Raw genomic sequence first — 56,494 nt, 5'->3', positions numbered from 1 at the left:
GGGTGTTGCTGATTCATGCTTCCATCTCACTCGGGTCGGGGCCGTGAGACCACAGCGCCCGCGATGGTCTTGGGGTAGTGCTGGCACTACCTTTCCACGCCGCCAGGGTGGGGCGGGTCATACTCCAGGCCCCATCCGATAGGTTCGTGGTCGTGTGGTTTCGACGTCGGCGCCGCGAGTCGAACGAGGACGCGGCGGCCAGGGAGATCGCCGAGCTGACCGCGTCTCGGCGGATCATCGTCGACGCCTACGAGGTGGAGCGGCGGCGGATCGAGCGGGACCTGCACGACGGCACGCAGCAGTACCTCGTGGCGGCGGCGATGAAGCTGGGCGAGGCGATGGGTTCCGAGTCGGTGAGCCGCGACCCGGAGGTGAGGGTGTTGCTCGCCGACGCCCGCGCCGCCCTCGCGCTCGGGCTCGACTCCCTGCGCGCCACCGTCCGGGGCATTCACCCCACGATCCTGGTCGAGCGCGGGTTGGCCGCGGCACTCGCCGATGTCGCGAACCGCTCGCCGCACGTGCGGATCGTCTGCCCCAATCCGCTGCCCGATCTCCCCGAGGGCGTGCTCGCCACCGGATACTTCTTCGCGACCGAAGCCATCGCCAACGCGGCGAAGCATGCGCCCGGGGCCGACGTCACCGTCTTGTTGACGGCGGATCAGTACTTGCGGGTCTCGGTGGTCGACGCCGGCCCCGGGGGAGCCCGCATCGTCTCCGGGCACGGGTTGTCGGGACTGCGCGAGCGGCTCGCGGCCTTCGGCGGCGAGCTGACGATCTCGAGCCCGCCGGGCGGTCCGACGCAGGTGGCGGCCTCGGTGCCGCTGCTGCTGCGGCGCGGCGAGACGGGGGTGACGGTGTGAAGAGGCTCGTCGTGGCCGACGACTCGGCGCTGCTGCGGGAGGGTCTCGTCGGCCTGCTGACCCGGCAGGGGTTCGAGGTCGTGGCGCAGGAGGCGCGGGCCGACGCCCTGCTCGCGCGGGTGCGGCAGCTTGCTGCCGATGGCGAGGCCCCGGACGCGGTCATCACCGACGTGCGGATGCCGCCGACGATGAGCAACGACGGGCTGCGCGCCGCGCGGGAGCTGAAGTCCGAGCTTCCGGGCTTGAGCGTGCTGGTGCTCAGCCAGTACGTCGCCCCGCTGTACGCCCAAGAACTGTTCGCGCTGCCCTCGGGGCCGGGCTCCGGCGGCTCCGGCTACCTGTTGAAGGACCGCGTCGCCGAGGTCGCCGACTTCGTCGCCTCGCTCCGGCTCGTCCTCTCCGGCGGCGTGGTAATCGATCCGGACGTGGCCCGCGCGATGATGCGCAGCAGCCGCAGCGGGTTGGGCGAACTAACCCAACGCGAACTCGAGGTGCTCGAGCTCATGGCGCGCGGGCTGTCCAACGCCCAGATCGCCGCTGAGCTGTTCCTCTCCGGCGCGGCCGTAGCGAAGCACGTGTCGAACATCTTCATGAAACTAGGTCTGGCGCCGGGGGAGGAGAATCGCCGCGTGCGCGCGATCCTCGCCTTCCTTGCCGAGGGGTGAGGAACCGTTCGACTACTCGTCGGCCGCGGCGACGAGGGTGTTGATCACCGCCGCGACGTGGTCGGCCGGGTCGAGGGTCACGTAGAAGGGGCCTTGTCCGGCGCGATCGACGCGGACGGCGTCGCCCGACGACGTGATCAATCCGATTGCGCCTTCGCTCCCGAGCTGCGCCCGCAGTCCGATGCCGCCGAACTCTCCCCAGTGGACGACGACGGCGTCGGCCCGTTCGATGCTGGAGAGCGGGACCGTGACCCAGGTGATCCCGAGTGAGCGGACCCGGACGCCGCCCGCGTCCACGAAAACCGTCGCCCCGAGGAACGCCCACATCAAGAGCCCGACGATGGCGCCGACGCCCAGCATCACTCCCGCCATCGTCCACTGCGTGTTGGCCGCGAATACCGCAGCCAGCACGATCAGGGGCAGCGTTGTCGCCCACCCGCCGATCCGCACGCCGCGGCTGGTGCGGGTGTGGCCGGTCCAGACCAGCCTGTTCGCGGAGGAGGTGCGGAGCCGCGGGACCGTCGTCGGCAGGCTGCCGCGGCGTCGCTGCGTGGTGACGACCGGGGAGACGCGGCGGACCAGGAGCGCCGCGAGCACTCCCACGGTGATGCCGGCGACGAACGCCCATGCCAGCGCTGCACCGACGGTGGCCTCGGCGGCCTCGCCGTCCACCTGGGCGGCGATGCTCGCCGCGCCGAGGACGCCGATGAAGGTCGCCGTGCCGATCGCGACCGGCGCCAGAGGGCGCAGCTGCCGCGTCGCGAGGCCAAGCCCGACGAGGAAGAGCACGGTGAGCCCTCCGCCGACCAGTGGCCAGACCCAGGCGGTCGCCAAAGGGGTGAACCCGTCAGCGACGCCGTCGGCTCCCCAATGCGAGGCGACGGGGTCTGGGAGGCGGTCGCCGAGCGCCGTGACGACGAGCCACGGCAGCGAAAGCACCGCGGCAGACCAGACAAGTGTGAGAACCAGGTACCAGCGGGGCATGTTGTGATCATGCCCGTTGGGGCGAGTTCGCGGTAATTCCTTGCCAGGCACCGCCCGGTAAGCGCTCCGCGGCAGGATGAGTCGGGCAAGATTGGGCCATGAGTGTGCTTGAGGTGATCGCCCTCCACGCGGCGGACGCGGAGCGGGCCGAGGCGGGCGGTGCCGACCGTGTCGAGTTGCTGGGCACGATGGACCACGACGGCCTCTCGCCCGAGCCGCGCGTGGTCGAGAAGACGCGGCGTGCGACGTCGATCCAGATCCGTCCCATGGTGCGGCTCCGCGAGGGCTTCGGCACCGACGGTGGAGAGGTGGTCCGGTTGAAGGGACTCATCGCCGCCTACCTCGACGCGGGCGCCGACGGTGTCGTCCTCGGCTACCTGAACGGCCTCAACCGCATCGACCTGGAGGTCATGCGCGAACTCATCGGCGAGGGCGACGTGCCGTGGACGTTCCACCGCGCCATCGACCACTGCCTCAACCTCGACCAGGCGTGGGCCGACGTTCGCAACCTACCCCGCGTATCGGCCGTGTTGACCGCGGGATCGGCCAGGGGCGTCGAGCAGGGCCTCGACGAACTCGTGCGTCGCGCGACCGCCGACCACGACGTCGCGCGGCTGATCATGGCGGGGGGTGGGCTCAGCCCGGAGCACGTCCCATGGCTGGTCCGCGCCGGCGTGCGGGCCTTCCACATCGGCTCCCCAGCCCGCCCGGGCCGCTCCTTCAAGGCGTACGTGGACCCCGAGCTCGTCGCAAGCTGGCGCGACCTGATCGACGACGAAGTCGCGCATGCCCGCCACGCGCGGTAGGCCCGAGAAACGCAGGACCGGCGCCCGTATTGTCGTGCGTGCGGGCGACGAGGTGCTGCTGCAGGGCGACACCGACCCTGGCATCCCGGGGTCGCGGTTCTGGCAGACGCCCGGCGGGGGCATCGACCCGGGAGAGTCGCCCCGCGATGCCGCCGTCCGCGAGGCCTACGAGGAGACCGGGCTGCGCGTCGACCCCGACGACCTGCTCGGCCCGGTCGCGCGCCGCGTCGTCACCCACGGCTATTCCGACCGGATCCTGATCCAGGAGGAGACCTTCTTCCTGCTCCGCACCGACCGGTTCGCTCCCTCCGCGGCGGCGCTGACGCCGCGGGAGATCGAGAGGCGGGTGGAGCAGGGCTGGTTCCCGCTCGACGCGCTGCCGGCGGACACGTGGCCTGCCGAGTTGCCGAGGATCGCTGCCTGGGATGGTGGGGCACCGCTCGACCTGGGCGAGGTCGAGGAGTCGACGGTCAGACTCTCTTCGCCGCCGCGATGAAGAAGATGAACGCGAACACCAACGAGATGAGGCCTGCGAGCAGGTTGTTGTCGCCCAACGTCTGGTTGAGCCACTGCCACAGCAGGAGCGCGCCGCCGCTGGAGATCGCGAGCGAGCCGGCCATGCCGCTCAGCGGGCGCGTCCGGAGACCGAGCACGCCAGCGGCGATCAGCAGGAACGGCGCGGCGAACCCCAGGAGGAAGCCCGCGAGGCTGAGCCCGCCCGCGACCTGCGCAAGGCGTCGCTGTGCCGGATCGACGGCCGGAGGGCGCGGCCCCTGGTAGGGGATAACTCCTCGCTGCGGCACGGGGGAGTTCCGGGGCGCCTGTGGCGGCGGATACCGGGTGAGGTCCTGCGGAGGCGGACCGGGCACCTGCGGAGGCGGGTAGTCCAGAGGGGTCCCCGACGGCGGCGCTTCCGGCGCCGTCGCGGTCGAGTAGCTGGCAAAGGGCTGACGCGGGTCGCGGGTCCCGTCCGCGCGGACAGGTGCCGTCAGAGACGCAGACGACACCTCGAAGGCTGCCCGAGGATCGCGCGTCGATGGTGCTGCCTCGCCCAGCGTGTCCAGCCCCGGCTGCTCCGCCCCGACCAGATCCCGCGGCGGCTCGACGGCCCCGGGGGTCTCCGCGCGATAGGGCTCGCCCTCGGGGAGGGGCGCGGCGGTCGGCGTCGCGAACCCGTCGGGCCGTTCCCGGGGCGCGTACGCCGCGCCGTCGCGCCAAGTAGCCATGGGCTCAATCGTAGTGAAACGCGCAACCCCACTGCTCTTGTCGGTGGCGAATTTCTGCGCGATGGCCCGGTTCGCCCTAGCCTGGGAGAGTCGCATTGCCTAAAGCCGAGTGAGGTACCAGCCCGCATGGAAGTTGTGATCTGCAAGAACGCCGAAGAGGCTGGCCGCGTCGCCGCCGACCGCGTCGTCGCACACCTGGAAGGGCTGGTGACACCCGTCGTCGGCTTCGCCACGGGCAGTTCGCCGTTGGCGCTCTACGCGGAGCTCGCCCAGCGGGTCGAGTCCGGCGATCTCGACCTCTCGCACGCCCTCGGCTTCGCCCTCGACGAGTACGTCGGCATCGACCCCGCGCACCCGGAGAGCTACGCGAACGTCATCAACCGCACCGTCACCGTGCCGCTGAAGATGGACCCGGAGCGCGTGCGCGTTCCTGACGGCGCGGCCGCCGACCCGCAGGCCGCCGCCGACGACTACGACGCCGCGATCGAGCTCGCGGGCGGCGTCGACGTGCAGATCCTCGGTATCGGCTCCAACGGGCACATCGGCTTCAACGAGCCCTTCTCCTCGTTCTCGTCGCGCACCCGCGTGAAGACGCTGACCGCGCAGACCCGCGAGGACAACGCCCGGTTCTTCGCGAGCATCGACGAAGTGCCCCGCTACTGCGTGACGCAGGGCCTGGGCACCATCATGGACGCGCGCGTCGCCGTCCTCGTCGCCACCGGTGAGAACAAGGCCGACGCCGTCGCTGCGATGGTCGAAGGCCCCGTCGCCGCGGTCTGCCCGGCCTCGATCCTGCAGTTCCACCCGCGCGCCATCATCGTCGTAGACGAGGCGGCCGCGACCAAGCTCGTCCACACCGAGTACTTCCGCTACCTGCAGCAGGACTGATCTCCACCGAATCCCCTCCCCCTGGCGTAGGAGGGGGTGAGGAGACACCTCCGACGGGATAGACTGCCATTTCCGAGCAACTTTCTAGTCAGGAGCGGGAACGACGTGCCTACCGGTCGAGTGCGGTTCTTCGACGCCGATAAGGGCTTTGGTTTCATCACCAAGGACGACGGCGGCGATGTCTACGTGCGTGCGAACGCGCTGCCCGCGGGCGTGACAGCGCTCAAGGCGGGGCAGCGCGTCGAGTTCGGCGTGATCGAGGGTCGCAGGGGCGAGCAGGCGCTCAGCCTGCAGGTGCTCGAGCAGCCGCCGTCGCTGTCGAAGGCGCAGCGGAAGAATCCCGAGCAGATGGCGGTCATCGTCGAGGACCTGATCAAGATGCTCGACCACATCGGCAACGACTACCGGCACCGCCGTCACCCCGACAGCCGCCATGCAGGCAAGGTCGCGCAGCTGCTGCGCCGCGTCGCCGACGAACTGGAGCTGTAGATGGCCAAGCCCAAGCTCGACGCCGTGACGGCGGGAGCCGTCGACCTCGCGCGCGCCGCCGCCGTCGAGACCGGAGGCGCGGACGCCGTCGGCGAGCACCAGGACGTCGTTGCGGAGGGCGATCGCGTCGTCACCCACACCTTCGAGTGCCTGCTGACCGGCTACGCGGACTGGCATTGGGCCGTCACGCTGGTGCGCGCCTCGCGAGCGAAGGAGCCCACCGTCAACGAGGTGGTGCTGCTGCCGACGGCGGGAGCGCTGCTCGCGCCGGAGTGGGTGCCGTGGGCGGACCGGATCGGTCCCGGCGACATCGCGCCCGGAATGCTCATGGCCACGCCGGACAACGACCCGCGGCTCGAGCCCGGGTTCGCCGCCACGGATCTTCCCGCCGACAGCGATGCGGGCGAATGGGTGCAGTTGCGCAGCACGGTCGCCGAGCTCGGCCTCGGCCGCGCCCGCGTGCTCAGCCACCACGGCCGCGACGAGACGGTCGAGCGCTGGCTCGCGGGCCCGCCCGGCCCGTCGGACGAAGGGTCCCGCGAGGCGCCCGGCCCGTGCTCGACCTGCGGCTACTTCGTCGCGCTGCGCGGCTCGCTCGGCACCCTCTTCGGCGCCTGCACCAACCAGTACTCCGCGTCCGACGGCAGGGTCGTCTCCCTCGATCACGGCTGTGGCGGCCACTCCGACATCGTCGCCGAACAGCGCCCGAAGGAACTGCCCGCTCCCGCCTTCGACACCCTCAGCATCGACGAGTCGCTCTTCAGCTGAGGTCTACCAGCGCCCCGATGATGCCCCGGAGAGGCCGCACCACTAGGGTGTTCCTACGTGGCAACGAATACCCCCTCGGCAGCTCAGCTGCCCACCGAGCCGGGAAATCTGACCGGCCTTGACCGCTTCTTCGAGATCACCCAGCGGCGGAGTTCCGTCGGCCAGGAGATCCGGGGCGGCCTCGTCACGTTCTTCGCGATGGCCTACATCATCGCGCTGAACCCACTCATCATCGGAACCGGCGCCGACAAGAACGGCAACCTGATCTCGGGCGCCGCGAAGTTCACCGACGCCGCGATGACCCAGGTCGACGGCGCGGCCGTCGGCGCGTCGATCGCGATGGTCGCCGCCGCGACAGCCTTGATCGCCGGCATCATGACCATCCTGATGGGCGTCGTCGGCCGGTTCCCGATGGCGATCGCCTCGGGCCTCGGCCTGAACGCGCTCGTCGCCTACACGCTCGCGCCGCAGATGACCTGGCCGCAGGCCATGGGCCTCGTGGTATGGGAGGGCATCATCATCACGATCCTCGTGCTGACCGGCTTCCGCACCGCCGTGTTCAAGGCCGTCCCGCCGCCGCTGCGCACCGCGATCTCGGTCGGCATCGGCCTCTTCATCGCCTTCGTCGGACTCGTCAACGCGGGCATCGTCCGCCCCGGCGGCGGCACCCCCGTCACGCTCGGCATCAACGGCCACATGATGGGCTGGCCGATCCTCGTCTTCCTCATCGGCATGACACTGCTGATCACCCTGCACGTACTGAAGGTCAAGGGCGCGATGCTGATCTCGATCATCGTCGGCACCGTGCTGGCGCTGGTCGTCGAGGCCGTCGGTCACATGGGCGGCCAGGTGCCCGACGGCTCCAACCCGACGGGGTGGGCGCTCAATGTCCCCGCCCTTTCGAGCTTCTCGCTGCCCGACCTCGGCCTGCTGGGTCGCGTCGACATGGTCGGCGCGTTCTTCCCGGACGGGACGTTCTCGGTGGCGCACGCGCTCGCGCTCATCGTCCTCGTGTTCTCGCTGCTGCTCGCCGACTTCTTCGACACCATGGGCACCATGGTCGCCGTGGGCTCCGAGGGCGGCCTGAACGACGCCGACGGCATGCCGCCGCGCACCACCGAGATCCTGCTCGTGGACTCGCTGGGCGCGGTCGCGGGTGGCCTCGGTTCGGTGTCGTCGACCACCAGCTACGTCGAGTCGACGGCGGGCGTCGGCGAGGGCGCGCGCACGGGCTTCGCGTCGGTGATCACCGGTGCCGCGTTCTTGGCCGCTATCTTCCTTGCGCCGCTGGTGAACCTTGTGCCGTTCGAGGCCGCCAGCCCCGTGCTGGTGTTCGTCGGCTTCCTGATGATCTCGCAGATCAACGAGATCGACTGGACGCGCCCCGAGATCGGCATCCCCGTCTTCCTGACGATCATCCTGATGCCGTTCACGTACTCGATCACCGTCGGCATCGGCGCGGGCTTCCTGGCCTACGTCTTCATCCGGCTGATCCGTCGCGAGGCCACCAAGATCCACCCGCTGATGTACGTCGTCGCCGCGATGTTCGTCATCTACTTCGCCCAGGGTGTGCTGCTGAACCTCATCGAAGGCTCATGAAAGTGACATTCGTCACGACCGTTTCGTGACAGTGCCCCCTGGTCGGCGCGGCAGTGGCCGCGAAGACTGGGGGGCATGAACGAGACACCCGGCATCCGCCTCACCTCCCTCACCAAGCGCTTCGGTGCGCTCACGGCCGTCGACGACATCGACCTGACCGTTCCCACCGGCCAGATCCTTGCGCTACTCGGGCCCAACGGAGCCGGCAAGTCGACGACCACCGAGATGATCCTCGGCATCACGCGCCCGGATGCGGGCGAGGTGCGCGTCTTCGGCCGGTCGCCGGTCGCGGCGACCCGCGCGGGCGACCTCGGCGCGATGCTGCAGAACGGCACACTGCTGTGGGACACGAAGGTCGGCCGGCTGTTGCGCGGCATGCGCGCGCTGCATAGCCACCCGTTGCCGCTCGACCGCGTCATCGAGCTCGCCGACGTCGGCGAGTTCCTCTCCACCAGCACGAGCAAGCTCTCCGGCGGCCAGGCGCAGCGGGTCCGCTTCGCGCTCGCCATCATGGCCGACCCGCGGCTGCTGATCCTGGACGAACCCACCGTCGGTCTCGACGCCCTGTCGCGCCGCCGCTTCTGGGACACCATGGCCGACTTCGCGGCCACCGGCCGCACTGTCGTGTTCGCCACGCACTACCTCGACGAGGCCGACGAGTTCGCCGACCGGATCGTCGTCCTGAACAAGGGATGCGTCATCGCCGACGGCACGGGGCGCGAGATCCGGCAGGTTGTCGGCGGGCGCATCGTGTCGTTCACGGGCCCCGAACGCGACTGGACCCGGCTGCCCGGCGTCCTGGCGGCCACGTCCGAGGACGGCCGCCACCAGCTCAGCTGCTCTGACTCCGACGCCACTCTCCGTGCGCTTTTCACCCTCGACGGCGCGGAGGTTCGCGACGTCGAGGTCACCTCGCCCAGCCTCGAGGACGCGTTCCTCGCCCTCACGGAAGCAGCATGACATGACCGCCATCGCAGCCTCCGGCACCGGCTTCTCCGGTGCCCGATTCGCGCGCTACTACGCCTTCAGCCTCGGCACCATCCTCCGCGACTGGTCCTTCCTCGTCTTCATCATCGCGATGCCGGTGACGATGTACCTGTTCTTCAGCGCCATCTATGGCGGGGAAGGCGACGACCCTGCGGGCTCCGTCATCGCCGCGGTGATGATGGTCACCATGGCTACCTACGGCGGGCTCGGCGCCGCGATGAACGCCGGCGCCAGCATCCAGTCCGAGCGGTCCTCAGGCTGGTTCCGGACGCTCATGCTCACGCCGTTGAACCCTGCCGAGTTCGTGGGCGCGAAGGTGCTGACCGCCGTCACCGTCGTGATGCCCGCGCTGCTCATGGTGTTCGCGGCAGGCATCGTGCGCGGCGTCCGGCTCGACCTTCCGGTCTGGGCGGCGACGTTCGGGCTCCTGCTCGCCGCGCTCCTGCCCATGGTGCTGCTCGGCCTGTCCATCGGGCTCGTGTTCAAGCCCCAGACGGCGTCGGCGGTGACGACGCTGACCATGCTGGCGCTGTCGATGGTCGGCGGGCTGTGGGTGCCGCTGGACCTGATGCCCGGCGCGATGCAGGCCGTCGGGCGGCTGACGCCGTCGTACTGGGCGGGGCAGATCGGCAGCTGGCCCCTCGTCGGCGGCGCCTTCCCGTGGCGCGGCGTCCAGGTGATCGCCGTCTGGTCGATCCTCCTGCTGATCCTCGGCGGCCTCAGCTACCGTCGGGCTGTGCGCACCTCGCGCCGATCGAACTGAGGGAGAGGGCGATGATCGACGACCGCGCGGCACCGGCGTTCGTGCCGGAGGCCTGCGAGCTGCCCGGGTGGCGTCGCGGCTTCGCCCAAGGCGCCGGCTACACGCTGCCGTCGCTCGCGTTCCTCTTCATCCCGATCTATTTCCTGCGCGACAGCCCGCACGTGTGGGTGGTCACGGCGCTCATGTTCGGCGTCGGGACGTTCATGCTGGGCACCAGCTGGGTGCTGCACCTCGGCGAGGCCCGCCGCTGGCTGTGGCTTGCGGGACTGATCGGGCTCATCGTGACGTTGGGGATCGTCACCGACGGCGAGGCCAAGTTCGCCTACTTCGCGCCATTCCCGGCCACCGCGGCCGCGCTGCTGATCCGCTGGCAGGAGGCTCGGTTGGTGATCGTGCTGATCTCGCTGGCCGCGGGCGGGTGGTCGCTCGCGCAGGGCGACATCTTCGGGATGGTGCTGGCCATCATGGCCGCCACCATCGGTTCCACCGTGGGTCTGACGCTGCAGGCCGAGCACGCGCGGCGCCGGGCGGAGGTGGCGGAGCAGCGCACGGCTGTGCTTGCCGTCGCGGCGGAGCGCGAACGCATCGGCCGCGACCTGCACGACATTCTCGGCCACTCTTTGACCACCGTCGCGATCAAGGCGGACCTGGCCGCCCGGTTGGTGGGCCGTGACGACGAGGCGGCGCGGGCGGAGATCACCTCGCTAGGCGCCGTCGCCCGCCAGGCCCTCGCCGACGTCCGTGCCACCGCCTCCGGCATGCGGCATGTGCGGCTCGCCTCCGAGATCGCCTCAGCCCGCTCCGTTCTGGTGGCCGCAGGCGTCGAGGCAAGGACCCCCGCGGCGGTGCCGGACCTCGACGACGACGCCTCCGAGGTGCTCGGCTATGCCGTCCGAGAGGCGGTCACCAACGTCGTCCGGCACGCGGCGGCGAGCACCTGCACCGTCGAGTGCGGACCGGGCTGGGTCCGGATCCGCGACGACGGCGCCGGCATCGCGCCCGGCGCCGCGGGGGAGGGCCTCGACGGCCTCCGCCGCCGCGTCGAGGAGGCGGGCGGAACGTTGAGCGTCGAGTCAGGAGAGGCCGGAACCGTGATTGAGGCGAGGATATGACAACCACGATCGTCATCGCGGAGGATCAGGCGCTGATCCGCGCGGCGCTGCGGGCAATGCTCGACCTCGAGGACGACCTCACCGTCATCGGCGAGGCGGGTACCTGCGCGGAGGCGATCGCCGTCGTCGGCGAGCAGCGGCCGGATGTGCTGCTGCTCGACGTCCAGATGCCCGACGGCGGGCTCGGCGTCGAGGACGGGCTTGAGGCCATCGTGCCGGTGGCCGAGGCGTCGCCGGGGACGCGGGTCATCGTCGTGACGACGTTCGGGCGCCCGGGGTATCTTCGTCGCGCCTTGGAGGCCGGCGCCGTCGGGTTCCTTGTCAAGGACACGCCCGCGGACCGGTTGGTCGAGGCGATCCGGCGGGCCGCGCGCGGGCTGCGCGTCGTCGACCCGGAACTGGCCGCAGCGTCGCTGTCGATCGGTCCCACGCCATTGTCAGCGAAGGAGGCGCTGGTGCTGGGCGCCTCCGCGGGCGGCGCGAGCACCGAGGAGATCGCCGCGGCGGTGTCGCTGTCGGAGGGCACGGTCCGCAACTACCTGAGCTCGGCCATCGGCAAGCTGGGCGCCCGCAACCGCGCCGAGGCCCTCCTCACGGCGACCGACAACGGCTGGGTGTGAGCAACAAGAGCAGCGAGGTTGATTCCGTCACGCGCAGAGGCCACGGAGGTTGAGTCCGTCACGCGCAGAGGCCACGGAGGTTGAGTCCGTCACCGTTCTCCGCTGCACGGGGTTAGCCAGGTTCCGGATGTCAGCATCCTGACGGATCCAGCCTGAGTAACCCCAAACCGCTGAGCAGCTGAACGTTTTCAGCCTCGCCAATCCCAGGGGCGACTGCATGTTTCAGCCTGGGCGACGGCGTGGCTGGCGCGCAGCTCCTGAGCCAGCCTTCAGCTGGAGTTATCCACAGGTCGCGCGATCGGGGTAGCGCTCGCGGCGAGCGCCGGGCACCATCGTCGGATGGACAGAGCTGCGTTTGCCGCGTGGATGGGCGCCGTCGGGGGCGTCGCCACGAGAACCGAGCTGATCGCCGTCGGTGTGAGTTCCGGGACGATCGCTAACCGTGTCCGGACCGGCGAGTGGCAGCGGCCGTTCCCCGCGGTGTTCCTGCTGTTTCCCGGTGTGCCGTCCTGGGAGCAGCGCCTGGCCTGCGTGCAGAAGTGGGTCGGGGGCCGCGGTGTGTTCTCCCACCAGACCGCCGCGTATCTTCACGGCCTCCGTAAGGACCCCCCCGAGGTCCTCGACATCACGGTTCCCCAGTCGGCCGGGCTGCGGTCCACCCCGCGGTGCACCATCCACCGACCCACTGTCCCGAGCACGCGGACCGGTACCCCGCAACGCACCTCACTTGAGCAGACCGTCGTCGACCTCGTCGATGACGCCGCGACCAACGGTGAAGTTCTCGACGTCCTGATCGCTGCCATCCAGACGCGGCTGAACCCCACCACCTTCGTCACCCAGCTCAGCACTTACCCGCGTGTGCGGAACCGCGAGTTAGCGCTCCGGCTGCTCGAGGTCACCGATGAGGGCGTCGAGTCCCACCTGGAGCTGGAGTACCGACGACGCGTCGAGCGCGCTCACGGCCTTCCTCGAGCGGTACGCCAGAAGTGGGAGAGGATCCGAGGGCGTTGGATCCGTTCGGACTGTTGGTATCCAGGGTTCCGTGTGCGCGTCGAGCTGGACGGTGAACTCGCTCATCCGGGGCGCGCCACGGACGCCGACGTGATGCGCGACAACGACGTTCTCGTCACCCGCGACGAGATCACGCTGCGCTATCGCTGGCCCCACGTGCACATCACGCCGTGCGACACCGCCGGGCAGGTCGGTGCCGCGCTCCGCCGCCGTGGCTGGCGGGGGCGGATGAAGCAATGCTCCCCGGGCTGCCGCGCCGTCGACATCGCGAACGGCCACGCCGGCTGAGCCACCGGACACACGCAACCCCTACTCGCGACGTTTCAGGTTGAGTCCGTCAGTGGCCGACCCCTAGCGAGGTTGGATCCGTCACCGATCCACGCCGCTGACGGTCAGCCAGGTCACGGACGTCAGCATCCTGACGGATCCAGCCTGGGCAACCCTGGACTGCCGGGCAATCGAACGGAATCGACCTGGCTAACGCTCAGGCCGCAGTTCGATCTCGACGGTGACCGGCCCGGTCGCGTCTGCGGGGACGGCCACGGCGTCGGGGTTGATGGGGACGCCATCGCGCCTGATCGACCAGATGGTCGCGCCGTGACCGCGGATGTCCACCGTGAGGAGAGCGTGGCGGTAGCGCAGGTTCCGGAGGGCGACCGGCCCGGTGCCGGGCGGCACGAGGGGCTGGATCGCGAGCCCGCAGGGAAGGAACCGGATGCCGATGAGGCCCTCGACGACGGCGCCGATGTAGGCGGTAGCCGACCACGTCTGGTCGCGCTGGGACTCCCACTCGGCCCCGGTCTGCCAGCCGCCGTGGGGCGCGCCGGTGACGGCGTCGTAGGTCTCGAAGAAGTCGAAGCCGCTGCCGGCGACGAGCGAGACGATGTCGCCCAGCGCCTGGCCGAACAGGGCCTCGTCGCGGGTGCGGGCCACCGCCTGGGCCCAGAAGCCCATCACCATGGGCCAGAGCAGGGCGTTGTGGCGGCCCGGTCGGTCGTCGCTGTAACCCTGGACGTGCGGCCACAGGTTGACGACGCCGCGCGGCTGCCGATGGGCGCCCGTGACGACGGCGGCGGCGCGCTCGTCGTCGGCCGCGAGCGCGGCAAACGCGAGCCCGAGGCCCTCCTGAGAGGCATCGACCCGTCCATCGGGGTAGTTGAGGAAGCGATAGCGCCCCAGCACCGGATCCCAGAAGGTGCGCTCGATGGCGGTCGCGAGCGCGTCCGCGTCGTCACTCAGGGCCCTACGCGCCGAAGGCGTCGACCGGAACCCGGGCCGCGGGGGCCCAGATCGGGCGCTGGGCCGCCCGAGGCGGTCGAGCTCGTCGGCCATGGCGAGCAGTTCGCGATGGGCACGGAGGTAGACGAGGTTCGTCGAGAGGCAGGCGATCCGGTGCGTCGCGGGATGGTCGAGCACGAACGAGTGGGTGGACGCGCGCGCGGCGTCGACGAGGTCGTCGGGGTAGCCGCTGATGCCGTCCTGCATGACGGCGGGGCCCTCGAAGAGTCCGCGCCGGGGATCGAACCGTCGCGCCCTGAGCCCGGCGAGCGAGCGGACACCGATGCCGAAAGCCGTCTCGAGGAAGTCCTCATCCCCGGTCACCAGGTAGGAGCGCCAGGCTCCGAGGACCCAGATGATCGAGTCCCACCACTGGTTGTCGCGCGCGATGATGGGCGCGCCGTCGTCGTCGTGGTCGCACACCATGGTGAGGGTGTCCCGCGCCACGTCGGGGCACAGCGGCGCCCCCGCCTGGAGCGCATTGATCGCGGCATCCCGCGTCCATGGCTCTGGGTAGCCGCCTCCCGCGCGGAGGTACAGCCGTGGCTCGTGAGCGCCCCGGCCCGGCACGACGTTGCAGTCGAGCACGGTGGCGACGGCAGCCTCGAACGCCCGCTCGAGGTCGGGTGTGTCGGCCGCGGACAGAGTAGGTCGGGTGTCGTCGTCGCCCATGGGTGTTTCCTCCGAGGTCCTGGTGCTGCCGGTCCAACCATGCCGTACTGCGAACCACGGCACCGCGCCCAACAGTATGTAAAATGGATGCATGACAGCTACTTTGATTCAGATTCGGGGGGTTGCGCCCGTCTCGCGTGATGTTCTCGCCTCGCGCGCAGCCCGTAACGGGCAGTCGCTGACCGCGTACCTCCGCGACCTGCTTGAGCGGGAGGCGGCCACGCCGCAGCTCGACGAGGTCTTCGGCCGTATCGACCGACGGTCCGAGGTTGCGTCCCTGTCGAGCGTCGACATCGTGCGGCGCGACCGTGAATGCTGAGGCGATTGTCGTCGATACCTCGGTGATCGTCGATGCGCTCGTGGGCGCGGACGGCAAGGAACTGCGGGCGCAACTCCTCAGTAAAGACATGCACGCGCCGTCGCTGATCGACTACGAGGTGATGAGCGCGCTGCGCGGGCTCGCCCTGGGCGGTCACGTGAGCGAACAGCGGGCCTGGGACGCCGTCGACGACTTCTTCGACCTCAGGATCCGGCGCGCGTCGCTCGGGCCGATGGCGCAAGAGGTTTGGCGGCTGCGTCATCGGGTCACAGCCTACGATGCCGCTTACGCGGCGCTGGCAGACATGCTGGGTGTGCCGTTGTGGACCCGCGACCGGCGGCTGGCGGAGGCCGTCCCCGGGGTGCACGTCCTGTAGTGGCGGGCTAATCCCGGATCGAGGGGTGACCGAACGTTTTCAGCCTGCGTAGCGCCAAAACCGGCGACAGCGAGGGTCGGTTGAGTGGCGCCGGTGGTGCTGGCCGTCCACGGAAGACCAGCACCCCGATCAGGAAGCGGTGAGCGCGACCGCAGCCTCGGCGGTGTTGGCGAGGAACGTGAACGACTCCTGGAAGTACAGCTGGACGGACTCGGCGTCGTGCGACAGGTAGCCGATCGACAGGTCCTGGCCAAGGTGCAGCTCGTAGTCGCCGCCGCGGGTGGTCAGCACGACGGCGCCCTCGATGGCAGGCGCCCAGATGATGTCCCCGTCGACGATGCGTGCGAGGTGTGCCATCAGCGGGAGGCCGTGGTTCGAGGTCTCGCTGATCAGCGTGTACAGCTCGGCGCCGAGGAGGACGGTGTAGGGGCCCTCGACGCCGGCGAGGCGCAGCTCGGAAACGGCCTGCGAGACGGCCTCCGGCACGTCGTCGACATCTGAGGGAACGGCGATCGGGAGGTTCGACGACGCGGGACGGATGCCGTCGATGGCGGCCGCGGCGTAGCCATCGAGGATGGCCCGGTCCTCGGCGAACGCGATGCGCTGCGCCGCGTCCTTCAGCGGATCCCAGTCGGCGTCCTTGCTGCCGCGCTCCACGCCGTCGATCTCCTCGCGCGAGAGGGTGAACGGCACGCGCAGCTGGACGACGGGCTTCGAACGGAAGACGTGCGACTCGACGCCGTGGTCCGGCTCGTCGATCTCGTGCAGCCGGCCGAGGCCGACGGCGGCGAAGTCGTTGCCGTGCGGGCCGGACACGTCGACGACCCGGCGCCCCGCGATGTTGCGCTGGAACGTGCGCTTCGCCTCTTCCTCGATGTCCGCCCACGCGGCGTCCGAGATGGGGGCCAGATTGCGATGCAGGTTGTTCATGAGGGGTTCCTTCCGAGTGCGCCGATGCCGAGCGAGCCGTCCGGCACGGCGGGAGTGGGTTCAGGGGCAGCGGGCTCGCCGACGAGGCTGGGGGAGGGCGGTTGGTCCTCCAGGAAGTCGACGGTGGGGCAGTAGAACATCGAGCCGGTGACGGCGGTCGAGAAGTCGAGGATGCGGTCGGTGTTGCCGGGCGGGAAGCCGATGAACATGTTCTCGAGCATGAGTTCGATGTCCTCCGGGTGTCCTGCGTAGCCGATGAAGTAGGTGCCGAACTCGTCGGTTCCCAGCTCGCCGAACGGCATGTTCGAGCGCAGGATCTCGCGCGCCCTTCCGTCGTCGGCCTCGGGCAGGTCGTTCAGCGCGATGTGCGAGTTGGCAGGTTTGACGTCGTCGGGCATCTCGATGTCTTCCATCTTCGTGCGGCCGATGACGCGTTCCTGCTCGCCGACGCTCAGCGCGTTCCACGCCGACATGTCGTGCAGGTACTTCTGCACGACGACGTAGCTGCCGCCCGCGAACGCGGGGTCCTCGCCGCCGACGAGCGCGGCCTCCGCGGCCTCGTCCTCCTCAGGGTTCTCGGTTCCGTCGACGAAGCCGAGGAGGTCGCGCTGCTCGAAGTAGCGGAAGCCGTGCGTCTCGTCGACGACGTCGGCAGCGCTACGCAGCCGGTCCATGATGACGCGGCCCAGCTCGAAGCAGGGCCCGGGGGTTGCCGCGCGGATGTGGAACAGCAGGTCGCCCGGGGTCGACGGCGCGGAGTGGCGTCCGCCGTCCAGCGGCATGAAGGGGTGCAGCCCGGCCGGCCGCGGCCCGGAGAACAGGCGCCCCCAAGCGTCCGAACCGACGCCGACGACGATCTCTAGCCGGTCGTTCGGGACCCGGAAGCCGACGGCGCGGCGCAGCGCGGGCACGTCGGCGAGCAGACCGCGGGTCACGTCCTCGCCGCCTTGCCGCACGGTGAGCACGAGAAACAGCGCCGCCGCGGGCAGCGGATGAAGGATGGCCTGGGGACGCGTCACGCTCCCCACCCTAGTCCGGCTTCCGGACGCCCGCAGGGCAACCGGCGGTCAGCGCTTGCGGACGACCACGACGGTGCCGTTATCCTGCCAAGAAACCAATGGTTGCGTGCGTTGACGGCAGGCGCCAACAGCCGTGCTATCGCGGATCACGCTCTCAAGGCACAATCGCGCCCTCAAGAACCAACTTTGGTACCGAGTCTGCGGCGCCGAACGCCGACCTGAAATGCGGCTGTGGCAGGTGTGGCGCCTTTGGGTCCCGAACGAATTACCTTGTCATGGTTGAGTTGATGGCTGAGGTAGTCCTCTGTGGGCACTGCTGGTGGGGCCTTGGGCCGGATTTCCTAGCTTGACCGGAGGAGGGAGTGTCAACAAGTTCGCTTCTGACGCGCTCAATGTTGAGCCCGAGGAAGGTAGAAATGTCCAAATCATTAACCAGTATCACCGCGAGGTTCGTCACGGTTGGCGTTGCTCTCGGGGTAACGCTAGGGCAAACGCCTGCTGTTTTTGCCGACGACGGCGGACATACACCTGCCGAAGTCGCCATGTTGGTTTCCGAGGCGGTCGCGGTGGCCGTGCCGACGACACCCAAGCGAGCGCCTAGCGTGTCCGCGGACGTCGACATCCCAACTGATCCGGACCTGGACGTGGAGGTGGGGCTCAGCGATGGTCCTGCGTTGGGGGTCTCCCTCCCCGAGGGGCTAGACCTCTCTCGGGGCGTCGCTACGGAGGATGGCACCGCATGGCTTGTTGTTCTTAACTTTGTTGATATCTCCGGGCCTGGGCAACTGCCTTGGGCTGGCCCAGTCTCAGTAGTTCCGGTCTTTGCTTGGCTTATTTGGATGTACGTCACCGATGCGCGTCACCGACGCGACTCGAAGTAGGGCAGTTGCCCGGAGAACGCCGACTCGGTAGGGGCCCACTTGCTAGGGCCTGCGGGCGGTCACCGAGAACGTCACCGGCATACGGTCGCGTTCCGGCCCGGGCCAGGCGAATCCGCCGTCGACCTGCTCCATGTGCGGACTGTACTGCCAGGGGAGGACGGTGCCCTCGTCGAGGCGCTCGATGCGGAGCCCTGCGCCGATGAGGGCATTGACCACCTCGGACAAGGCATGGGGCCACTCGTAGGTGCGGGTGTGGGCCACCGTGCCCTCGCCCAGGTAGGTGCCCTCGTCGTCCCAGACCTCCGCGGACCCGTCGCCGAAGTAGCGGCGAACGGTGCGTAGGTCCGGGGCGTTCTCGTCGAGGGCATACATGGCCTGGTGCCCGTCACGGATGTAGAACAGGCCGCCGGGACGGAGGATCGCCGCGATCTGCGCGGCCCACCGGTCGAGGTCGTTCAACCAGCAGATCGTGCCGATCGAGGTGTAGACGACGTCGAAGTCGGCCGTCGGGGCCGCGCCGCGGGCGAAGGCTTCCCGGACGGCCGCGGCGGCGTCGAGCACATCGGTCTCGACCCACGCGACGTCGACGCCGTACCGCTCGGCGAGGCGAGCGGCGGAGGCCAGCGCCGAAGGGGAGAAGTCGACGCCGGTGGTGCGCGCCCCGACGCGCGCGAACGAGATGGTGTCGGTGCCGATATGGCATTGGAGATGGCACAGGTCCAGCCCATCGACGGTGCCGTTCGGAAGGAACGGCGCCATCGCGGCGAGGTCGTCGGCGACCACGCGGGTCAGGTCCTCGTCGACGGTGCCGGCAGCGACGCCGTAGCCAACCTCGTGAATCGGGACCCGGTCCTCCCAGTTCGCGAGGTTGGCCGCACGCCCCTCCTCCCAGGAGACGTGTGCCGTCCGCTCGTGTGACTCGCTCATGCGTCGAGGATATCGCCGACGGTCACCGCGCTCCGACGCCAGCCCTACACCGCGTCGCCTGCCTTCCGTCGTGGCGCCAGCCCTCCATCGTGACGCCTGCGCTCCGTCGAAGGTGCCTGGCTTGCGCCGTGGCGCCAGCCGTGTAGGGCAGGCGTCACCGCGCAGCGCTGGCCACACCGTTCGACGGCAGGCGTCACGGCCGGGTCTCAGGCGTCGAGGCGGGTGTAGCCGTAGAGGTCGTCCATCGCGCCGTTGATCCAGAGCTCATCGCCGTCGGGGGTGACGACGCGGAGCGTGCGGTTGTAGGCCTCGTCCACCACCGTGGCGGCGAAGCCGGAGTCGGTGAGCCGCCGCGCCAGGTCGTCGAGGTCGCCCGTGCATTCCAGCGACAGGCCGATCGTCGGGGCGTCGCCGGCATGCAGCGCAGCTGAGCCGCCGCCATCGGCCTCGAACTCGATCCATCCGCCCGAGTCCGACGCGAGCCGGGCGCGCAGCCCGAGCGTCTCGAGGATCCGCCGCGGCTCGTCGAGATCGGCCTGGAACCAGATCGGCTGGACGGCGAGGGTTCCGGAGTTCGCGACCCGTGCGCCTGCCGAGGCGCTGATCGTCGCCCCGGATGCGGCGGTGATGGTGAGGAGCGGGCCGACGTCGTTGAGCATCGTGCTTTCTACCGTGAGCCCCGCGTCTCGGAGCCGCGCCTCGGTGGCGTCGAGATCGTCGACGAGGAAGTGGAGGTCGGCGGTGCCCACGCGGCCGCCGTCGGCGTAGTGAATCGCGAGGATGCCGCCGCCCTCGAACTCGGCCCAGTCTTCGCCAGGTGTGAACGGCGGGGTCAGGCCCAGGGCCCGGGCGAGGGCGCGCCATTGCCTCGTGTGGGAGGTGTAGTAAATGAGCTGGACGGTGATCATCGGTTCGCCTCCGTGGTCGTCAGGTAGTGGGTGAGCGCCTTCTCCACCAGGGCAGAGAGCGAGAGGTCCTCGTCGATCGCGCGGTGCTTGACCTCGCGGATCAGCGACGGGGGGAGATAGACGTTGAACTGCACCTTCGGCTGTGTCGCGCCGTCTGACGACTGCATGCTAGCAATATAGCATCTGTTTCTCACGGCGCCAGCGCTCCCTATCCGCGGCGCCTGCCCTCCACCGTGACGCCAGCCCTAGACCGTGACGCCAGCCCTACACGGTGACGCCTGGCATCCACCGTGACGCCTGGCTTCCAACGGCGATACCTGGCTTGCATCGTGGCGCCTGCCCTACACGGCTGGCGCTACGACGCAGGCCAGGCTTCTTGGTCAGGAGACAGGCGCCACGGTGTAACGCTGGCATCACGGGTCGGAACGCTGGCATCACGGTCGGAGGCAGGCGTCATGACTCGGACGGCTGGCGGCACGGGTCGGAAGGCTGGCGTCGCGGTCGGAGGAGGCGGGGGCTGGACCAGGAATCGGCGGGGAGGTGCGCGGCCAGTAGTGTGACGGCCATGTTCCACAAGGTATTGGTCGCCAACCGAGGCGAGATCGCCGTCCGGGCGTTTCGCGCCGCGGTCGAACTCGGGCTCCGCACCGTCGCCGTCTTTCCCTACGAGGACCGCAACGCCGACCATCGCGTGAAGGCGCACGAGTCCTACCTGATCGGCGAGGAGGGACACCCCGTCCGCGCCTACCTCGACATCAACGAGATCATCCGCGCGGCGAAGGAGTCCGGGGCAGATGCCGTCTATCCCGGCTACGGCTTCCTCTCCGAGAACCCCGACCTCGCCGCCGCCTGCGCGGCCAACGGCATCACCTTCATCGGCCCGTCCGCCGAAGTGCTCACCATGGCGGGCAATAAGGTCGCGGCCATCGAGCAGGCCCGCAAGGCAGGCGTCCCGACGCTGGCTTCCTGCCCGCCGTCGACCGACCCTGAGACGCTCATCGCCGCCGCGCACGAGATCGGCTTCCCGGTCTTCATCAAGGCCGTCGCCGGTGGCGGCGGGCGCGGCATGCGCCGCGTCGACGACCCCGCGGTCTTCGCCGACGAGCTCGGCGCGGCCATGCGCGAGGCCGAGGGCGCCTTCGGCGACCCGACGGTGTTCGTCGAGCAGGCCGTCGCCGCGCCGCGCCACATCGAGGTGCAGATCCTCGCCGACGGCACGGGCGACACCGTCCACCTGTTCGAGCGCGACTGCTCCATCCAGCGGCGCCACCAGAAGGTGATCGAGATCGCGCCCGCGCCGCGCATCTCCCAGGAGCTCCGCGACGCGCTCACCAGCGACGCCGTGAAGTTCGCGAAGGCCATCAACTACACCTGCGCGGGCACCGTCGAGTTCCTCGTCGAGACCGACGGCCCGCGCGCCGGCCGCCACGTGTTCATCGAGATGAACCCACGCATCCAGGTCGAGCACACGGTCACCGAGGAGATCACCGATGTCGACCTCGTGCAGGCCCAGATGCGCATCGCGCGCGGCGAGACGCTGGAGGAGATCGGGATCCGCCAGGACGAGCTGCAGATCCGCGGCGCGGCGCTGCAGTGCCGCATCACCACCGAGGACCCGCTCAACTCGTTCCGCCCCGACACCGGCCTCATCACCGCGTACCGCTCCGCCTCCGGCGCCGGCATTCGACTCGACGGCGGCACAACCGGCACCGGCGTCGAGATCAGCCCGCACTTCGACTCGCTGCTGGTGAAGCTCACAGCCCGCGGCCGCACGCTCGACGGCGCCCTCGCCCGCGCCCGTCGCGCGCTGGCGGAGTTCCGCGTGCGAGGCGTCGCCACCAATATCCCGTTCCTGCGCGCCGTGCTCGACGACCCGGACTTCGAGCGCGGGGCTGTGACCACGTCGTTCATCGACGAGCGACCCTACCTGCTCAGCGCCCGCACGCCGGCCGACCGCGCGACGAAGCTGCTGCGCCACCTCGCAGAGGTGACCGTCAACAAGCCCAACGGCGACGCCGTCACCACGCTGGGGCACTGGTTCAAGCTCCCGACGGCAGACCTCACGGTCCCCGCCCCGGACGGCCCGCGCCAGCGATTGGGCGAGGTCGGCCCGGCTGCGTTCGCGGCCGAGCTGCGCGCCGCGGTCCCCGTCGGCATCACCGACACCACCTACCGCGACGCGCACCAGTCGCTGCTCGCCACCCGTGTCCGCACCCGCGACCTGGTAGCCGTTGCCCCCGTCCAGGCGCGGCTCCTGCCGAACCTGCTCTCGGTCGAGTGCTGGGGCGGCGCCACCTACGACGTCGCCCTGCGATTCCTGGGCGAGGACCCGTGGGAGCGCCTCGCGAAGCTCCGCGAGGCCATGCCGAACCAGAACCTGCAGATGCTCCTGCGCGGCCGCAACACCGTCGGCTACACCCCGTACCCGAGGGAGGTCACCGACGCGTTCGTCGAGGAGGCCGCTGTGACGGGCGTCGACATCTTCCGCATCTTCGACGCGCTGAATGACGTGTCCCAGATGCGTCCCGCGATCGACGCCGTGCTTGCCACAGGAACGACGATCGCCGAGGTCGCGCTGTGCTACACCGCCGACCTGCTCGACCCCGCCGAGCCCACCTACACGCTCGACTACTACCTGCGCCTCGCGGAGCAGATCGTCGAAGCGGGCGCCCATGTCCTCGCGATCAAGGACATGGCCGGCCTGCTGCGCCCGGAGGCGGGGCGCCGCCTGGTGACCGCGCTGCGCGAGCGCTTCGACCTGCCCGTGCACCTGCACACGCACGACACCACCGGTGGCCAGCTGGCCACCCTGCTCGCGGCCATCGACGCGGGCGTGGACGCCGTCGACGTGGCCAACTCGGCGATGAGTTCGACGACGTCGCAGCCGCCGATGTCGGCGCTTGTCATGGCGCTGCAGCACACCCCGCGCCAGCCCGACCTCGACCCCCGCGCCGCGCTGGACCTCGAGCCGTACTGGGAGGCGGTCCGCCGCCTGTACGCGCCGTTCGAGTCGGGGTTGCCCGCGCCGACCGGTCGCGTCTACAGCCACGAGATTCCCGGCGGCCAGCTGTCGAACCTGCGCCAGCAGGCCATCGCGCTGGGACTCGGCGACAAGTTCGAGGCCATCGAGAACATGTACTCGGCGGCAGACAAGATCCTCGGCCGCCCGACGAAGGTAACGCCGTCGTCGAAGGTCGTCGGCGATCTCGCGCTGCATCTTGTCGCCGTTGGCGCGGACCCCGCGGAGTTCGAAGCCGACCCGCAGCGGTTCGACATCCCGGACTCGGTGATCGGCTTCCTGAACGGCGAGCTGGGCGAGCCCGCGGGCGGTTGGCCGGAGCCATTCCGCAGCAAGGCGCTGCAGGGCCGCAGGACACCCGTCCGCGACACGGAGGTGCCCGCAGCCGACCTCGCGCTCCTCGCCGAGGCCGGCCGCGCCCGCCAGGAGACCCTGAACCGGCTCCTGTTCCCCGGCCCGACGCGCGACTTCGAGCAGGCGCGCCTCGACTTCGGCGACGTCTCCGTGCTCCCGACGCTGCCGTACCTCTACGGCATGCAGCGCGGCGAGGAGTACGCCATCCCGCTGGAGAAGGGCGTGACCCTGCTGGCCGGCATCGAGGCGATCTCGGAGCCCGACAAGCGCGGCAAGCGCACCGTGATGTGCCTGCTCAACGGGCAGATGCGGCAGGTGCGCGTGCGCGACCTGTCGATCGCATCGGAAGTGGCCGCGGCGGAGAAGGCGGATCCGAACAACAAGGGCCACGTCGCGGCACCGTTCTCCGGCGCGGTGACCCCCACCGTCGAGGTGGGCGCGGAGGTCGCCGCCGGCGATCAGGTGGCCACCATCGAGGCCATGAAGATGGAGGCAGCGATCAACTCGCCGGTCGCTGGCGTCGTGAAGCGCGTGGTCCTCACGGGGGCCACCCCTGTCGAGGGCGGCGACCTGGTGCTCGTGATCGAGTAACTGCTATTCGGGAAGGCCGATGACGACGACGTCCAGGCGCTCGTCGGCCGCCACCCTGAGCACGTCGACGACCTTGGCGACCGCGTCGCGCGCCTCCGCTGTCAGGTCGGCGCGGGCTGCGGCCTCGGCAAGGGCCTCAAGGGCCTCGACGGCATGCACGTGCTTTGCATACCCCGCGACCTGGCCCGGAAGCGGCGGCAGCGGCATCCCGATGGGGCGGTCCCACAGGGAACGCAGCGCGTAGTCGCTGTTCAAGCCGGCGCGCGCGAGCTCCCACTCCGCGGCGTCCCAGCCGTCATGGCTCAACTCGACCGTCGCCGTTGCGGCGGACAGCTCGACCAACCATGCCGCCAGCAGCCGCCAGCTCGGACGCAGCCGGTCCGGCGCGACATAGGCGCCGGTGAGCAGCGCCTGCATGTCCTGCTGCGAGGGGACCGACGGATCGACCTCAGTAGGGCGGTGACGCCGGGTGAGCGGCCCGAGCCAACCGCGCGTGGTCGGCGCGGGCGTGCTGAAGGAATCCGCGGCCGCCGAGCGGAGCCGAGCCCCGAGCTCGGGCGGAGCGCGAAACACGTCGCGGACGTCGTCGATGGCGACCGCGCAGAACAAGGTCCGTTCCATGAACCAACGGTAGTCGCGTGATGCTTCGTTGGGGAGCTTGGGGACACGTTGCCGGTCCCCGCGTATCCTCGGGGACGTGAATCCTCGAACTCGCCGCCTGATCGTGACGGGGGTGCTCGTCGCCCTGATCGTTGTGGCCATCGTCGGCGCGCTGTGGGGGCAAGGGCAGTGAGCGGTTCGGGGTCGCGCAACGGGGCGCCAACTCCACGACACGCCACTAGGCTGGGAGCTCCATGAACACCTCACGATTCGGGCTCGCCGTGCTGGCCGCCGGCCTCGCCCTCGGGCTCGCTCCGCTCGCGGCCGTCGCCGACGACATCCTCCCGCCCGACGGTGTCGCCCCCGTCGTCGGCATGGCCCACGACGGCGAGGCCCTCTGGCTGGCCGGCGCTTCCGCGAACGACGGCATCGTCGTCAAGGCCGAAACCGGAGACGAGGTGCGGTTCAACGCCACGCCCCAGTCCGTGCAGGCCCTCGCCTGGAGCGAAGACAAGCTGTGGGTGGCCGACTTCGGCGACGCGGACGCCGCGCGCGACCACGTCGTCGCCTACCGCCTGACCTCGACCGAACCGGGACAGACCACGTACAACGCGTTCGACTTCCGTTACCAGGACGGCCCCCGCGACGCCAAGGCGTTCCTGATCTCCGGCCGTGGTCGCGTCTACGTCGTGACCTCCGGCGACAACCCGGGCATCTATCGGTCGTCGCTGAATCTGTCGCGCGAGTCGATGAACACGCTCGTGCGGGTCACCGCCGCGCCGGAGGGCGTCACCGACGGCGTGTTCCTCGCGGACGGCTCCACCATGGCCCTGCGCACCGCGAAGGGCATCGAGTACATCGATGCGTTCAGCTGGGACACCGTCGTCACCGACACCATCGACGGCGCGCCCGAGGGCGAGTCGATCGCACGCGGCGCGGCCGACGAGATCTTCGTCGGCGGAAACCCGGCCATCAGGACCACGGCGAAGCCACCCGCGGACACGACGACGACAGTGACGCCCTCGCCGGAGCCGGAGGCCTCGCCGTCGGAGTCGCCGAGCGGCAGCTCCTCGCCGACGTCGACGGCCACTGCACCCGCGGACGACGACGTCGCCGGAGGCGCCCAGCCCTCGCGGCGCGGCACGATCATCGCGCTGGCCCTTGCCGGCGTGCTGGCCCTCGCGGCGGGCGCCGTCGCGTTTTTCGTCCGCAAGTGAGAGAGTTGGCACATGGATCGGGAACTGCTGAAGGTCGGCGTCGTCGGCGTGGGCGCGCGATCGGGGATCGCGCGGATCTTCGAGCACGCCCAGAACGGCGGCGTGATCACCGCCGCGTATGAGCCGCACCCCGACGCGGAGCAGCGCATCATCGACCGGCTGGGCCGCGCCGACATCGTCGCGGCGGGGTCGCTGCGGGAGCTGGCCGAGTCTGGAGTCGACGTCGCGCTGGTCACCACCCCCGACGACACCCACGCCGCCGTCGCCTGCGAGCTGCTGGAGGCCGGCGTACCCGTCTACCTTGAGAAGCCGCTCGCGATCCACCTCGACGATGCGACGCGCGTCCTCACGACGGCATATGAGACCGGCACGAAGCTGTACGTCGGGCACAACATGCGGCACATGGGTGTGGTGCGCGGCATGCGTGACCTCATCCGGCAAGGACTGATCGGCGAGGTGAAGGCGATCTGGTGCCGCCACTTCGTCGGCAACGGCGGCGACTACTACTTCAAGGACTGGCACGCCGACCGCCAGCACGTGAACGGCCTGCTGTTGCAGAAGGCCGCGCATGACCTCGACGTGATGCACTGGCTCGCCGACTCGCACACCGTGCGGGTCACCGCGATGGGTGCCCTTTCGCTGTACGGGCGGGTCACCGACCGCCGCGACCGGACCGGCGAGCTGATGACTGACTGGTTCAGCTACGACAACTGGCCGCCGCTGTCGCAGACCGGTCTCAACCCCGTCGTCGACGTCGAGGACCTGTCGATGATGCTGATGCAGTTGGAGTCGGGCGTCCTTGCGTCATACGAGCAGTGCCACTACACGCCCGACTACTGGCGCAACTACACGGTGATCGGCACAGAGGGCCGGATCGAAAACTTCGGCGACGGCGAGGGCGGCGTCATCAAGCTGTGGAATCGGCGCCGAGACTACGACGCGCAAGGCGACGCCCAGTTCCCGATCGCGGGCGACGCCGGCGGCCACGGCGACGCGGATGTCCTCACCGTCGGCGAGTTCGTCCGCTTCGTCCGTGAGGGGGCGCCGACGGACACCTCACCACTCGGTGCGTGGCACGCCGTCGCTGCCGCGGTCCAGGCGACGGATTCGTTGCGCTCCGGCTCCGCCCCGCGCGACATCCCCACGCTGCCCGAGGACCTCGTCGCTTACTTCCGCAACAATCAGCAGCACACGGCGGGTTGATTCACCAACCAGCGGTGGTCAGGCGACCTTCTTCGTGTGCGCGGAGTGCTTGTACACCGTGGCGTAGCCGCTCTTGGAGCCCTTGACCCGCACCTTGATCTGGGCGCCCTTGTCGGCCTTCGTGACCGTGTAGGTCTTCGCCTTGGCGCCTGCGATCTTCGACGACCCGCGGTACCACTGGTAGGTGAGCTTCACGCCGCTCGGCTGCCAGGTGCCCGGCTTCGCGGTGAGCGTCGCGCCCACCTTCGCGGTGCCGGAGACGGTCGGCGTCGGCGTCCTCGTCAGCGACTTGTAGGTGGCGGTGAACACCTTGACGGTGTAGCTGACCTTCTTCGCGCCCTTGATACCGGTGATCGTGACCTTGTAGCTGTCGGTCTTGCCGGACTTCGGCTGGGTGAGCTTCGGTGTCTCCCACACCAGCGAAGGGTCGCCGGCACCCCAGCCTCGTGCGATGACCTTCGTCTTCAGGTTCTTGCCGTTCTTGGCCATCGTGACCTTGGCTTTGTCGAACTGGTCGTAGTTGTAGTTCCAGGTGTCCTCGTCGAACACCAGCGGCAGCGAGTACGACCAGCGCTTGCTCGTCGGCACGGTCTCCCACGGGAAGTAGCCCTTCGACGGCCATGCGGTCCCGCCTTTGGGCCGCGGGTTCGCGTTGTCGCTCTTGGCGTCGGAGTAGACGTACAGCGCGTTGGTGCGGCTGGTCGAGCCGGTGCCGAAGCGCGACGCCTCCGGGTTCAGGATCCACCGCCGGTGGCCGACCTCCTTGTTGTGGTCGCCGTAGTCGTCCATGTACAGCGAGATCGAGTGCGCACCGGCGCCGGCCGAGCTGCCCCAACTGATCGCGATGTTGGAGCGGGCCGCCGTGGCGCCGCCGTGCTTGCTGTAGCACTTCCAGCTGCTGGCCGGGTAGTGGCTCAGCGTCTCGTTCGCCCGCATGATGAGCGCCGTCTGCTGCGCCTTCGCCGACAGTTTCGTGTTCTCTTTGACGGGCTCGAGCCCGGCGAGCCGACGATAGAAGTTGACGGCCGTGAACGTCGCCTTCGTGGAGGCTGACGACTCGTTGCCCGCCGCGGCCCTCGGCTGCGTCGTCGGCTTGCCGTTCTTGCACTTGGCCACGCTGCCCGTCCATTTGGGCTTCACCTTCAGCGCGGGCACCAGCTGCGCGTTGTAGGCCTCTGCGACCTCCGTCTTCGAGGTGGTGTCGATGGGGTCGGCGTGCGCGACGGAGGTGCCGAGCCAGCCGGAGGCCAGGAGCACGAGCGCCGTCGCCCACGAAGTCATTGCGCGCTTCTGCATTCGTTGAGCCTAATCGGGGGCGGGTCGAATGAACAGGAACGACTATCCGTTTTAGGGGTGTGGCGTGAGCGGGGGCGACAGACCACTAGGTTTGGCCCATGTCAGCCGAGTCGTTGCACGTCGCCCACGCCGTCACACCGGACGGGGTGATAGACGACGCCGTTATCGCATTCGAGGACGGGAGGATCGTTTCGGTGCGCCCCGCCGACGGAGACGGTGACCCGTTGCCGCTGTGGGCCGTGCCGGGCTTCGTCGACACCCACTGCCACGGCGCCGACGGCGTGAGCTTCGGCGACCCGGATCGCGAGGCGAACCTGCGCGCGGCCCGGTACCACAGGACGCACGGCACGACGACGCTGTTCGCCAGCACCGTGACCGAGCCCATCGACAAGCTGGAGCGGCAACTCGCGGTGCTGCGCGGTCTCGTCGAGGAGGGGGAGCTCGCGGGCATCCACTTGGAGGGGCCGTTCCTCGCGCCCGAAAGAAAGGGTGCGCACGACCTCGCCCTGTTGCGCGATCCCGATCCGGAGTCGGTCGAGCGCCTGATCGCGGCGGGCGGTCCGGCGTTGAAGATGATCACGATGGCCGTCGAGCGCCGGCACGGCGAGGAAGCCACCCGTCGGTTCGTCGAGGCGGGCGTCCACGTCGCCTTCGGGCATTCGGACGCCGACGACGTCACCACCGCACTGTCGATCGAGTGGGGCGCCGATGTCGTCACGCACCTCTTCAACGCCATGCGTTCCATCCACCACCGCGAGCCCGGTCCCATCCCCGTCGTCCTTTCCGACGAGCGCGTGATGGTCGAGCTGATCTGCGACGGCATCCACCTCGCGCCGGTGATCGCGGGGATGTCGATCGACGCCGCAGGCCCCGGCCGGGTGGCCCTGGTCACCGACGCGATGGCCGCGACGGGCAAGGGCGACGGGCGTTACATCCTCGGCGAGCTGAAGGTCGATGTCGTGGACGGCACCGCGCGGCTGGTCACCGCCGACGGCTCTCCCGGCGCCATCGCCGGCTCGACCCTCACCATGGCGCGCGCGTTCCAGTTCGTGGTGCAGGACGTGGGCGTCTCGATCCCCGACGCCGCGCTCATGGCGGCGACGACGCCGGCCGCTTGGCACGGCCTGGCCGGCGTCGGCCGCCTCGCGCCCGGATTCCTCGCGGACGTGTGCCTCGTCGACGATGACGGCGCCCTCCACGGCGTCCTCCGCCACGGCGAGTGGGTAACCGCTGATCCGAAAATGACTTGATGGTGGGCAGGGTCGGTTGACGGGTCCCCGGGGTTCGGGGTCCGTCGGTTTCGGGTTTTGCTGGGTTACGCGATTTCGTTGATGGTCAGGACGAATCGTTGGGTTCACACCGCGAAGCGGCTCAAGAGCTGGTTAAGCGGGCGCCCAGGCCCTGTTCCAGTCGGCTGAGTTCGGGTGCTGCGCTGGTGAATCGCCCCGGGTGTGGTGGAGGGTCTGATTCCGCGAAAGGATGATGACTATGCCAGCACCGAGGAAGTATCCGCCGGAGTTGCGTGAGCGTGCGATGCGGCTTGTTGCCGAGGCCAGGAAAGAGGATCCGGAGTTGTCGCTGAACGCGGCGGTGGTTCGGATCGGGCAACGTGTCGGGGTCAACGCCGACACGCTGCGAGGCTGGTGCAGGCAGGCCGCGATCGACGCGGGCGAACGCCCCGGGACCACCACCAGCGACGCTCAACGCATCAAGGCGCTCGAAGCCGAAGTGCGCGAGCTGAAGCGCGCGAACGAGATTTTGTTGGCGGCGTCCTCGTTCTTCGCGCGGGAGCTCGGCCCGCGTTTGCCGTGGTAGTTCAGTTCATTGACGATCATCGTGACCGGTTCGGGGTCGAGCCGATCTGCCGCGTGCTGACCGAGCACGGGGTGAAGATCGCCCCGTCCGGCTACTACGCGTTCTAGAAGCGGCCGCCCTTGGCCAGATCGCTGCGTGCGCGGAACTGGTCGCCGAGATCGAGCGGGTGTTCTTCGGTCTGAAGCTCGGGCGCGGGATCAGTGGCGTCCGGAAGATCTGGCACCTCCTGCGCCGCGAGGGCTTCATGGTCGCCAGGTGCACGGTCGAACGGCTGATGCGTCAGCAGGGGCTGCGCGGGATCCGGCGCGGGAAGCAGGTCGTCACTACCCGACCCGACACGGGCGTGTCTCGTCCGCCGGATCACGTGCAACGCTGCTTCCGCGCGGACCGACCCAAACCAGCTCTGGGTCGTGGACTTCGAGTATGTGCCGACGTGGTCGGGGATGGCGTTCACCGCGTTCGTCACCGACGTCTACTCACGCAGGATCGTGGGCTGGCGGACGATGAACCGAATGCCCACCGATCTGCCGCTGGATGCCCTCGAGATGGCCCTGTGGATCCGCGACCGCGCCGGTGAAGACGTCACCGGCGTCATCCAACACTCCGACGCCGGAGCTCAATACACTGCTTTGCGCTACTCGGAGCGACTCGCGGACGTCGGCGCGATCGCCTCGATTGGAACCGTCGGTGACAGCTACGACAGCGCTCTCGCAGAGACCGTCGTGGGGCTCTACCAAACCGAGTGCGTCAAGATCGACGGCCCGTTCCGCACCGCCGACGAGCTCGAACTCGCCACGCTGTCCTGGGTCCACTGGTTCAACGAGAACCGGCTGCACTCCTCGATCGGATACCTCACACCCATCGAGCAGGAGACCAGTACCGTGAGAACACCCCCCCAGCAGCAACCGCAGCTGGGAGAACTCGCCCTCCACTAAACCCGGGGCGATTCACGTTTCGCTCGTGCAGGCGGGCATGCCGCAGTTGGTACAGAGACGGGCTGTCGCCTTCCCGGACTAGGATCATGGGGGAGACGAAAGGTGAAGAGGCATGAGCGGCGACCTGATCGATACCACTGAGATGTACCTGCGCACGGTGTACGAACTCCTTGAGGAGGGCGTGACGCCGCTGCGAGCGCGGATCGCGGAGCGGCTGCACCAATCCGGGCCGACCGTCTCGCAGACCGTCGCCCGTATGGAGCGCGACGGGTTGCTGGTCGTCGACACGGACCGCACCATCAAGCTGACCCGTGCGGGAGCACATCTCGCGCGCGACGTGATGCGCAAGCATCGGTTGGCGGAGTGCCTGCTGACCGAGGTGATCGGCCTCGAGTGGGACAAGGTGCACGATGAGGCGTGCCGCTGGGAGCACGTGATCTCGCTCGACGTCGAGAAGCGCCTGATCGAGATCCTCGACACCCCGACGGTGTCGCCGTACGGCAACCCGATCCCCGGGCTGAAGGATCTCGGCGTCGACATCGAGCACACGCCGTTCCGGCAGGGGGCCGCGCCGCTGGCCGAGGTCGCCACGGACGAGCCGCGCCGATTCACGCTGCGCAGGATGAGCGAGAACATCCAGGCCGACCCGGACTCCCTGCGCGCGCTAGATGAGTTGGGACTGCGTCCAGGCTCCGAGTTCGAAGCCGTCGGGGACAGGGGAGGTGTGCGTATCACCTTGGGCGAGAAGTCGCTCGACCTCGGCCATTTCGCGGCGGAGTTGCTCTTCGTCGACGCCGATGTCTGAGCAGACCCCCGTCACGCAGCCGGGGCGCGGCCCCGGCGCGATGGAGGCTGTGCTCTCCCGCTCCTTCGGCGGCGAGCACACCCCCTATGAGTGGCTGGCGCGCTCGGTGTCGTCGTCGGCGAAGACGGTGCTCGACCTTGCCTGCGGGGCAGGGGCCATGGTGGACCGGCTGGCCCGTCCGGGGCGGACCGTCATCGGGCTCGACCGTGCGATCGAGGAACTGGAGGAGGCTCGGCGCCGTGGTCGTGGTCCGCTCGTCCAGGCCCACGCTTCCTACCTGCCGTTCGCGGACAACTCGTTCGACGCCGTGGTCACGTCCCTGGGAATCGCGGTGGTCGCCGACCGCCCGCGCTTCCTCGCCGAGGCCGCCCGCGTGTTGCGGCCCGGGGGAGTGTTCGCCGCGCTCACGCCGTCGCTGCGGCCGACGAACGTCGACGACCTGAAGCTCATCAGCCGGCTTCTGGGAGCGCTGCGTGTCGCGCCGCATCTCCCGGGCATCACGGAGTTCAAGGCGAAGCCGGCGTTCACCGCCGTCGGCTTGACCAAGGCGGAGGACAAGCGCGCGAGGTACTACTACGAGGTGGCGAGCGAGGAAGACGCGCTGCGGCTGCTCGACGGCCTCCGCGCCCCGATCGACGCCGCCCGCGGCGCCGCGGCGATCGAGTACCTCCGCGGCCGCTTGGCCGACGGCCCGATCCGGGTGCCGCTGCCGATGAGGCGCCTGATCGCCATCAAGTAACGACCGCTGGGGAATACCCTCACGGGCATACTGGTTGTTCTCTGAGAACCGAGATACGAAAGGGGTTGCAGATGGCAACCACGGCACTGACTTCCGAGAACTTCACGAGCACCGTCGAGGACAACACCATCGTGTTGGTCGACTTCTGGGCCGACTGGTGCGGGCCGTGCAAGCGTTTCTCGCCCATCTACGAAGACGCGTCCACGCGTCACGAGGATGTCGTCTTCGCGAAGGTTGACACCGAGGACGCGCGCGATCTTGCCGGCGCGCTCGAGATCCAGTCCATCCCGACCATCATGGGCTTCAAGGATGGCAAGCTGGTGTTTCGCCAGTCCGGTCTCCTGAGCGGCAAGCAGCTCGACTCGCTGATCGAGCAGATCCAGGCACTCGACGTCGCCTGATTTTCGCACGGCGTTTTGCGCCTAATTCGCTGTCTGACAAGCGCTTCGGCATTCGGAGGCCCCGCGGTTCGCCGCGGGGCCTCCGTCGCTACGATGATTCGTAGTAGGCGAATTGAAAGGGGTAACGATGCCCTCCGAGCGCAAAGATATGACCGTTCTTCCGGACCTCAGTCAGGCGGAGGGGCGCGTGGGGCCGGTGCGGTCCCGCCGGCCCGTGTACCTGGACATGTTGCCGCCCTGCAACGCGGGATGCCCCGCCGGCGAGAACATCCAGGAATGGCTGCGGCTGATCAAGGCGGGCAACGCCGTCGCCGCCTGGCGTCAGCTGGTCAAGGACAACCCTTTCCCCGCGATCCACGGCCGCGTCTGCTACCACCCCTGCGAGACCGCCTGTAATCGCGGCGACCTCGACTCGGCCGTCTCCATCCACTCCGTCGAGCGCTACCTCGGCGACCTCGCGCTGACCAACAACTGGCAGTTCCCGAAGCCGCGCCGTCGCTCCGGGCGCCGCGTCATGGTCGTCGGCGCCGGACCGTCGGGCTTGTCGGCCGCCTACCACCTGACCCGCCTCGGCCACGAGGTCGAGGTCTTCGACGCCGGCGACCTGCCGGGAGGCATGATGCGCTACGGCATCCCCGAGTACCGACTCCCGCGCGACGTCCTCGACGGCGAGATCGCGCGCCTCGTCGAACTGGGCGTCGTGTTCCGGCAGAACACGCCCATCAAGGACCTTCTCGGCCAGCAGGCAGCGGGCAACTTCGACGCCGTGTTCGTGGCGGTCGGCGCGCATATCTCCAAGCGGGTCGACATCCCCAGCGCCGACGCCTCGCGCGTGGTCGACGCCGTCAGCTTCCTCCGCGACGTCGCCTCCGGTGAGCGCCCCGTCATCGGCCGCAAGGTCGCGATCTACGGCGGCGGCAACACCGCGATGGACGCTGCGCGCGTCGCCCGCCGCCTGGGCGCGGAGGAGTCCGTCGTCGTCTACCGCCGCACGGAGCAGCAGATGCCCGCGCACGAGGAGGAGAAGGAGGGCGCGGTCGCCGAGGGCGTGAAGATGAACTGGCTGCGCACCATCACCTCGATGGACGACGCCGACCTCACCGTCGAGATCATGGAGCTCGACGAGAACGGCAAGGCCGTCGGCACCGGGCGCTACGAGAAGCTCGCCGCCGACACCGTCATCCTCGCGCTCGGCCAGCGCGCCGACACGGACTTCCTGCACGCCATTCCCGGGATGAGCTTCCACGACGATGTCGTCGACGTCGACCCGAACACCCTCATGACCGCCGTCCCCGGCATCTTCGCCGGCGGCGACGCCGTGCCGTCGGACCGGACCGTGACCATCGGCGTCGGCCACGGCAAGAAGGCCGCGCATCGCATCGACGCGTGGCTGAACGTCGAGGAGTACGTGCCGCGGCCCAAGAACCCGATCGTCGGCCTCGACCAAATGAACGTCTGGTATTTCGGCGACCACGCGCGCCGCCAGCACGAAGAGACGCACATCGACAAGCGCATGGAGGACTTCGGAGAGATCGTCGCGGGTCTGAGCGACGCCGAGGCGGAGTTCGAGGCGCGGCGTTGCCTCAGCTGCGGGAACTGCTTCGAATGCGACGGCTGCTTCGGCGCCTGCCCGGAGGACGCGGTGATCAAGCTGGGAAAGGGCAACAGATACCGCTTCGACTACGAAAAATGCACCGGCTGCGCCACGTGCTACGAGCAGTGCCCCGTGCATGCCATCGAGATGATCCAGGAGGGCACCCGATGAGAAAGGTCATCGTCGACGGCAACGAGGCCGCGGCAGACGTCGCCTACCGCGTCAGCGAGCTGTGCTCCATCTACCCGATCACCCCCAGCTCGACCATGGCGGAGCTGGCCGACGAGTGGGCCGCGCACCGCAGGGCCAACGTCTGGGGCCAGGTGCCCACGGTCATCGAGATGCAGTCCGAGGGTGGCGCCGCCGGCGCCATGCACGGCGCGCTGCAGGGCGGTGCGCTGTCCACGACGTTCACCGCGTCGCAGGGCCTGCTGCTGATGATCCCGAACATGTACCGGATCGCCGGTGAGCTGACCTCGACCGTCTTCCACGTCGCCGCGCGGTCGCTGGCCACGCAGGGCCTCTCGATCTTCGGCGACCACCAGGACGTCATGGCCGTGCGCCAGACCGGCGTCTGCCTGCTGAGCTCCGCGTCGGTGCAGGAGGCCCACGACATGGCGGCCATCGCGCACCGCGCGACACTGGGCGCCCGGCTGCCGTTCGTCCACTTCTTCGACGGCTTCCGTACCTCGCACGAACTGAACACCCTTGTACCGCTGACCGACGACGAGCTGCGCGCATTCATCCCTCGCCAGCTGGTCCTCGAACACCGCAGCCGCGCGCTCAGCCCCGCGAACCCGTTCATCCGGGGCACGGCGCAGAACCCGGACACGTACTTCCAGTCGCGGGAGACGGCCAACCCGTACTACCAGTGGGCACCTGCCGTCGTCGCCGACACCATGGCCCGGTTCGCCGAGCTCACCGGCCGCCGCTATGAGCTGATCGAGTACACCGGACACCCCGAGGCCGAGCGCGTCGCGATCATCATGGGCTCGGGCATCGAGGCCGTCACCCCGGTCGTCGATCAGCTGGTCGCCGACGGCGAACGCGTCGGCGTGCTGCAGGTGCGCCTTTACCGCCCGTTCCCGGCCGAGGCGCTGCTGGCGGCGCTGCCGGAGACGGTGCAGCGCATCGCGGTCCTCGACCGGACCAAGGAGCCGGGGGCGGGCGGCGAGCCGCTGTTCCTCGACGTCACCAGCGCGCTGGCCGAGGCCGTCGGGGCGGGGCGCAGGGCGTCGTTGCCGATGGTGATCGGTGGGCGGTACGGCCTGTCGTCGAAGGAGTTCACGCCCGCAATGGCCAAGGCTGTTTTCGACGAGCTGGCCGCCGTCGCGCCCAAGCCGCGGTTCACCGTCGGCATCTACGACGACGTGACGCACCTCTCGCTCTCCTACGACGCGTCCTTGGACCTTGAGGATCCGGAGACGCTGCGCGCGGTGTTCTATGGGTTGGGGTCTGACGGCACCGTCGGCGCCAACAAGAACACCATCAAGATCCTCGGCGACTCCGATGACACGTTCGCGCAGGGCTACTTCGTCTACGACTCGAAGAAGTCCGGCTCGCGCACCGTGTCGCACCTGCGCTTCGGGCCGAACCCGATCCGCGCGCCGTACCTGGTCAACAAGGCCGGGTTCGTCGGGTGCCACCACTGGTCGATCCTTGAGCGTGCCGACGTCCTGGAGTTCGCCCGGCCGGGAACGACGCTGCTGCTCAACTCCGTGCACGGCGCCGACACCTGGCGGCACCTGCCGCGGCCGATGCAGGAGCGGATCATCGAGCTGGGCGTCGACGTCTACGCGATCGACGCAGGCAAGGTGGCGCGCGCCGCGGGGCTCGGCTCGCGCACGAACACCATCCTGCAGACCTGCTTCTTCGCGATCTCCGGCGTCCTCCCGCGGGATCTGGCGATCGAGAAGATCAAGAAGGCCATCACCAAGACCTACGCGCGCAAGTCGGCCGAGGTGGTGCGGAAGAACCATGAGGCCGTCGACCAGGCGCTGGCGGAGCTGCATCATATCGACGTGCCCGAGTCGGCCGAGTCTGGGCTGGGCCTGATCCCGCCGGTGCCGGCGGACGCGCCGTCGTTCGTGCGCGACGTCACGGCCATCATGTTGGAGGGTCGCGGCGACGACCTGCCCGTCTCGGCGCTGCCCGTGGACGGGACCTACCCGTCGGGCACCACCAAGTACGAGAAGCGCAACATCTCCGAGATCGTCGCCGAGTGGGATCCGGAGGCGTGCATCCAGTGCGGCAACTGCGTGTTCGTGTGCCCGCACGCGGTGCTGCGGTCGAAGACCTATCCCGAGGGCGCGATCACGGAGGCCCCCGACGGCTTCCTCAGCGCCCCGCTGAACGCGGCCGGCCTGCCATCGACGGCGTACACGCTGCAGGTGTACGTGGAGGACTGCACAGGATGCGGGCTCTGCGTCGAAGCGTGTCCGGTCAAGCCGATCGATCAGCCGTCGCGCCGGGCCATCAACCTGGTGCCCAAGCTGGACCGCGAGGCCGACAGGGAGGCGGTGGAGTTCTTCGAGGAGATCCCGCTGAACGACCGCACGTGGATCGACTACTCGACGGTGCGCGGCATCCAGCTGCTCGAGCCGCTGTTCGAGTTCTCCGGCGCCTGCTCCGGCTGCGGCGAGACGCCCTACCTGAAGCTGCTGACGCAGCTGTTCGGCGACCGCGTCACCGTGGCGAACGCGACCGGCTGCTCCTCGATCTACGGCGGCAATCTGCCGACGACCCCGTGGGCGAAGAACGCGGCGGGCCGCGGCCCTGCCTGGTCGAACTCGCTGTTCGAGGACAACGCGGAGTTCGGTCTCGGCATGCGGCTGGCGGCGGACCTGCACGAGGACCTGGCGCGGGCGCGGCTGGAAGAGCTGCGCGGCGAGATCGCCGACGACGCGCTCGTCGACGCGATCCTCGGATCGGACCAGAAGCAGGGCTCCGAGTTGGCGCTGCAGATGGCGCGGGTGGAGTCGTTGAAGGAGCGACTGGGCGAGCTGAGCGGCCCGACGATCGACGACCTGAAGAGCGTCGCCGACCACCTCACCCGGCGCTCGGTGTGGATCGTCGGCGGCGACGGCTGGGCCTACGACATCGGCAGCTCCGGACTCGACCACGTCCTGGCGAGCGGCCGCGACGTGAACATCCTGGTGCTGGACACCGAGGTGTACTCGAACACCGGCGGCCAGGCCTCGAAGTCGACGCCGCTAGGCGCCGTCGCGAAGTTCGCCTCCGGCGGCAAGATCAGCAACAAGAAGGACCTGGCCATGCAGGCCATGGCGTACGGCTCGGTGTACGTGGCGCGCGTCGCGATGGGCGCTGACCCGCAGCAGACGTTGACGGCCTTCCGCGAGGCTGAGGCGTACGACGGCCCGAGCCTGATCATCGCCTACAGCCACTGCATCGCGCACGGCATCGACATCCGGAAGGGTCTCGAGCAGCAGTACCGGGCCGTCAACTCCGGCCACTGGCCGCTGATGCGCTACAACCCGGTCATCCGCGACGCCGGCGGCAACCCGTTCCTGCTGGACTCGCCGCGCCCGAGGATGTCGCTGGAGAAGTACCGCTCGGCCGAGCTGCGGTACAAGGTGCTCAAGGCCGCGGACCCGGAGGAGGCAGAACGCTTGATCAAGCTGGCGCAGGACCAGGTCGACCGGCGCTGGGCGGAGTACGAGGAGCTGGCCACGCGCGGCGCCGACCGCTTCGCCGCCGACGCCCAGACCACCGGAACCTGGCGGGTATGAGGAGAGAAACGATGACCAATCTCAGCACCGACTACTTGGGACTGCGGCTGCGCAACCCCGTCGTCGCGTCGGCGGGGCCGCTGTCGCAGACGGTGGAGGGCATCCGGGCGTTGGCCGACGGCGGCGTCGGCGCCGTCGTCATGTACTCGCTGTTCGAGGAGCAGCTGCGGCGGGAGGCTGAGTCGGTTGCGGCGTTGGAGGAGCTGTACGACGACTCATTCGCGGAGGCGCTCAGCTACTTCCCGTCCGTCCCCGTCTCCGAGAAGGATGCGAGCCACGCGTACCTGCGCCTCGTCGAGGAGGGAGCGAAGGCGATCGACGTGCCGTTGATCGCCTCGCTGAACGGCGCGTCGGTCGGCGGATGGACGGCCTCGGCGCGGAGGCTAGCCGATGCGGGTGCGGCCGCCGTCGAGCTGAACATCTACTTCGTGCCTGGCGACATCACGGTGTCCGGACGCGAGGTCGAGGAGCGGCACCTGGAGATCCTGAGCGCGGTGAAGTCCGCCGTAGACATCCCGGTGGCGGTCAAGCTCAGCCCGTACTTCTCGTCGGTCGGGAACATGGCGTTGCAGCTCGACGCCGCGGGCGCCGACGGCCTGGTGCTGTTCAACCGGTTCCTGCAGCCGGACATCGACGTCGATCGTGTCGCGGTCGAGTCCGGCGTCTCGCTGTCGTCGCCGGTCGAGGGACGCCTGCCGCGGACGTGGATCGCGGTGCTGCAGGGCAAGCTGAAGGCTTCGTTGGCGGCGACGACCGGCGTCGACACCGCCGACGATGTGGTCAAGTACATCCTTGCCGGCGCCGACGTCGTGATGACGACCTCATCGCTGGTGCGCCGCGGGCCGGCCTACGCGCAGGTCCTCGTCGACGGTCTTTCGCAGTGGCTCCGCGCGAGGGATCTGACGCTGGACAAGGCCCGTGGCCTTCTCGCGGTCCCCGCCGACGCGGCCGCCGACGCCTACGAGCGTGCCGGCTACGTGTCGGCCTTGGAGAAGGCGAAGTCAACCTACGGCTCGCTCCGCTGACCGCGCACCCTCCGTGACGCCTGCCTTCCGTACCGCGATGCCTGCCCTCTGCCCGTGACGCCTGGCTAATATCGTGACGCCTGCCCTGTCACGCGTGAGAACGCAGGCGCCGTGATTTAGCGCAGGCGTCAGGGATGGAGGGCAGGCGTCACGGTCCTATTCGGGCGGCGGCGAAGGACCTGCGCTGAAGTTCGAGAGCACGCTGCACCAGTCGTGGCACCTCTCCGTAGCGCTCCAGCGCGGGCACGTCCCACCGTACGGGCCAGAAACCTGCCTGGCGGATGGCCTCCTCGCGGCGTTTCTCCTGCATGATCGCATCCTGTGGGCTTTGGCCGGGCTTGAGCAGGTCGCCGTACTTCCACTTGCCGTCCACCTCACCGATCAGTTGGTACGCGGGCCAACCGAAGTCGGTGCGTGCGACGAACACTCCGTTGGAGTCGTAGATCTCATACTGGGGCACGGGTTCGGGGAGACCGGCGCGAGCGATCTGGACCCGGCTTCGCGACTCCGCCGGCGACTCAGCTCGGCCATCGGCAAACTGCGTTGCCATGCGGGCCTTCGGGTTGCCGCGGAGCTTGCGATGGCGAGTGACTGCAGCGCGGAGAAGCTCCTTCGGAAGCCCGACGTGGAGTGCAGCGTCGCACACCGCGACGCCCCACTCGTACGGAAGCAGCCGCGCGAGGTCCGACGCTGTGCGGGCGAGGGTCGTGACCGGAATACCGTCGATGAACGTGACCTCGTCGTCGGCCAGGACGGTGTGGCGAACGCGCATTGCCTCGCTGCGGTCGCCGTGCCCGTTTGTTCGCCGCGTCATGAGGACGGAGACCGGAACGTCAGGGAGTGGCAATCCATGGAGGACGGCAGCCGACTGGTGGGTGAAAACGCTCGAGGTATCGACAAGCGGAAGCGTCGCCGTGATCAGTCGACGGTGTGCTTCGCGAGGGCTGAGTTCCTCGCTCGTGCAGTAGACGCCACGGCGAACGCGGTGCAGGAGGCCCGCTCGCAGCCGCGCCTCGATCTCTGCGGGAGTCAGGCCGTTGGCGATCAGCTGGGCTCGAGTGATGCCGGACTGAGGTGTGGTCATGGCTCAAGTGGACAACGCTTCTATCGGGTGGGTACCCCGCCATCGCGATCTGTGGATAGCTTTCGTGAGATCGTCGAAGTTGTCCACAGTCTGGTGCTCGAATCGCTCGACAATTCCCTCCCTGCTTCCTCCATCGGATCAGTTCGTGACGCCTGCCTAAGGCCGTGACACCTGCGATACGTCGTGACGCCTGCCTTATCTGACGTGACAAGGCAGGCGTCTTGACGCAAGGCAGGCGTCTTCGGTCGGGGGCAGGCGTCACGGTACGGAAGGCAGGCGTCACGGTGGAACGCTGGCGTCGCGGAGCGGAAGGCAGCCTCAGCGGTGCGACGGTGGTCAGGCGTCGACGTCGACCATCACCAGTTGCATGTGGCACGGGCTGGTGGCGCGGAGGGCGTGTACCTCGCCGGGGGCCATGTAGAGGATGTCGCCGGGAGTGAGGTGGTGGGTGGTGCCGCTGAGGTCGAAGTCCATGGTGCCGCTGAGCAACGTCACCACCACGGCCCGGGGGCTGCTGTGCTCAGTCAGGAGCTGGCCTTCGTCGAAGGCGAAGTCGACGACGCGGAGCAGCGGGTTGTTGACCAGCACGCGTGATGTCGTCGCCTCCTTGGTGATGGGCAGGTCGTGCAGCACGTTCAGGACGGCGACGTTCTGGGCGGTCTCGGTGGATGCCATGGGTTCTCCTTGTGTGGTGTGGTCAGGGCTTGCGGGCGACGAGTGCAATCGCCGCGAGGTGGTCGGAGTGGGCGCGGAACACGGAGCGCATCGCACGGATGCGTGTCCGGGCCTCGGGGAAGCGGGCGACGTTGAGGGCGAACCGGGCCGCGCCGAGGAGACCCTCGTCTGCCACCAGGCGGCTGGGCTCGAGCAGCCGCATGGGGTTCGTCGATGTCCATTCGACGACGAGGCCGGCGTCTTCCAGCAATGCGACCCAGCCGGGCCGGGTGAGCGGCCGGGCGCCGACCTTGATGCCCCTCGACAGTGTGCGCGAGACGGTGGTCGCCACGTCCTCGGGGCACTCGTCGGGCACCAGGCTGAGTTCGTGGACGGCGTACCGGCCACCGGGAGCGAGTAGCCGCGCGGCCTCCGCGACGATCGCCCGCTTGGTGTGTTCGGGCTGCATCGTGAGCATCGCCTCGCCCAGGACGAGGTCGGCTTTCGCGTCGGGGAGGCCGGTGTCGGCCGCCGAGGCCTCGATCAGTCGTGTGTTCGGACGGTCGGCCAGGACGGCGCGGAGCTGTGGAGCGGCCTCGGGGTTCGGATCCACGCCGCAGTACGACGCCGGGTTGGCGTTCAGCAGAAGCTCCGCCGTGCGCCCGACGCCGGGCCCGAACTCGACGATCCGGTCCGACGTCACGGGCGCGGCCGCCTTCACCAACCGCTTTGTCAGCTCGATGCCGCCTGGGCGCAGCACGCGCTTGCCGAGCTTGGCCAGCACCCAATGCCCCTGCAGTCGTTTCATCTCGTTCATCGCGCCCCTTCATATTTAATACAAACTTCTTGTGATTTTAGGACGTCGGGTCGGGGCGTGTGCAGCCGGGGTCCGCTAGCACCTGGTCGGGCCGCTATCCTGTCCTGGTTGGCCCTGTAGCTCAGGGGATAGAGCAACGGTTTCCTAAACCGTGTGTCGGAAGTTCGAATCTTCCCAGGGTCGCCACTCCGGGCACCGACGACGGCGCTCCCGCGAGAGAGCCGACGGATCGCAGTCGGTAGGGTCGAGGCATGCAGACTTCCGCGAGGGGCACCCTCGACGCGTGGCAGGCCGTCCTGGTGGGCGTCGCAGGCGCCGTCGTCGGGCTCCTGCCCTGGGCGGTCGGCGACATGCGGCTTCCACTGCAGAACCTCTGGCGCGACATCACCCCGGCCGAGCAGATGCCGTTGGCGCTGCTGCCGTTCAGCCAGTATGCGGTGGCCGAGTTGGTCGCGATGATCGGCATCGGCTCCGTGATCGCCGGACTCGCCGCCCGGCGCTGGGCGCCTCGGTTGGGGAGCGCAGGGGTCCGCTGGGTGCGCGTCGGCGTCGTTCGTCTGCAGGGCATCGCCCTCGCCCAGACGGTCGCTGTCGTGCTCGGCGGACTACGCCCCGGCCTGGCGTCCTTCGCCTACGTGGGCAGGCTGACCGCCATCGTCGCGCTCGCCGTCCTGCTCGGGCTTCTCGCGTACGCGTTGGTCGCCGGCGCGTCGCCCGCCGAGCTGCTCGACGCCTTCCTCCGCACGGCCCGACAGACGCTGACAGCAGAGGCGCTGCGCGGCGTGGCCGTCGCGGCGGGCGTCGCCGCCGTCGGACTCGCGGCTCGGGCGCTGGTTGGGAGGCGCGCGTGAGCTCGCTGACTCCCGCGGCCCTCGTGGCCGGCGCCGAGCGGCTGCGCGACGGCGCCGCGGCCTGGTTCGGCGTCCGTCTCGAACCGCTCTCCGCGGCGCACGTTCCCGGCCTGACGGCGGTCACACACGACGGTGAGTTGTGGCGGAACCGCCTGACGTCGGTGCCCGAGCCGGACCGTGTGGCCGGCTATGTAGCCGCTGCGCTGGCCGCCCAGGAGCGCGGCGAACGCGTCCCGTTCGCGGTCCTCGACGACGACACGGGCGAGGTGATCGGCTGCACCAGCTACGCCGAGATCCTGCCCGCCGTGCGGCGCCTGGAGATCGGCTACACCTGGTACGCGGGGCGCGCCCAGCGCACGCACGTCAACACGTCGGCGAAGCTGCTGCTGCTCGCGCACGCGTTCGACGTGCTCGGATACCGCACGGTCGGCTGGCGCACGGACAACCTCAACACCACCAGCCAGCGCGCCATCGAGCGGCTCGGTGCGCAGCGCGACGGCGTGATCCGCGGCCAGCAGCTGCGCCGCGACGGCACCGTCCGCGACACCGTTCTGTACTCCCTGACCGGCGACGAGTGGCCGCCCTGCCGCGACCGCCTGATCGGGCGCCTCGCCGAGCACTCCGCCGGCGAGCCGAGCTCGTCGGGCGGGGATTCTGGGACGCGGCCCGGGGGAGCGCGGCGCGTGCCAGAATCCGGGAACTGACTACGCCGAAGGAGCCACCGATGTCCGTTCTCGCCCCGCTTGTTGCAGCCCTCGCCGATGGCTCCGTCGAGGTGATCGATCTCACCAGCCCGCTCAGCCCCGACACCGTCATCCTCGAGCTCCCCGCGCCGTTCGCCAACACCAAGGGGCTCAGCTCCTCGCCGGTGTCGAACTTCGACGACGCGGGCCCGGCCTGGGCGTGGAACGACCTGTCGGTCGGCGAGCATGCCGGCACGCACCTCGACGCGCCCATCCACTGGATCACCGGCAAGGATGGCAACTCTGTCGACCGCATCGCGCCGTCGCGGCTCGTGGGGCCCGCCGTGGTGATCGACAAGACCGCGGAGGTCGCCGACGACCCCGACTTCGCCCTCGCGCCCGCGGACTTCGAGGCATGGATCGCCGAGAACGGCGACCTGCCTGACGGCTGCTGGGTGCTGTTCCGTACCGGCTGGTCCGCTCGATCCGGCAGCAAGGAGACCTTCCTCAACGCCGACGACGCCGGCCCGCACACCCCGGGAATCACGGCGGAGGGCGCGAAGTGGCTCGCCGACAACCGGCGCGTCGTCGGCTACGGCGTCGAGACCGTCGGCATCGACTCCGGACAGGCGGGCGGGTTCGAGCCGCCGTTCCCCGCGCACCACTTCCTGCTCGGCGCCGACACCTACGGCCTGACCTCCCTGCAGAACCTCGATCGGCTGCCGGTGACCGGGGCGACGATCGTCGTCGCGCCCCTGCCGATCGTCGGCGGCACCGGATCGCCCACGCGCGTCTTCGCGCTCGTCGAACGGTGAGCGGCGCGGCACCAGATCATGTCGCGCCGGAGGCGGGGGAGCGCGGCGCGCTGACCGTTGCCGAGGTCGTCGGCGCGACCCTGGCCGGGCTCGGCGTCGGGCACGCGTTCGGCGTCGTCGGCTCCGGCAACTTCGCGCTCGTCCGGGCGTTGCGCGCGCACGGCGTCCCCTACACCGCGGCCCGGCATGAGGGAGGCGCCGCGACGATGGCCGACGCCTACGCGCGTGTCTCCGGTGAGCTCGCGGTCGTCACCACGCACCAAGGCTGCGGCTTCACCAACGCGCTGACGGGCATCGCGGAGGCGGCCAAGTCGCGCACGCCGCTGATCGTGCTGACGGCCGACGCCCCACCGTCGGCGCGGTTCAACAACTTCCGCATCGACCAGGACGCCGCCGCCCGAGCCGTCGGTGCCGTCGCGGAGCGCGTCTACTCGGCGTCGACGGCGGCAGCGGACGCGGCGCGCGCCTGGACGGTCGCCGTCCGCGACCGGCGCACCGTCGTCCTGAGTGTGCCGATCGATTTGCTTGCCCTCGTTGTTGTCGGTTCTGTGGGGATGGTCTCTGACGCTTCGACGCGGTCACGGCCGACTTCGTCGGCGCGCCCGGCTCAACGACCGGAAACCAGCCCTGCTCAGCGGACCGTTCGGCCGTCCGCGGAGGCGGCACGTGCGCTGGCGGAGGTGCTCGCCGGCGCGGAGCGACCCGTGTTCATCGCCGGACGGGGGGCGCGTGACGCCGGGGTGCAGATCGTGCGACTCGCCGAGTGCTGTGGCGCGTTGCTGGCGACGTCCGCCGTCGTCAAGGGCCTTTTTCGAGAGGAAGAGGTAGACCTCGGTATCTCCGGCGGCTTCTCGACCCCGCTCGCGGCGGAACTCATCGCAGGCGCCGATGTCGTCGTTGGCTTCGGCTGCGCGCTGAACAACTGGACGACCCGCCACGGCCGGCTGATCGGCCCGGACGCGACGCTCATCCAGGTCGACACCGATCCGCTCGCCATCGGCGCGCACCGCCCCGTCGACCTCGGTGTCGTCGGCGACTGCACCCTCGCCGCCGACGACGTCGCCGCACTCCTGGAGCGGCAGGCGGTGGCCGATCTGCCCGGGGGAGGGGAGCCGGTTCGCGGCTATCGCACCCCGGACGTGCTGGCGCGGATCGCCGCGGAACGGCGCTGGAGAGACGTGCCGTTCGAGCCGTTGGACGAGCCCGGCCGCATCGACCCGCGCACGGTCACCATCGCGCTCGACGACGCCCTCCCCGCCGAGCGCCTCGTCGCCGTCGACAGCGGCAACTTCATGGGCTACCCGAGTCAGTTCCTGGACGTGCCCGACGCGGCGGGCTTCTGCTTCACCCAGGCGTTCCAGTCGATCGGGCTGGGGCTCGCGACGGCGATCGGCGCCGCCGCCGCGCGGCCGGACCGGGTCCCCGTGCTGGGAACGGGGGACGGCGGCTTCCACATGGCCATCGCCGATCTCGAGACCGCGGTGAGGCTCCGCCTCCCGCTCGTCGTCCTCGTCTACAACGACGCCAGCTACTCCGCGGAGGTCCACCACTTCGGCGAGCCGGATCCCGCGGTCGTCTTCCCGGACACGGACCTCGCGGCCATCGCGCGAGGCTTCGGCGCCGACGGCGTGACCGTCCGCGGCGTCGACGACCTGCCCGGAATGGTCGCCGCCGTCCGGGAGTGTGTCGCGCGCCCCCGCCAGGAGGTCCGCCCGCTGGTGATCGACGCGAAGATCGCCTCCGATGGCGGCAGCTGGTGGCTCGCGGAGGCTTTTCGCGCCCACTGACCTTGTGGTGATCGCGGAGGAGTTCACCTCCCTCCTAAGGACGAGGGCGTAGTCCGGCTCGACGAGCGGTGTGCCTGGCCCAGGGAGTGGTAGATGACCCCGGAGGATTATCCAATTTTCTTGGGAGTAACATCCCCGATGTGACTGATCTGAACCTCACCCCCACGTCCGCCTGCGGTTGCGGAGGGCACGACGAATCCCTTCCCGAACTCGACGCCCGCGTGATCCCGCACGCCATCCGGCACGCCGCCATCCACGGCGTCGTCGACACCCTGCAGCCCGGTGCAGCGTTCGTGCTCGTTGCCCCGCACGACCCGATTCCGCTGCTGCGCCAGATCACGGAGCGCAACGGCGAGTCCGTGACCGTCGACTACGTCCAGCGCGGTCCGGAGGCCTGGAAGCTCAAGGTCGCGCGCGTCGCGTGAACGAAACCGCCCGGCCGTGGCGGATCGCGCTCATCGCGCTGGCCGGAGTGTCGCTCATGGCCGGGCTCAACGCGGGACTGTTGCGCCTCGGGGTCTGGGCGCCCGTCGCATCTGACCGCATCGCCGACCTGCACGGGCCCGTCATGGTGCTCGGCTTCATGGGCACCCTCATCTCACTGGAGCGCGCGCAGGCGATGCGCAACTCACTCGCGTACGTCGTCCCGGCGCTGCTCGGCGGCGGCTCGCTCGCGTTGCTCGCGGGAGTCCCGACGGCGCTCGGTAAGCTCATCCTGCTCGACGGCGCCCTCGGCTTCGTCGTCCTCGCCCTCGCGCTGTGGCGTCGGGCGCCGCTCGCCTTGGTCGCGGCCCAGGCCCTTGCGGCGCTGCTGCTCGCGCTCGCCGCGGGGCTGTGGCTCGTCGTCGACGTCGCGACGATCATCCCGCTGTTGGCCGGCTTCGTCGTCGTCACCATCGCCTCGGAGCGCGCCGAGCTCGCGCAGCTCACCATGGGGCGGCGTGCCGTGCCGACGCTGCTCGCGCTCGGCGCCCTGCTCGCGGTGGCGGCGGCCCTCAGCCCCGCGGTTCCCGCCGTCGGGTATCGCCTCTTCGGCCTCGGCTGCGTGTGCGTTGCCCTCTGGCTCCTGCGCGACGATGTCGGCCGCCGAATGATCCGCACCTCCGGGCTGCGTCGGTTCAACGCCGCGGCGCTGCTGGCGGGCAACGTGTGGCTCGGCCTCGCCGGGTTGATCTGGATGATCGGCGGCCAACCGACCACCTCCGGCGCGTACGACGCCGCCATCCATGGCGTCTTCCTCGGGTTTGGCGTGTCCATGATCATGGCCCACGCGCCGATCATCTTTCCCGCCGTCCTCGGCCGCCCCCTTCCGTACCACCCCCTCATGTGGCTCCCGCTCGGCCTGCTTAACTTGGGCCTGATCGTCCGCGTCGTCGGCGACCTCGCCGGCCTCACCGTCGCCTACAAGACAGGAGGCACGCTCACCGTGCTCGCCGTCCTCGCCTTCGCCGTCACCGTGATCGGCGTCGTCACCACCGCCCGACGCGACAGGGTCGCGGCATGACGAGCATCGGGCAGGAGAACGACGGCGCCGCGGCGGCGAGCGGTCGACCGACGCAGGGCGGACGTCCCGGTCAGGGCGCGCGGCGGAAGAGGTCGCTCCGCGACTACATGGTGGTGCTGTGGTTCGTCGCGGCCATCGTCGTCTCGCTCGTCCACCGCTGGGTTCCCGAGTCAACCTGGCTGATGGTCCACCTCATCGCGCTGGGCGCGATCACGCACTCCATCATGGTGTGGAGCGCGCACTTCACCGCCGCGCTGCTGAAGAGCAGGGCCGACGACGACACTCGCCGCCGCGCCGACGTCAGGCTGGCAGCGCTCGCCGTCGGCTCTGTCCTCGTCTTCGTCGGCGTTCCGACCGCTCTGTGGGGACTCGTCGTCGCCGGCGCGACCTTGGTGTCGGCTGCTGTGCTGTGGCACGCCGCCGTGCTCGTTCGCGACCTCAAGCGGGCGCTGCCCGGGCGCTTCCGCATCTGCATCCGCTACTACATTTCCGCGGCCGTCACCGTGCCCGTCGGCGCGGGCTTCGGCGCCGCACTCGCCCTCGGCCTCGGTGACCGCTGGCACGCGAATCTGCTCGTCGCGCATACCATGACGATGCTGCTGGGCTGGGTGGGGCTGACGGTCGTCGGCACGCTCGTCACGTTCTGGCCCACGGTGCTGCGGACCCGCATGGACGACCGCGCCGAGCGCCTCGCTCGTCAAGCGCTCCCCATCCTGCTGATCTCGTTGGGCCTTGTCGTCGCGGGATCGCTGCTCGACATGCGCCCGGCCGCCGCGGCCGGCATCGGCTTCTACACCGTCGGGCTGATCTGGTTCGGCCGGTGCCTTGTCGCGCCGCTGCGCCAGCACCCGCCGCGCGAGTTCGCGGCCGCGTCCATCCTGGCTGGGGCGGTGTGGGCCAGTGTCGCGCTCGTGATGACCGCGGCGCACGTCGCGTTCTCCGACGACATCGCGCTGGCCACGGACTATCCCCTCCTCGCCAGCGTCTGGGTCGTCGGCTTCCTGCTGCAACTGCTCACCGGCGCGCTGTCGTACCTCCTGCCTTCCGTGCTGGGCGGCGGCCCGCGCGTCGTCCGTGCCGCCGCGCGCTACTTCGACCGCTGGGCCGCCGGGCGCCTCGTTGTCATCAATGGCGGCCTCGCGCTGTGGCTCCTACCCCTGCCGAGTTGGGCGAAGGTGACGGTGTCGACGGCGGTGCTCGTGGCGCTCGCGCTGTTCCTTCCGCTCATGATCCGCGGCATCCGCGCCTCCGTCGCGGAGCGCCGACGCGCGGCGGCGGGGGAGCCCGCGGGTCCTGTCGAGCGGCCCAACGCGCTCACCGGCAGTGGCGTCGTCGCGGGCGTCGCGGCCCTCGCCGTGGCGCTCTCGGTCGGGTTCGGCATCGACCCCGCCGCCGCGGGACTCGGGGGATCGACGCCGCCAGCGGCCGTCGCGCCGACGGGGGAGACGGTCCGCGTCGAGATCGAGGTGCATGACATGCGCTTCGTCCCCGCCAGCGTCGAGGTGAACCCCGGCGACCACGTCGTCCTCGTCCTCACCAACCACGACGAGCGGAACTACCACGACCTGCAGGTCGGCGGCCAGCGCACGCCTCGCCTGAAGACGGGCGAGACCGCCGAGCTCGACCTCGGTGTCGTCGGTGAGAGCATCCAAGGCTGGTGCACCGTCGCGGGGCACCGCCAGATGGGCATGGTGTTCGATGTCATCGTCGACGGCGAGGCCGCGCCCGCGCCTGCCCCGTCGACCGGAGGTCACGACCACGGCACCGTGACCGGGGACCCGGACGCGAAGCTCTCCCACATCGTTGATCCCGTGGCCCCCGCGCTCACGGACGACAAGGTCAAGCGCTACGAGTTCCGTGTCACTGAGGTGCCGCTCGAGGTGGCGCCCGGGGTCTGGCAGAAGCGGTGGACGTTCAACGGCCAAGGGGTGGGGCCGACGCTGCGCGGGCGTGTCGGCGATGTCTTCGAGATCACGCTGATCAACGACGGCACCATGGGGCACTCGATCGACTTCCACGCCGGCGCCGTCGCTCCCGACGCGCCGATGCGCACCATCGCGCCCGGCGAGACGCTGATCTATCGGTTCACGGCTGAGCGCGCGGGCGTGTGGATGTACCACTGCTCGACCATGCCGATGAGCGCCCACATCGCCGCGGGCATGCACGGCGCGGTGATCATCGAGCCGGAGGAGGGCCTCCCGAAGGTGGACCGCGAGTACGTGCTCGTGCAGTCCGAGGTCTACACCACCGACGCGCGCGCACCCGAGGACGCGGAAGAGGTGCCGACGGAGCGGATCGCCACCGACCCGCCGGACCGTGTGGTGTTCAACGGCGTGGCCAACCAGTACGACCAGCAGATGTTCGCGGCGCGGGTCGGCGAGAGGGTGCGGTTCTTCGTCCTCGACGCCGGCCCGAACCGGGCGTCGTCGTTCCACATCGTCGGTGGCCAGTTCGACACCGTGTACCGCGAGGGCGGCTATCTGCTGAAGGATCGCACCGATCCCTTCGGGACGAAGGGTGGGGGCGCCCAGGCCCTCGCGCTGCAGCCCGCGGAGGGCGGTTTCGTCGAGCTGACGTTCACCGAGCCCGGCCACTACTCGGCGGTGAGCCACGTGATGTCCGACGCCGAGCGCGGCGCCCACGGCGTCGTCCATGTCACCGTTCCTTGAGCCGCCGCACTTTTGCGGTGTCGGGCGCCGCGGACCAGGGGGCGACGCTGCGTGCCGAAGGGCGGACGGGTTTGCATCGCATATTTTGACACCCGTATGCTTTCGATATTAAGGGTTAGGCAAGCCTGGCCATATCGATATGCGAGCCCGCGGCCTGCGTCGCGGGCTGATTGTGGGAGTACCTATGCGTCTGAACGAGAAGAATCGTCAGCGAAGGAAGGATGCCGCGCTGCTGCTCGCCGTGGCCCTCGCCATCGGAACCGGATGGGGAGCGCTCACGGCATCTGCTGACGACGCCCTCCTCGACTCCATCACCCCGGTGACACTGACAGGGGCGTCCTACGGGCCGATCGACCCGCCCCAGTCGTACACCGTCAGCGCGCCCAATGCGATGGTCAAGGGCAAGCCCATCGTCATCACGGGCACCGGTTATCTCGCCACTGACAAGAAGACCGGCTCGGTTGCCAACTTCATGCTCGACGCGACCTTCTCGGGCGACCCGAACACGCTCTACACCACGCGTGCGGTCAGGAACCCGGTGAATGGCGAGGTCTTCGCGGATAAGCGCTCCCATGGGCTCGTGCAGGCCAAGGCCGACGGCACCTGGCGGATGGAGATCCCTTGGCCGAATGAGACCAACACCGTGGCCAACGGGGACCAGGCGCCGCGGAACGCGGCGTTCTTCGCAACTAACTGGAAGGCCGGCACCGTCCACACCGTGCGGATCCTGACGGGATCGATGCTCACCAACCCGCCGGACTACCAGCGCGGCATCAGCGTGAGCTTCACCGTCGTAGACAAGGCTGTCGGACCCATCGCGAAGGACCCGCAGATCGCTCTGAGCCGCACGACGGTGGAGCAGGGCGACCATGCATGGTTCGACCTCTCCAACCAGACCCCCGGCAGTACCGTGAAGACGGAGCTGATCGACGCTGCGAACAAGGCTGTCGCGAGCGCGACGTTCCAGATCGGCGCTGACGGCAGGATCGTCAACTCCGACGAATAGACCTACCAGCGTGTGACGGTGCCCCGGACCGCCGCGCCCGGGCAATACCGGGTGCGGGTCGTCTCCGGCAGCGTCGTGCGTGTGACCAGCCCCGCGTTCTCCGTCGCGGCGGCGACCACGCGCGTCTACAACCCGGGGGACCACGCGGGTGGCACCGAGGACCTGCTCGTGCAGCAGAGGGGATCGTGGACCTTCCGCGCCACGGCCTTCGCGCCCAACGGCACGCTGCGGGCCACGGCCGTGATCGGCGGCAAGACCGTCACTCTTGGCGGCATTGGCCAGGTTGGCGACGGGTGGAAGCTCGACGCCAAGGGCGACGTCGGCTTGACCGACTACGTGCGCCTCACGCTGCCCGCGGATGCCCCCATCGGACAGCTCAAGGTTGCCTTCACCGATGGCTCGAAGAGCGTTACGCGGACCCTCGCCGTCGAGGGCGCGGCCGTTGCCGCGTCGGTCCAGGTGGGCGCCACTGTCGAGATCGGCGGAACGATCCGGATCACCGGCAAGGGATTCGTCCACCCGACCCACGCCACCCAGGGCTCGCGGATCGCGGTGAAGATCGACGATGGCGCGTACTCTCGCCTCGACGACAAGGTCCACAGCAACCGGACCGTCTGGTACGTCATCGACGCGAAGAAGGACGGCACGTTCGAGGTGGACATGCCGCTCCCCGACGGCACGAAGAGCGGGCCCAACGGCTCGGACCCCGCCTTCGCGGCCGGGACGCACGCGCTGCGCTTCCTGACCGGTTCTCTGCTTGCCGGCGACACCTCGCGCACGGTGAAGTCGACGGACTTCACTGTCATGAAGAAGAACCTCACGTCTACGCCGACGCCGACGATCTCGGGTACCAAGAAGGTCGGCAAGACCCTCAAGGCGACCGTGAAGACGTGGCAGCCGACGAAGGTCACGGTCAAGTACCAGTGGCTGCGCGACGGCAAGGCCATCAGCAAGGCGACCACGTCGAGCTACAAGCTGACGAAGGCCGACGCGGGCAAGAAGGTCTCGGTCAAGGTCACCGGATCCAAGTCCGGGTACACGACGGTGTCGAAGACGTCGAAGACGGTCACCGTCGCGAAGGTCGTCTCGACGGTCAAGGTCACGGTTCCGAAGTCGGTGAAGAAGGGCACGCAGGCCACCATCAAGGTGACCGTTTCCGCGGCGACCTCGAAGCCCACCGGCAAGGTCACCGTCACGGTCAACGGCAAGAAGGTCGCCAAGACGGTCAAGGCGTCCGCGAAGGGCAAGGTGTCGATCAAGCTGCCGAAGATCAGCAAGGCGGGTTCGTACAAGGTCAAGGCCTCGTTCGCGCCGTCGGGCTCCACGGCCAAGTCGACCGCGAAGTCGACGACGGTCACCAAGACCCTCAAGGTCACCTAACTGATGAGAGTCGCCCCCCGCCCCCCGAAGGTGCCCCGCCCGGAGACAGCCCCGCTGGCCGAGGGCGGGGTTCCCCGCGCGTTGGCGCTGCGCCTCGACGTCGTCGGGGGCCCCACCACCGCGGCGGGCCGCGAGGTCCTCGCCGACTTCTGGGCCCACGCCGTCTCCCCGGTCCTCGCGCCCGACGAGGACGGCAGCGTCCTCGTCACCTTCCTCTGGCGCGATGCCGACGCCGACCGCGTGCTGCTCTTCGTCAACCGGCTGACCGACGAGCGTGACCTCAGCTCCAGTTGGATGCGACGGGTCGAGGGTACCGACGTCTGGCACCTCACTTATCGCATGGCGCCGGACTGGCGTGCCTCGTATGCGTTCCTTCCGCAGGCCGACAGCCTCGACGAGGCGGATCTGCCCGGCATCCGCCAGGCCCTCGACCATGGCCTCGCCGACCCGCTCAACCCGGAGACGTGCCGGAACCGCGGCGGAACCGTGATGTCGGTCGTCGCCCTGTCCGAGGCTCCCGCGCAGCCGTGGGCGGCGCGTCGCGAGGACGTCGCGGAGCGTGGCGACGTCACCTGCGCGGAGGGGCCTAACGGCCGCCGCGTCTGGACCTATGTGCCGCCCGGGGCGCCCGCGGACGAGCCGCTTCCCGTCGTGCTCCTGCTCGACGGCGAGGTCTGGGTCTCAAGTCTCGATCTGGCCACAACCATGGACAACCTCCTCGCCGACGGGGCCGTCCGCCCTGCGTACCTCGTGATGCTCGACTCGGGCGGCCCCGCGACGCGACGCGACGAGATGACCCGCCCGGACGAGGTCGCCGCGTTCGTCGCCCTCGAACTCCTGCCCTGGGCGCGCGCCCGCCGGCCGATCAGCGACCGCCGCGAGGACGTGCTCGTCTCCGGAGTGAGTCTCGGCGGGCTCGTCGCCCTGTGGACGGCGATCGCCCACGCGGACGTCGTGGGCGGCGCCATCGCGCACTCTCCCTCGCTCTGGGTCGATGATCTCTCCACCCTGCTCGACGGCGCGGACCTCGGCGGGACGCGGATCCATCAGGAGGTGGGCACCCGGGAGTGGGTGCTGCTCGCGCCCAACCGGGAGCTGGCGGGCCGCCTCGCCCGCGCCGGAGCCGACACCACTTTCGTCGAGTACAACGGCGGCCACGACTACGCGTGCTGGCGCGGCGGAGTGGCCGACGGACTGGCGAACCTGCTCGCACCACACGACAGCGGGCCCATCCCGCCGAAGGGAAGACCGTGACTACCTCTTGGCGAGTTCTCGCCTGCGCAACCCTCGCGCTCGCCCTGGCGGCCTGCGGCGGCGCGCCCGCCGCGCCCCCTGGCGGGCCGACGTCGACGCCTCCGCCCTCCGCGGGAGGAGCCGTCGCGAGCGGACTGCCGGGGATCGCCGACGGCACCCCCGTGCGCGTGATCGAGGACGTCGACCGCAAGCCGATCACGGTGCCCGCCGACCCGCAGCGGGTCGTGACGCTCTCGGAGCCCACGCTCGATGGCGCCCTCGCGCTCGGCGTGAAGCCCGTCGGTTCGGTCAACGGCCGCGGCCAGAGCACCATGCCCAACTACCTGATCGACCTCGCGGACGGCATCCCCACCGTCGGCACCGTCGCCCAGTTCAACTTCGAGGCGATCGCGCAGCTCAAGCCCGACCTGATTCTCACCTACGCGTCCGGCGGCAACAACCCCGAGTCCGTGGCCATCCTGGAGCAGATCGCGCCGGTGTACTTCGTCGGCTACGCCGGGGCCGACTGGCGCGCCACGTTCGCCAACGTCGCCAACTCCCTCAACAAGGCGGACGAAGGCGCGGCGCTCCTTGGGGATTTCGACGCCTATGCCGACGGCGTGAAGACCAAGCTGTACGCGGCGGGCTTCGAGGACAAGACGTTCTCCATCGTCCGCTGGCAGGGGTCCAACGCGTCGCTGATCCTGAAGGACCTGCCGCCGGGCATGGCGCTGGAGACCATCGGGCTGAAGCGCCCGCCCGCGCAGGACAAGGAGGGGCGCGGCCATTCCGAGCCCATCTCGCTGGAGAACCTGTCCGACGCGGACGCCGACTACATGTTCTTCGGCACCCTCGGCGGATCCAGCGTCGGCAACCCCGACGCAGGCGGCACCGCCGACGTCACCGGCGCCGAGAAGGCCTATGCGGAGGCCGAAGGCGTGCCCGGCTTCCGCGAGCTGAAGGCCTATCGCGACGACCACGTGATCCTGGTCGACGGATCGCTCTGGACCTCCACCGGAGGCCCCATCCTCATGCGCCGCATCATCGAGTTCGTAGAGAAGGAATTGTTGTGACCAGCCCGACCGTGCTGTCCCGCCCACTCCACGCCCTTGCCGGCATCGTGCTGGCCGCCGGCCTGCTCCTGCAGCCTGGCCTCGCCGCCGCGGACACCGATACCGGCGAGACGACGACCTACACGCACATCAGCGGCGTGACCGCCACCTATACCCCGAAGGCCGAGCCGGGGAAGCCGTTGCGGGTCACCGGCACCGGGTGGCTCGCCAAGCCCGATCGCACCGAGGAAGGGGAGAGGGGCTCAGTGATCGGCATCAAGCTGATCGACGACAAGATCGGCCAGCTGCAGCGGACCTCGCTCGTCGAGAACCCGCGCCTCAACCTGCCATCCAGAACAACACGGTGTGGGGTGCGGTGTGGGCCGACGACGAGGGCAACTTCGAGATCGAGCTCGACTGGCCGAGCGCGGGCAACGCCGTCGTCGACCCTGCCTGGAAGGCAGGTGACAGCTTCGACCTGCAGCTGCTCACAGGCACCCTCTACAGCGACCAGGCAGGCGTCGACCCCACTGAGCGCCCCGACGTGTCGCGCACCATGGCGCTGCGGATCACCGTCGCCGGCGATCCGCCGGAGCCGGAGCCGGAGCCGACCGATCCCGAGGAGCCCGCAGAGCCGGAGGAGCCCGTCGACCCGGCCCCGGACAACGAGTCGGTGAGCGTCACCACGTGCCTGTCCGCCTACGGCCCCCGCGAGAAGGACAGGAAGGTGAAGTACTGCTTCCGGGGGCCCGAGAAGATCGTCCACGGCAAGCCGATCGTACTCAAGGGGGTCAGCGGCTATCTGGCCACTGACGACAAGACCGGCTCCGTCGTGAACTTCTTCCTTGATGCAGAGACCTCCGGCGATCCGAACACGGTCTACTCGAAGCGAGACCTGACCAACCCCGCGACGGGTAAGAAGGTCACGGACAAGCGCAGCCACGCGGTGGTGCAGGCGCGTCCCGACGGCACGTGGACCGCAACCATCCCGTGGCCCACCACGAAGAACACGACGCTCACCAAGGCCGAGATCGACAAGCGGTTCGCGCCTGGCACGCTGCACTCGATCCGCATCTTGACGGGCTCGTTGCTCACAGAACCGGCGGACCGGCAGCGCGGCGCCTCGCTGTACTTCGCCGTCGTGAAGAGCCTGAGCGACGAGGTCGACGTGCCGAAGCCACCTGTCGAGGAGGAGCCCGACGTGCCGAAGGTGCCGTCCGGCGCCACATGCAAGGCCAAGCCGTCGGACTACGCGTTCGAGCTCGCCCCCGGCATGAAGACCCCCGCGGCCAACGTCGGCGGCACCATCCGCCTGCGCGGGACGAAGTGGTGCAACCTCGTGGGCGGCGGATCGCTGATTGCGATCAAGATCAACGCGGGCGGCTACCAGCACCTCCCGACGGCGACCGCCGCCCACTTCGACGCCAACCGCGGCCGCGAGGTCGGGGCGTCTCCGGCGACGATCAGTAAGACGAACAAGACCATCTGGTACGTCATCGAGGCCGACAAGCGCGGCTCGTTCGACGTC

At 69.5% G+C, this 56,494-nt stretch carries 50 protein-coding genes, 1 tRNA gene, 2 pseudogenes and 1 other annotated feature (2 of these 54 running past the window's edge); of the genes and pseudogenes, 39 read left to right on the top strand and 14 right to left on the bottom strand.

From position 1 onward, the window contains the following. Positions 1-17, bottom strand: partial view of an ABC transporter ATP-binding protein gene (locus IPJ61_RS02160; protein ID WP_297102544.1) — the 5' portion only. Its footprint begins 709 nt before the window's first position; only the first 17 of its 726 coding nucleotides appear in the window; its start codon is at positions 15-17; the stop codon falls past the left edge of the window. A 135-nt stretch (positions 18-152) separates the two neighbouring features. On the opposite strand from IPJ61_RS02160, the gene IPJ61_RS02155 reads away from it, so the two are divergent. Both IPJ61_RS02155 and IPJ61_RS02150 read left to right on the top strand, forming a co-directional pair. After that, positions 153-860: a sensor histidine kinase gene (locus IPJ61_RS02155; protein ID WP_297102542.1), complete on the top strand. Its 708-nt coding sequence runs from the start codon at positions 153-155 to the stop codon at positions 858-860. Next, a complete protein-coding gene (locus IPJ61_RS02150) occupies positions 857-1,525 on the top strand; it encodes a response regulator transcription factor (protein WP_297102540.1) in 669 nt (222 codons plus the stop codon). The genes IPJ61_RS02155 and IPJ61_RS02150 overlap by 4 nt, the downstream gene beginning before the upstream one ends. A gap of 12 nt (positions 1,526-1,537) precedes the next feature. Here the strand turns inward: IPJ61_RS02150 and IPJ61_RS02145 are convergent, their stop codons facing one another. Then, entirely contained in the window at positions 1,538-2,509 is a 972-nt protein-coding gene (locus tag IPJ61_RS02145; protein ID WP_297102538.1) for a DUF1648 domain-containing protein, read from the bottom strand. A 98-nt stretch (positions 2,510-2,607) separates the two neighbouring features. On the opposite strand from IPJ61_RS02145, the gene IPJ61_RS02140 reads away from it, so the two are divergent. Together IPJ61_RS02140 and IPJ61_RS02135 are read left to right on the top strand one after the other, a co-directional pair. After that, positions 2,608-3,315: a copper homeostasis protein CutC gene (locus IPJ61_RS02140; protein ID WP_297102536.1), complete on the top strand. Its 708-nt coding sequence runs from the start codon at positions 2,608-2,610 to the stop codon at positions 3,313-3,315. Continuing rightward, positions 3,296-3,811: an NUDIX hydrolase gene (locus IPJ61_RS02135; RefSeq protein ID WP_297102534.1), complete on the top strand. Its 516-nt coding sequence runs from the start codon at positions 3,296-3,298 to the stop codon at positions 3,809-3,811. Before IPJ61_RS02140 ends, IPJ61_RS02135 begins: the two co-directional genes overlap by 20 nt. On the opposite strand, the gene IPJ61_RS02130 is transcribed toward IPJ61_RS02135, so the two are convergent. Then, a complete protein-coding gene (locus IPJ61_RS02130) occupies positions 3,786-4,541 on the bottom strand; it encodes a hypothetical protein (RefSeq protein ID WP_297102533.1) in 756 nt (251 codons plus the stop codon). The two genes, IPJ61_RS02135 and IPJ61_RS02130, sit on opposite strands and share 26 nt — an antisense overlap. Positions 4,542-4,667: 126 nt before the next feature. Between IPJ61_RS02130 and nagB the strand changes: the two genes are divergently transcribed. From nagB to IPJ61_RS02085, 9 genes are all read left to right on the top strand, one after another. Next, positions 4,668-5,429 (top strand): glucosamine-6-phosphate deaminase, encoded by a 762-nt coding sequence (gene nagB / locus IPJ61_RS02125; protein ID WP_297102531.1) that lies wholly within the window; start codon positions 4,668-4,670, stop codon positions 5,427-5,429. 105 nt (positions 5,430-5,534) lie between these two features. After that, entirely contained in the window at positions 5,535-5,918 is a 384-nt protein-coding gene (locus IPJ61_RS02120) for a cold-shock protein (protein ID WP_297102529.1), read from the top strand. Further along, entirely contained in the window at positions 5,919-6,686 is a 768-nt protein-coding gene (locus tag IPJ61_RS02115; protein ID WP_297102527.1) for a DUF3027 domain-containing protein, read from the top strand. Between the two features lie 57 nt (positions 6,687-6,743). Then, positions 6,744-8,285: an NCS2 family permease gene (locus tag IPJ61_RS02110; RefSeq protein WP_459251244.1), complete on the top strand. Its 1,542-nt coding sequence runs from the start codon at positions 6,744-6,746 to the stop codon at positions 8,283-8,285. Positions 8,286-8,360: 75 nt separating this feature from the next. Further along, positions 8,361-9,245, top strand: a complete 885-nt coding sequence (locus tag IPJ61_RS02105) for an ABC transporter ATP-binding protein (protein ID WP_297102525.1) — start codon at positions 8,361-8,363, stop codon at positions 9,243-9,245. Position 9,246: 1 nt separating this feature from the next. Beyond that, a complete protein-coding gene (locus IPJ61_RS02100; RefSeq protein ID WP_297102523.1) occupies positions 9,247-10,035 on the top strand; it encodes an ABC transporter permease in 789 nt (262 codons plus the stop codon). 11 nt (positions 10,036-10,046) lie between these two features. Beyond that, a complete protein-coding gene (locus IPJ61_RS02095; RefSeq protein WP_297102521.1) occupies positions 10,047-11,147 on the top strand; it encodes a sensor histidine kinase in 1,101 nt (366 codons plus the stop codon). Then, complete coding sequence (locus tag IPJ61_RS02090; RefSeq protein ID WP_297102518.1) at positions 11,144-11,767, top strand: response regulator transcription factor; 624 nt, start codon at positions 11,144-11,146, stop codon at positions 11,765-11,767. Before IPJ61_RS02095 ends, IPJ61_RS02090 begins: the two co-directional genes overlap by 4 nt. Positions 11,768-12,106: 339 nt before the next feature. Continuing rightward, on the top strand, positions 12,107-13,066 hold the full coding sequence (locus IPJ61_RS02085; protein WP_297102517.1) for a type IV toxin-antitoxin system AbiEi family antitoxin domain-containing protein: 960 nt from the start codon (positions 12,107-12,109) through the stop codon (positions 13,064-13,066). A 189-nt stretch (positions 13,067-13,255) separates the two neighbouring features. On the opposite strand, the gene IPJ61_RS02080 is transcribed toward IPJ61_RS02085, so the two are convergent. Beyond that, positions 13,256-14,728 (bottom strand): MGH1-like glycoside hydrolase domain-containing protein, encoded by a 1,473-nt coding sequence (locus IPJ61_RS02080; RefSeq protein WP_297102515.1) that lies wholly within the window; start codon positions 14,726-14,728, stop codon positions 13,256-13,258. A gap of 91 nt (positions 14,729-14,819) precedes the next feature. On the opposite strand from IPJ61_RS02080, the gene IPJ61_RS02075 reads away from it, so the two are divergent. Then, entirely contained in the window at positions 14,820-15,047 is a 228-nt protein-coding gene (locus IPJ61_RS02075; protein ID WP_297102513.1) for a hypothetical protein, read from the top strand. Then, a complete protein-coding gene (locus tag IPJ61_RS02070; RefSeq protein ID WP_297102511.1) occupies positions 15,037-15,423 on the top strand; it encodes a type II toxin-antitoxin system VapC family toxin in 387 nt (128 codons plus the stop codon). The genes IPJ61_RS02075 and IPJ61_RS02070 overlap by 11 nt, the downstream gene beginning before the upstream one ends. A 129-nt stretch (positions 15,424-15,552) precedes the next feature. Here the strand turns inward: IPJ61_RS02070 and IPJ61_RS02065 are convergent, their stop codons facing one another. The 5 genes from IPJ61_RS02065 to IPJ61_RS02045 all read right to left on the bottom strand — a co-directional run bounded on the left by IPJ61_RS02065 (position 15,553) and on the right by IPJ61_RS02045 (position 20,255). Next, a complete protein-coding gene (locus IPJ61_RS02065) occupies positions 15,553-16,353 on the bottom strand; it encodes a family 1 encapsulin nanocompartment shell protein (protein WP_297102509.1) in 801 nt (266 codons plus the stop codon). Next, positions 16,350-17,372, bottom strand: a complete 1,023-nt coding sequence (locus tag IPJ61_RS02060; RefSeq protein WP_297102507.1) for a Dyp-type peroxidase — start codon at positions 17,370-17,372, stop codon at positions 16,350-16,352. Before IPJ61_RS02060 ends, IPJ61_RS02065 begins: the two co-directional genes overlap by 4 nt. Before the next feature lie 923 nt (positions 17,373-18,295). Further along, positions 18,296-19,180: a class I SAM-dependent methyltransferase gene (locus IPJ61_RS02055; RefSeq protein ID WP_297102505.1), complete on the bottom strand. Its 885-nt coding sequence runs from the start codon at positions 19,178-19,180 to the stop codon at positions 18,296-18,298. 206 nt (positions 19,181-19,386) lie between these two features. Next, complete coding sequence (locus IPJ61_RS02050; RefSeq protein WP_297102503.1) at positions 19,387-20,088, bottom strand: VOC family protein; 702 nt, start codon at positions 20,086-20,088, stop codon at positions 19,387-19,389. After that, positions 20,085-20,255, bottom strand: coding sequence for a ribbon-helix-helix domain-containing protein (locus IPJ61_RS02045; RefSeq protein WP_297102501.1), 171 nt, complete (start codon positions 20,253-20,255; stop codon positions 20,085-20,087). Before IPJ61_RS02045 ends, IPJ61_RS02050 begins: the two co-directional genes overlap by 4 nt. Before the next feature lie 398 nt (positions 20,256-20,653). On the opposite strand from IPJ61_RS02045, the gene IPJ61_RS02040 reads away from it, so the two are divergent. Then, positions 20,654-24,052 (top strand): pyruvate carboxylase, encoded by a 3,399-nt coding sequence (locus IPJ61_RS02040; protein WP_297102500.1) that lies wholly within the window; start codon positions 20,654-20,656, stop codon positions 24,050-24,052. A 3-nt stretch (positions 24,053-24,055) separates the two neighbouring features. Here the strand turns inward: IPJ61_RS02040 and IPJ61_RS02035 are convergent, their stop codons facing one another. Further along, complete coding sequence (locus tag IPJ61_RS02035; protein ID WP_297102498.1) at positions 24,056-24,673, bottom strand: hypothetical protein; 618 nt, start codon at positions 24,671-24,673, stop codon at positions 24,056-24,058. Positions 24,674-24,906: 233 nt separating this feature from the next. Here IPJ61_RS02035 and IPJ61_RS02030 point away from each other — a divergent pair, with 233 nt between their 5' ends. Both IPJ61_RS02030 and IPJ61_RS02025 read left to right on the top strand, forming a co-directional pair. After that, positions 24,907-25,869, top strand: coding sequence for a hypothetical protein (locus IPJ61_RS02030; RefSeq protein ID WP_297102496.1), 963 nt, complete (start codon positions 24,907-24,909; stop codon positions 25,867-25,869). Between the two features lie 21 nt (positions 25,870-25,890). Beyond that, positions 25,891-27,072: pseudogene (locus tag IPJ61_RS02025) on the top strand (Gfo/Idh/MocA family protein); the annotation flags it as partial. 18 nt (positions 27,073-27,090) lie between these two features. Here the strand turns inward: IPJ61_RS02025 and IPJ61_RS02020 are convergent. Next, on the bottom strand, positions 27,091-28,368 hold the full coding sequence (locus tag IPJ61_RS02020; RefSeq protein ID WP_297102494.1) for a CAP domain-containing protein: 1,278 nt from the start codon (positions 28,366-28,368) through the stop codon (positions 27,091-27,093). A 98-nt stretch (positions 28,369-28,466) separates the two neighbouring features. On the opposite strand from IPJ61_RS02020, the gene IPJ61_RS02015 reads away from it, so the two are divergent. From IPJ61_RS02015 to IPJ61_RS01980, 8 genes and pseudogenes are all read left to right on the top strand, one after another. Then, positions 28,467-29,618: an N-acetylglucosamine-6-phosphate deacetylase gene (locus IPJ61_RS02015; protein WP_297102492.1), complete on the top strand. Its 1,152-nt coding sequence runs from the start codon at positions 28,467-28,469 to the stop codon at positions 29,616-29,618. A 238-nt stretch (positions 29,619-29,856) separates the two neighbouring features. Then, positions 29,857-31,118, top strand: a pseudogene (locus IPJ61_RS02010) (IS3 family transposase). Next, positions 30,141-30,269: a sequence feature (AL1L pseudoknot), on the top strand. Its footprint overlaps the pseudogene before it by 129 nt. A 112-nt stretch (positions 31,119-31,230) precedes the next feature. Then, entirely contained in the window at positions 31,231-31,923 is a 693-nt protein-coding gene (locus tag IPJ61_RS02005) for a metal-dependent transcriptional regulator (protein WP_297102490.1), read from the top strand. Continuing rightward, positions 31,916-32,662 carry a class I SAM-dependent methyltransferase gene (locus IPJ61_RS02000; RefSeq protein ID WP_297102488.1) on the top strand — a complete coding sequence of 249 codons (747 nt, stop codon included), beginning with the start codon at positions 31,916-31,918 and terminating at the stop codon, positions 32,660-32,662. The genes IPJ61_RS02005 and IPJ61_RS02000 overlap by 8 nt, the downstream gene beginning before the upstream one ends. Positions 32,663-32,733: 71 nt before the next feature. Further along, positions 32,734-33,063 carry a thioredoxin gene (gene trxA, locus IPJ61_RS01995; RefSeq protein ID WP_297102486.1) on the top strand — a complete coding sequence of 110 codons (330 nt, stop codon included), beginning with the start codon at positions 32,734-32,736 and terminating at the stop codon, positions 33,061-33,063. 127 nt (positions 33,064-33,190) lie between these two features. Continuing rightward, on the top strand, positions 33,191-34,828 hold the full coding sequence (locus IPJ61_RS01990; RefSeq protein WP_297102484.1) for an NAD(P)-binding protein: 1,638 nt from the start codon (positions 33,191-33,193) through the stop codon (positions 34,826-34,828). Continuing rightward, complete coding sequence (gene nifJ, locus IPJ61_RS01985) at positions 34,825-38,406, top strand: pyruvate:ferredoxin (flavodoxin) oxidoreductase (RefSeq protein ID WP_297102482.1); 3,582 nt, start codon at positions 34,825-34,827, stop codon at positions 38,404-38,406. The genes IPJ61_RS01990 and nifJ overlap by 4 nt, the downstream gene beginning before the upstream one ends. Before the next feature lie 11 nt (positions 38,407-38,417). Then, the gene (locus IPJ61_RS01980) at positions 38,418-39,431 is read left to right on the top strand and encodes a dihydroorotate dehydrogenase-like protein (RefSeq protein WP_297102481.1); all 1,014 of its coding nucleotides are present in this window, start codon (positions 38,418-38,420) and stop codon (positions 39,429-39,431) included. Positions 39,432-39,579: 148 nt separating this feature from the next. On the opposite strand, the gene IPJ61_RS01975 is transcribed toward IPJ61_RS01980, so the two are convergent. The 3 genes from IPJ61_RS01975 to IPJ61_RS01965 all read right to left on the bottom strand — a co-directional run bounded on the left by IPJ61_RS01975 (position 39,580) and on the right by IPJ61_RS01965 (position 41,977). Continuing rightward, positions 39,580-40,515, bottom strand: a complete 936-nt coding sequence (locus tag IPJ61_RS01975) for a type IV toxin-antitoxin system AbiEi family antitoxin domain-containing protein (RefSeq protein WP_297102479.1) — start codon at positions 40,513-40,515, stop codon at positions 39,580-39,582. A gap of 336 nt (positions 40,516-40,851) precedes the next feature. Continuing rightward, positions 40,852-41,190: a cupin domain-containing protein gene (locus IPJ61_RS01970; protein WP_297102477.1), complete on the bottom strand. Its 339-nt coding sequence runs from the start codon at positions 41,188-41,190 to the stop codon at positions 40,852-40,854. Between the two features lie 22 nt (positions 41,191-41,212). Then, complete coding sequence (locus tag IPJ61_RS01965) at positions 41,213-41,977, bottom strand: class I SAM-dependent methyltransferase (RefSeq protein ID WP_297102475.1); 765 nt, start codon at positions 41,975-41,977, stop codon at positions 41,213-41,215. Positions 41,978-42,096: 119 nt separating this feature from the next. On the opposite strand from IPJ61_RS01965, the gene IPJ61_RS01960 reads away from it, so the two are divergent. The 13 genes from IPJ61_RS01960 to IPJ61_RS01900 form a co-directional block, all read left to right on the top strand. Next, positions 42,097-42,172: transfer RNA gene (locus IPJ61_RS01960), tRNA-Arg, on the top strand. A gap of 65 nt (positions 42,173-42,237) precedes the next feature. After that, entirely contained in the window at positions 42,238-42,837 is a 600-nt protein-coding gene (locus IPJ61_RS01955) for a hypothetical protein (RefSeq protein WP_297102473.1), read from the top strand. Further along, positions 42,834-43,541 carry a GNAT family N-acetyltransferase gene (locus IPJ61_RS01950; protein ID WP_297102471.1) on the top strand — a complete coding sequence of 236 codons (708 nt, stop codon included), beginning with the start codon at positions 42,834-42,836 and terminating at the stop codon, positions 43,539-43,541. The genes IPJ61_RS01955 and IPJ61_RS01950 overlap by 4 nt, the downstream gene beginning before the upstream one ends. A 20-nt stretch (positions 43,542-43,561) precedes the next feature. Next, the gene (locus IPJ61_RS01945) at positions 43,562-44,335 is read left to right on the top strand and encodes a cyclase family protein (RefSeq protein WP_297102469.1); all 774 of its coding nucleotides are present in this window, start codon (positions 43,562-43,564) and stop codon (positions 44,333-44,335) included. Continuing rightward, complete coding sequence (locus IPJ61_RS01940; protein WP_297102467.1) at positions 44,332-46,122, top strand: thiamine pyrophosphate-binding protein; 1,791 nt, start codon at positions 44,332-44,334, stop codon at positions 46,120-46,122. The genes IPJ61_RS01945 and IPJ61_RS01940 overlap by 4 nt, the downstream gene beginning before the upstream one ends. A 131-nt stretch (positions 46,123-46,253) precedes the next feature. Next, on the top strand, positions 46,254-46,547 hold the full coding sequence (locus IPJ61_RS01935; RefSeq protein ID WP_366505393.1) for a DUF2249 domain-containing protein: 294 nt from the start codon (positions 46,254-46,256) through the stop codon (positions 46,545-46,547). Continuing rightward, entirely contained in the window at positions 46,544-47,626 is a 1,083-nt protein-coding gene (locus tag IPJ61_RS01930; protein ID WP_297102463.1) for a hypothetical protein, read from the top strand. The genes IPJ61_RS01935 and IPJ61_RS01930 overlap by 4 nt, the downstream gene beginning before the upstream one ends. Next, positions 47,623-50,295: a multicopper oxidase domain-containing protein gene (locus tag IPJ61_RS01925; RefSeq protein WP_297102461.1), complete on the top strand. Its 2,673-nt coding sequence runs from the start codon at positions 47,623-47,625 to the stop codon at positions 50,293-50,295. The genes IPJ61_RS01930 and IPJ61_RS01925 overlap by 4 nt, the downstream gene beginning before the upstream one ends. A 184-nt stretch (positions 50,296-50,479) precedes the next feature. Further along, the gene (locus IPJ61_RS01920; RefSeq protein ID WP_297102459.1) at positions 50,480-51,301 is read left to right on the top strand and encodes a hypothetical protein; all 822 of its coding nucleotides are present in this window, start codon (positions 50,480-50,482) and stop codon (positions 51,299-51,301) included. A gap of 18 nt (positions 51,302-51,319) precedes the next feature. Beyond that, complete coding sequence (locus tag IPJ61_RS01915) at positions 51,320-52,681, top strand: Ig-like domain-containing protein (protein ID WP_297102457.1); 1,362 nt, start codon at positions 51,320-51,322, stop codon at positions 52,679-52,681. A 3-nt stretch (positions 52,682-52,684) separates the two neighbouring features. Then, positions 52,685-53,935 carry an enterochelin esterase gene (gene fes, locus IPJ61_RS01910; protein ID WP_297102454.1) on the top strand — a complete coding sequence of 417 codons (1,251 nt, stop codon included), beginning with the start codon at positions 52,685-52,687 and terminating at the stop codon, positions 53,933-53,935. After that, positions 53,932-54,987 carry an iron-siderophore ABC transporter substrate-binding protein gene (locus IPJ61_RS01905; RefSeq protein ID WP_297102452.1) on the top strand — a complete coding sequence of 352 codons (1,056 nt, stop codon included), beginning with the start codon at positions 53,932-53,934 and terminating at the stop codon, positions 54,985-54,987. Before fes ends, IPJ61_RS01905 begins: the two co-directional genes overlap by 4 nt. Before the next feature lie 343 nt (positions 54,988-55,330). Beyond that, a protein-coding gene (locus IPJ61_RS01900) for a hypothetical protein (protein WP_297102450.1) crosses the window boundary here: on the top strand, positions 55,331-56,494 show its 5' portion. It continues 237 nt past the right edge of the window; only the first 1,164 of its 1,401 coding nucleotides appear in the window; it begins with the start codon at positions 55,331-55,333; the stop codon falls past the right edge of the window.

Source organism: Tessaracoccus sp. (assembly GCF_016714275.1).
In the GTDB taxonomy this organism is placed as follows: domain Bacteria; phylum Actinomycetota; class Actinomycetes; order Propionibacteriales; family Propionibacteriaceae; genus Arachnia.
Note: the sequence above shows the minus strand (reverse complement) of the source record. Positions and strands in the feature narration are given on the sequence as shown.

What these genes read in the sequence shown, in the direction of transcription:
- IPJ61_RS02000 (WP_297102488.1), top strand. Translation starts at nt 31,916, where the DNA reads ATGTCTGAGCAGACCCCCGTCACGCAGCCGGGGCGCGGCCCCGGCGCG.
- IPJ61_RS01925 (WP_297102461.1), top strand. Translation starts at nt 47,623, where the DNA reads ATGACGAGCATCGGGCAGGAGAACGACGGCGCCGCGGCGGCGAGCGGT.
- IPJ61_RS02130 (WP_297102533.1), bottom strand. Translation starts at nt 4,541, where the DNA reads ATGGCTACTTGGCGCGACGGCGCGGCGTACGCGCCCCGGGAACGGCCC.
- trxA (WP_297102486.1), top strand. Translation starts at nt 32,734, where the DNA reads ATGGCAACCACGGCACTGACTTCCGAGAACTTCACGAGCACCGTCGAG.
- nifJ (WP_297102482.1), top strand. Translation starts at nt 34,825, where the DNA reads ATGAGAAAGGTCATCGTCGACGGCAACGAGGCCGCGGCAGACGTCGCC.
- IPJ61_RS02115 (WP_297102527.1), top strand. Translation starts at nt 5,919, where the DNA reads ATGGCCAAGCCCAAGCTCGACGCCGTGACGGCGGGAGCCGTCGACCTC.
- IPJ61_RS02020 (WP_297102494.1), bottom strand. Translation starts at nt 28,368, where the DNA reads ATGCAGAAGCGCGCAATGACTTCGTGGGCGACGGCGCTCGTGCTCCTG.
- IPJ61_RS02105 (WP_297102525.1), top strand. Translation starts at nt 8,361, where the DNA reads ATGAACGAGACACCCGGCATCCGCCTCACCTCCCTCACCAAGCGCTTC.
- nagB (WP_297102531.1), top strand. Translation starts at nt 4,668, where the DNA reads ATGGAAGTTGTGATCTGCAAGAACGCCGAAGAGGCTGGCCGCGTCGCC.
- IPJ61_RS02015 (WP_297102492.1), top strand. Translation starts at nt 28,467, where the DNA reads ATGTCAGCCGAGTCGTTGCACGTCGCCCACGCCGTCACACCGGACGGG.
- IPJ61_RS02065 (WP_297102509.1), bottom strand. Translation starts at nt 16,353, where the DNA reads ATGAACAACCTGCATCGCAATCTGGCCCCCATCTCGGACGCCGCGTGG.
- IPJ61_RS01965 (WP_297102475.1), bottom strand. Translation starts at nt 41,977, where the DNA reads ATGAAACGACTGCAGGGGCATTGGGTGCTGGCCAAGCTCGGCAAGCGC.
- IPJ61_RS02050 (WP_297102503.1), bottom strand. Translation starts at nt 20,088, where the DNA reads ATGATCACCGTCCAGCTCATTTACTACACCTCCCACACGAGGCAATGG.
- IPJ61_RS02035 (WP_297102498.1), bottom strand. Translation starts at nt 24,673, where the DNA reads ATGGAACGGACCTTGTTCTGCGCGGTCGCCATCGACGACGTCCGCGAC.
- IPJ61_RS02095 (WP_297102521.1), top strand. Translation starts at nt 10,047, where the DNA reads ATGATCGACGACCGCGCGGCACCGGCGTTCGTGCCGGAGGCCTGCGAG.
- IPJ61_RS02080 (WP_297102515.1), bottom strand. Translation starts at nt 14,728, where the DNA reads ATGGGCGACGACGACACCCGACCTACTCTGTCCGCGGCCGACACACCC.
- IPJ61_RS01970 (WP_297102477.1), bottom strand. Translation starts at nt 41,190, where the DNA reads ATGGCATCCACCGAGACCGCCCAGAACGTCGCCGTCCTGAACGTGCTG.
- IPJ61_RS02140 (WP_297102536.1), top strand. Translation starts at nt 2,608, where the DNA reads ATGAGTGTGCTTGAGGTGATCGCCCTCCACGCGGCGGACGCGGAGCGG.
- IPJ61_RS01945 (WP_297102469.1), top strand. Translation starts at nt 43,562, where the DNA reads ATGTCCGTTCTCGCCCCGCTTGTTGCAGCCCTCGCCGATGGCTCCGTC.
- IPJ61_RS01920 (WP_297102459.1), top strand. Translation starts at nt 50,480, where the DNA reads ATGCGTCTGAACGAGAAGAATCGTCAGCGAAGGAAGGATGCCGCGCTG.
- IPJ61_RS02045 (WP_297102501.1), bottom strand. Translation starts at nt 20,255, where the DNA reads ATGCAGTCGTCAGACGGCGCGACACAGCCGAAGGTGCAGTTCAACGTC.
- IPJ61_RS01990 (WP_297102484.1), top strand. Translation starts at nt 33,191, where the DNA reads ATGCCCTCCGAGCGCAAAGATATGACCGTTCTTCCGGACCTCAGTCAG.
- fes (WP_297102454.1), top strand. Translation starts at nt 52,685, where the DNA reads ATGAGAGTCGCCCCCCGCCCCCCGAAGGTGCCCCGCCCGGAGACAGCC.
- IPJ61_RS02040 (WP_297102500.1), top strand. Translation starts at nt 20,654, where the DNA reads ATGTTCCACAAGGTATTGGTCGCCAACCGAGGCGAGATCGCCGTCCGG.
- IPJ61_RS02075 (WP_297102513.1), top strand. Translation starts at nt 14,820, where the DNA reads ATGACAGCTACTTTGATTCAGATTCGGGGGGTTGCGCCCGTCTCGCGT.
- IPJ61_RS01980 (WP_297102481.1), top strand. Translation starts at nt 38,418, where the DNA reads ATGACCAATCTCAGCACCGACTACTTGGGACTGCGGCTGCGCAACCCC.
- IPJ61_RS02085 (WP_297102517.1), top strand. Translation starts at nt 12,107, where the DNA reads ATGGACAGAGCTGCGTTTGCCGCGTGGATGGGCGCCGTCGGGGGCGTC.
- IPJ61_RS02005 (WP_297102490.1), top strand. Translation starts at nt 31,231, where the DNA reads ATGAGCGGCGACCTGATCGATACCACTGAGATGTACCTGCGCACGGTG.
- IPJ61_RS01975 (WP_297102479.1), bottom strand. Translation starts at nt 40,515, where the DNA reads ATGACCACACCTCAGTCCGGCATCACTCGAGCCCAGCTGATCGCCAAC.
- IPJ61_RS02030 (WP_297102496.1), top strand. Translation starts at nt 24,907, where the DNA reads ATGAACACCTCACGATTCGGGCTCGCCGTGCTGGCCGCCGGCCTCGCC.
- IPJ61_RS02100 (WP_297102523.1), top strand. Translation starts at nt 9,247, where the DNA reads ATGACCGCCATCGCAGCCTCCGGCACCGGCTTCTCCGGTGCCCGATTC.
- IPJ61_RS02090 (WP_297102518.1), top strand. Translation starts at nt 11,144, where the DNA reads ATGACAACCACGATCGTCATCGCGGAGGATCAGGCGCTGATCCGCGCG.
- IPJ61_RS02135 (WP_297102534.1), top strand. Translation starts at nt 3,296, where the DNA reads ATGCCCGCCACGCGCGGTAGGCCCGAGAAACGCAGGACCGGCGCCCGT.
- IPJ61_RS02145 (WP_297102538.1), bottom strand. Translation starts at nt 2,509, where the DNA reads ATGCCCCGCTGGTACCTGGTTCTCACACTTGTCTGGTCTGCCGCGGTG.
- IPJ61_RS02055 (WP_297102505.1), bottom strand. Translation starts at nt 19,180, where the DNA reads ATGAGCGAGTCACACGAGCGGACGGCACACGTCTCCTGGGAGGAGGGG.
- IPJ61_RS01955 (WP_297102473.1), top strand. Translation starts at nt 42,238, where the DNA reads ATGCAGACTTCCGCGAGGGGCACCCTCGACGCGTGGCAGGCCGTCCTG.